The organism is Methylocystis sp. Uni0008, assembly GCF_056838045.1.
This window is the reverse complement of sequence record NZ_JBXEJH010000003.1, coordinates 1-57,671: the sequence shown is the minus strand read 5'-3', so window position 1 is coordinate 57,671 and position 57,671 is coordinate 1. Positions and strand designations below refer to the sequence as shown.

At 60.7% G+C, this 57,671-nt stretch carries 42 protein-coding genes and 3 pseudogenes; 21 read left to right on the top strand and 24 right to left on the bottom strand.

The features are described from left to right. The first annotated feature begins 360 nt into the window (after positions 1-360). Entirely contained in the window at positions 361-909 is a 549-nt protein-coding gene (locus AC0X69_RS22065; RefSeq protein WP_482614014.1) for a hypothetical protein, read from the top strand. 337 nt (positions 910-1,246) lie between these two features. Here the strand turns inward: AC0X69_RS22065 and AC0X69_RS22060 are convergent, their stop codons facing one another. Beyond that, on the bottom strand, positions 1,247-1,564 hold the full coding sequence (locus AC0X69_RS22060) for a transposase (RefSeq protein ID WP_482614012.1): 318 nt from the start codon (positions 1,562-1,564) through the stop codon (positions 1,247-1,249). 585 nt (positions 1,565-2,149) lie between these two features. Here AC0X69_RS22060 and AC0X69_RS22055 point away from each other — a divergent pair. From AC0X69_RS22055 to tnpB, 4 genes and pseudogenes are all read left to right on the top strand, one after another. Next, positions 2,150-2,956, top strand: a complete 807-nt coding sequence (locus tag AC0X69_RS22055) for a universal stress protein (RefSeq protein WP_482614011.1) — start codon at positions 2,150-2,152, stop codon at positions 2,954-2,956. Positions 2,957-3,361: 405 nt separating this feature from the next. Then, a pseudogene (locus AC0X69_RS22050) lies at positions 3,362-3,700 on the top strand (class I fructose-bisphosphate aldolase); the annotation flags it as partial. Between the two features lie 110 nt (positions 3,701-3,810). Continuing rightward, the gene (locus tag AC0X69_RS22045) at positions 3,811-4,056 is read left to right on the top strand and encodes a hypothetical protein (protein WP_482614010.1); all 246 of its coding nucleotides are present in this window, start codon (positions 3,811-3,813) and stop codon (positions 4,054-4,056) included. Next, a complete protein-coding gene (gene tnpB / locus AC0X69_RS22040; protein ID WP_482614009.1) occupies positions 4,056-4,361 on the top strand; it encodes an IS66 family insertion sequence element accessory protein TnpB in 306 nt (101 codons plus the stop codon). Before AC0X69_RS22045 ends, tnpB begins: the two co-directional genes overlap by 1 nt. Here tnpB and AC0X69_RS22035 read toward each other — a convergent pair. Next, positions 4,349-6,439 (bottom strand): recombinase family protein, encoded by a 2,091-nt coding sequence (locus AC0X69_RS22035; RefSeq protein WP_482614007.1) that lies wholly within the window; start codon positions 6,437-6,439, stop codon positions 4,349-4,351. The genes tnpB and AC0X69_RS22035 overlap by 13 nt on opposite strands. 500 nt (positions 6,440-6,939) lie before the next feature. Between AC0X69_RS22035 and tnpC the strand changes: the two are divergent. Further along, positions 6,940-7,878: pseudogene (gene tnpC / locus AC0X69_RS22030) on the top strand (IS66 family transposase); the annotation flags it as partial. 57 nt (positions 7,879-7,935) lie between these two features. On the opposite strand, the gene AC0X69_RS22025 reads toward tnpC, so the two are convergent. Beyond that, the gene (locus AC0X69_RS22025) at positions 7,936-9,339 is read right to left on the bottom strand and encodes an ISKra4-like element ISMet1 family transposase (RefSeq protein ID WP_076611431.1); all 1,404 of its coding nucleotides are present in this window, start codon (positions 9,337-9,339) and stop codon (positions 7,936-7,938) included. 246 nt (positions 9,340-9,585) lie between these two features. On the opposite strand from AC0X69_RS22025, the gene AC0X69_RS22020 reads away from it, so the two are divergent. From AC0X69_RS22020 to AC0X69_RS22005, 4 genes are all read left to right on the top strand, one after another. Next, a complete protein-coding gene (locus AC0X69_RS22020) occupies positions 9,586-9,774 on the top strand; it encodes a hypothetical protein (RefSeq protein ID WP_482614006.1) in 189 nt (62 codons plus the stop codon). A 517-nt stretch (positions 9,775-10,291) separates the two neighbouring features. Beyond that, the gene (locus tag AC0X69_RS22015) at positions 10,292-13,621 is read left to right on the top strand and encodes an efflux RND transporter permease subunit (protein WP_482614004.1); all 3,330 of its coding nucleotides are present in this window, start codon (positions 10,292-10,294) and stop codon (positions 13,619-13,621) included. 35 nt (positions 13,622-13,656) lie between these two features. Then, positions 13,657-14,829, top strand: a complete 1,173-nt coding sequence (locus AC0X69_RS22010) for an efflux RND transporter periplasmic adaptor subunit (RefSeq protein WP_482614055.1) — start codon at positions 13,657-13,659, stop codon at positions 14,827-14,829. 134 nt (positions 14,830-14,963) lie between these two features. After that, positions 14,964-16,538: an efflux transporter outer membrane subunit gene (locus tag AC0X69_RS22005; protein ID WP_482614002.1), complete on the top strand. Its 1,575-nt coding sequence runs from the start codon at positions 14,964-14,966 to the stop codon at positions 16,536-16,538. A gap of 217 nt (positions 16,539-16,755) precedes the next feature. Here AC0X69_RS22005 and AC0X69_RS22000 read toward each other — a convergent pair whose 3' ends face one another. The 7 genes from AC0X69_RS22000 to AC0X69_RS21970 form a co-directional block, all read right to left on the bottom strand. Beyond that, a complete protein-coding gene (locus AC0X69_RS22000) occupies positions 16,756-17,574 on the bottom strand; it encodes a sensor histidine kinase (protein WP_482614001.1) in 819 nt (272 codons plus the stop codon). Position 17,575: 1 nt separating this feature from the next. Next, positions 17,576-18,283, bottom strand: coding sequence for a transposase (locus tag AC0X69_RS21995; protein ID WP_482613999.1), 708 nt, complete (start codon positions 18,281-18,283; stop codon positions 17,576-17,578). After that, positions 18,280-19,287, bottom strand: coding sequence for an FAD-binding protein (locus tag AC0X69_RS21990; RefSeq protein WP_482613998.1), 1,008 nt, complete (start codon positions 19,285-19,287; stop codon positions 18,280-18,282). The genes AC0X69_RS21995 and AC0X69_RS21990 overlap by 4 nt, the downstream gene beginning before the upstream one ends. A gap of 10 nt (positions 19,288-19,297) precedes the next feature. Further along, a complete protein-coding gene (locus tag AC0X69_RS21985; protein ID WP_482613997.1) occupies positions 19,298-19,582 on the bottom strand; it encodes a hypothetical protein in 285 nt (94 codons plus the stop codon). A gap of 241 nt (positions 19,583-19,823) precedes the next feature. After that, positions 19,824-21,152, bottom strand: coding sequence for a glycerol dehydrogenase (locus tag AC0X69_RS21980; protein ID WP_482613996.1), 1,329 nt, complete (start codon positions 21,150-21,152; stop codon positions 19,824-19,826). Beyond that, positions 21,149-21,844 carry an SMC-Scp complex subunit ScpB gene (scpB, locus tag AC0X69_RS21975; RefSeq protein ID WP_482613995.1) on the bottom strand — a complete coding sequence of 232 codons (696 nt, stop codon included), beginning with the start codon at positions 21,842-21,844 and terminating at the stop codon, positions 21,149-21,151. Before scpB ends, AC0X69_RS21980 begins: the two co-directional genes overlap by 4 nt. After that, positions 21,841-22,917, bottom strand: coding sequence for a DUF1403 family protein (locus AC0X69_RS21970; protein ID WP_482613993.1), 1,077 nt, complete (start codon positions 22,915-22,917; stop codon positions 21,841-21,843). The genes scpB and AC0X69_RS21970 overlap by 4 nt, the downstream gene beginning before the upstream one ends. A 232-nt stretch (positions 22,918-23,149) precedes the next feature. Between AC0X69_RS21970 and AC0X69_RS21965 the strand changes: the two genes are divergently transcribed. The 3 genes from AC0X69_RS21965 (at position 23,150) to AC0X69_RS21955 (ending at position 25,289) form a co-directional block, all read left to right on the top strand. After that, on the top strand, positions 23,150-24,208 hold the full coding sequence (locus AC0X69_RS21965) for a tyrosine-type recombinase/integrase (RefSeq protein WP_482613992.1): 1,059 nt from the start codon (positions 23,150-23,152) through the stop codon (positions 24,206-24,208). Between the two features lie 84 nt (positions 24,209-24,292). Beyond that, positions 24,293-24,904 carry a DUF433 domain-containing protein gene (locus AC0X69_RS21960; RefSeq protein WP_482613991.1) on the top strand — a complete coding sequence of 204 codons (612 nt, stop codon included), beginning with the start codon at positions 24,293-24,295 and terminating at the stop codon, positions 24,902-24,904. Positions 24,905-24,908: 4 nt separating this feature from the next. After that, positions 24,909-25,289, top strand: a complete 381-nt coding sequence (locus tag AC0X69_RS21955) for a DUF5615 family PIN-like protein (RefSeq protein WP_482613990.1) — start codon at positions 24,909-24,911, stop codon at positions 25,287-25,289. Here the strand turns inward: AC0X69_RS21955 and AC0X69_RS21950 are convergent. From AC0X69_RS21950 to AC0X69_RS21930, 5 genes are all read right to left on the bottom strand, one after another. Beyond that, positions 25,265-25,483, bottom strand: coding sequence for a hypothetical protein (locus AC0X69_RS21950; protein ID WP_482613989.1), 219 nt, complete (start codon positions 25,481-25,483; stop codon positions 25,265-25,267). The genes AC0X69_RS21955 and AC0X69_RS21950 overlap by 25 nt on opposite strands. A 72-nt stretch (positions 25,484-25,555) precedes the next feature. After that, entirely contained in the window at positions 25,556-26,929 is a 1,374-nt protein-coding gene (repC, locus tag AC0X69_RS21945; RefSeq protein WP_482613987.1) for a plasmid replication protein RepC, read from the bottom strand. A gap of 234 nt (positions 26,930-27,163) precedes the next feature. Beyond that, on the bottom strand, positions 27,164-28,162 hold the full coding sequence (gene repB / locus AC0X69_RS21940) for a plasmid partitioning protein RepB (RefSeq protein WP_482613986.1): 999 nt from the start codon (positions 28,160-28,162) through the stop codon (positions 27,164-27,166). Positions 28,163-28,164: 2 nt separating this feature from the next. Beyond that, positions 28,165-29,373, bottom strand: a complete 1,209-nt coding sequence (repA, locus tag AC0X69_RS21935) for a plasmid partitioning protein RepA (protein ID WP_482613985.1) — start codon at positions 29,371-29,373, stop codon at positions 28,165-28,167. A gap of 193 nt (positions 29,374-29,566) precedes the next feature. Then, positions 29,567-30,490 carry a DUF2493 domain-containing protein gene (locus tag AC0X69_RS21930; protein ID WP_482614053.1) on the bottom strand — a complete coding sequence of 308 codons (924 nt, stop codon included), beginning with the start codon at positions 30,488-30,490 and terminating at the stop codon, positions 29,567-29,569. Positions 30,491-30,837: 347 nt separating this feature from the next. Here AC0X69_RS21930 and AC0X69_RS21925 point away from each other — a divergent pair, with 347 nt between their 5' ends. The 8 genes and pseudogenes from AC0X69_RS21925 (at position 30,838) to AC0X69_RS21890 (ending at position 40,504) form a co-directional block, all read left to right on the top strand. Beyond that, positions 30,838-32,136 carry a DUF6880 family protein gene (locus AC0X69_RS21925; protein ID WP_482613984.1) on the top strand — a complete coding sequence of 433 codons (1,299 nt, stop codon included), beginning with the start codon at positions 30,838-30,840 and terminating at the stop codon, positions 32,134-32,136. A 104-nt stretch (positions 32,137-32,240) separates the two neighbouring features. Beyond that, positions 32,241-33,807: pseudogene (gene istA, locus AC0X69_RS21920) on the top strand (IS21 family transposase). Continuing rightward, complete coding sequence (gene istB / locus AC0X69_RS21915; RefSeq protein WP_482613983.1) at positions 33,740-34,468, top strand: IS21-like element helper ATPase IstB; 729 nt, start codon at positions 33,740-33,742, stop codon at positions 34,466-34,468. The pseudogene istA and the gene istB overlap by 68 nt, the downstream one beginning before the upstream one ends. Positions 34,469-34,561: 93 nt before the next feature. Then, positions 34,562-34,747: a DUF6880 family protein gene (locus tag AC0X69_RS21910; RefSeq protein ID WP_482614051.1), complete on the top strand. Its 186-nt coding sequence runs from the start codon at positions 34,562-34,564 to the stop codon at positions 34,745-34,747. 415 nt (positions 34,748-35,162) lie between these two features. Next, positions 35,163-35,681, top strand: a complete 519-nt coding sequence (locus tag AC0X69_RS21905) for a helix-turn-helix domain-containing protein (protein WP_482613982.1) — start codon at positions 35,163-35,165, stop codon at positions 35,679-35,681. Positions 35,682-35,772: 91 nt separating this feature from the next. Continuing rightward, the gene (locus AC0X69_RS21900) at positions 35,773-36,492 is read left to right on the top strand and encodes a hypothetical protein (RefSeq protein WP_482613981.1); all 720 of its coding nucleotides are present in this window, start codon (positions 35,773-35,775) and stop codon (positions 36,490-36,492) included. Positions 36,493-36,501: 9 nt separating this feature from the next. Beyond that, complete coding sequence (locus tag AC0X69_RS21895; protein ID WP_482613980.1) at positions 36,502-39,471, top strand: ATP-binding protein; 2,970 nt, start codon at positions 36,502-36,504, stop codon at positions 39,469-39,471. A gap of 22 nt (positions 39,472-39,493) precedes the next feature. After that, positions 39,494-40,504, top strand: coding sequence for a PIN domain-containing protein (locus tag AC0X69_RS21890; protein ID WP_482613979.1), 1,011 nt, complete (start codon positions 39,494-39,496; stop codon positions 40,502-40,504). 282 nt (positions 40,505-40,786) lie between these two features. On the opposite strand, the gene AC0X69_RS21885 is transcribed toward AC0X69_RS21890, so the two are convergent. From AC0X69_RS21885 to AC0X69_RS21845, 9 genes are all read right to left on the bottom strand, one after another. Next, positions 40,787-41,830 (bottom strand): DUF7146 domain-containing protein, encoded by a 1,044-nt coding sequence (locus tag AC0X69_RS21885; protein WP_482613978.1) that lies wholly within the window; start codon positions 41,828-41,830, stop codon positions 40,787-40,789. Between the two features lie 17 nt (positions 41,831-41,847). Continuing rightward, a complete protein-coding gene (locus AC0X69_RS21880) occupies positions 41,848-46,302 on the bottom strand; it encodes a strawberry notch-like NTP hydrolase domain-containing protein (RefSeq protein WP_482613976.1) in 4,455 nt (1,484 codons plus the stop codon). A gap of 89 nt (positions 46,303-46,391) precedes the next feature. Beyond that, a complete protein-coding gene (locus AC0X69_RS21875; RefSeq protein WP_482613975.1) occupies positions 46,392-46,811 on the bottom strand; it encodes a hypothetical protein in 420 nt (139 codons plus the stop codon). Positions 46,812-46,892: 81 nt separating this feature from the next. Next, on the bottom strand, positions 46,893-48,962 hold the full coding sequence (locus tag AC0X69_RS21870) for a ParB/RepB/Spo0J family partition protein (RefSeq protein WP_482613974.1): 2,070 nt from the start codon (positions 48,960-48,962) through the stop codon (positions 46,893-46,895). Between the two features lie 363 nt (positions 48,963-49,325). Beyond that, positions 49,326-52,574 carry a DUF3320 domain-containing protein gene (locus AC0X69_RS21865; RefSeq protein WP_482613973.1) on the bottom strand — a complete coding sequence of 1,083 codons (3,249 nt, stop codon included), beginning with the start codon at positions 52,572-52,574 and terminating at the stop codon, positions 49,326-49,328. Positions 52,575-52,694: 120 nt separating this feature from the next. Continuing rightward, the gene (locus AC0X69_RS21860) at positions 52,695-55,265 is read right to left on the bottom strand and encodes a DUF4011 domain-containing protein (protein ID WP_482613972.1); all 2,571 of its coding nucleotides are present in this window, start codon (positions 55,263-55,265) and stop codon (positions 52,695-52,697) included. Between the two features lie 166 nt (positions 55,266-55,431). Beyond that, positions 55,432-56,001 (bottom strand): VapC50 family PIN domain-containing toxin, encoded by a 570-nt coding sequence (locus tag AC0X69_RS21855; RefSeq protein WP_482613970.1) that lies wholly within the window; start codon positions 55,999-56,001, stop codon positions 55,432-55,434. Further along, positions 55,998-56,462: a helix-turn-helix domain-containing protein gene (locus AC0X69_RS21850; RefSeq protein ID WP_482613969.1), complete on the bottom strand. Its 465-nt coding sequence runs from the start codon at positions 56,460-56,462 to the stop codon at positions 55,998-56,000. Before AC0X69_RS21850 ends, AC0X69_RS21855 begins: the two co-directional genes overlap by 4 nt. 464 nt (positions 56,463-56,926) lie before the next feature. Continuing rightward, complete coding sequence (locus AC0X69_RS21845) at positions 56,927-57,517, bottom strand: hypothetical protein (RefSeq protein WP_482613968.1); 591 nt, start codon at positions 57,515-57,517, stop codon at positions 56,927-56,929. Positions 57,518-57,671 lie beyond the last annotated feature (154 nt).

Below are 57,671 nucleotides of genomic sequence, written 5' to 3'. Positions count from 1 at the left end.
GGTCGCGGCTGAGAGCGGATTGCGTTTCCCGCGTGACTGTCGATGCTAAGGGAGCGCCACACTGCTCGCTTCCGCAATAGCGCGAGCGAGGCTTGCGGTCCTCAGAAATCGATACCAGGGAATTCATCCTCGTCGCATGGCGTTGGTCGAACGAACGCTCGCTTGGCTCAATCGCCGCTAAGGCTCCCCAAAGATCGGAGGCATCCATCGACGCGTCGCCCTGGATAATCAAGATGTGAATTTGAGTCCGACTCTGAGTAAGATTTCGTCGTCTCATCACCTCTAAGAGGCGTCGCGCATTCAGCACGATGGGCGATCTCCGAGCGTTGAATAGAAATCCAAACACTAGGAACCAATGGCATGAACCACGTTTTTTACCTACTTGCGCTCGCCACTTTCCTACTCACGCCTCCGCTGGCGGCAAACGCCATTGAACTACCTTGGCGATCCGACGACGTGTTCATCAGCCGCCCGGGGGTTCCGCCTTCCGCAAATCAAGTGAACGGAACTGGCGCGAAAAGTGTTGAAAATGGCGGAATGCAAGTCGGCGTGTTTCGGTGCGGAGAGCTTGTCGGGGATGATGCACAAAATAGCGCCGCAGAAACACAAGATGAAAGTAGCCGCACTTCTGGAGCCGATTTATATGTCTGGGCGAAGAATCCCTTTGCGCAAATGATCGTGCTATCTTTGCTTTTTGCCTTTCTAGGCCTCATCATTGACATTGCAGCGATGCCGCCCTTCCAAGGCTTGATGCCCCAAGAAGCGCTCTCAAACTACAGGACGACGTGGAGAGCGATCATGATCGTAGCCATACTTGGAGGAGCGCTACTGTTGCCTGTGACAACCAATATCATACGGTATTCGATGACTCGTCTGGACCATCGAGACGTTCCGCAAGGCGCCATGTGAGGCATTCTGCGTTAAGTCGCTAATAGTTGCTAATTGAGATTTCTTTGCATCCCCACGACCTACGCGACTTTCCGCGATGGGACCCTTAAATTATGGAATGGCCCGCCGCTCCTACCGGCATTCTAGCGCGGGTTTTTGATGGCGCGAAGATCGCCATCGGCGACGGTGCGGTTGGACAGATCGAACAGCGCCGCATGGGCCTGCGCCGAGACGATTTCGTGCTTCTTCATCGCCGGCTCCTTTGGTGCGCAATCGGGCCTTCGCGCAGCGGTCCGGCTTATCTGCGCAACTCCATCGCCAAGATACAGCGAACCTCCATCAGCGCTTTAGCGTAAAATTATGGAATGGCTCCCGTCCCTCTTTCGGCAAAATTGAGTTGCCGAAGCATAATGAACGGAGCGGAATGACGACGAATATTGCAACCCGCCGCCTCTACCCTCCGGCGCGCCTCCCCTCGCCAAGTGAACAGTTGCTGTGGCGTAGCGCCATGTCGAAACGCGTCGTGCGAGACGACCACGTTGGCAACCAGTGACTCTTCGGCTGCCAGCGCCTTCTCCCCTTCGGACCACCGCTGACGACCACCAGCCCCAGTGATCAACTCAATGCGCCGTATTCCGGAGCCGTTCGGTTCAAGCGAAGGATCAAGTCTAGACACAAGCCTTATCTCCAAATCAGGAGATCAGACTCGCCGCTTTCATCGTTCGTTTGAGCGTGAGCCGTAACAGCGCTGACCGGCATCAGCTCCTATCGCTCTGTGATTGTGCAAGTTCACGACTTGATATCCTGCTCCAAGGGTCCAGCTATAGCGCGAACCGAAGCGACATATGGACGTACGCTCCAGGCTGTGGGCGGGGCGACCTGGAACCGAGCGCGGTCATTCAGAGCTCGCTTTTGATCGCTTGGCGCAGGCTATTCAGCCGTCTCATGCGGAGCGGGGCGCAACACCTGATGGGCCTGCTGCCGTCGATGGTTGGCGGCAAGCGATCCCCCATTGCCAAAAGCCGCTTGAAACCCAGTTGGTCTATCCATGCCCAGGGGAAGCGGGTCCCACCTTGGTACGTCATGCGAGGGCCTACATCGTCCAACTGTTGGCTATGCGCCCACATCTCCAAGGCGTCGTTCCCAGGCTTTAAGCGACGTGACACTGCGGGTGCTCAACGAAGCCGCGCGATATTCTCGTCGTCATTCAGCTTGCAGTGGCCGAAGACGTGGCAAAAGTGGACCGCAAGGGGTCTTCTAGATGTCATTCAAGACAATTCTTGTTCCGCTGTCGGGTACTGAACGTGACTCCGCGGTTATTGACGTTGCGCTGCAGCTAGGTCACGAATTCAAAGCGCACATCGAGGCGCTCTACGCTAAGAAGGAGCGTGAGGAGCGCACCGTCGGTGAGCGTACATGCTTCATGGATGCAAATCACGTGCGGACATTCTTTGCAAATCGTTGCAAGTCTTACGCGAGCGGCCGGCCCGGCGATAAAGCGTTGGACGGGCTGTCGGTAAATTTTAAGGAGCTGCAGGGGGTAGAAGCCGATCTTATTGCGGAGCATGGGCGCCTTGCCGATCTGATTGTACTTTCGCATCCGAGTTCGAGCGACACTGACTGGCCGAGTATATCGATACAGACCGCACTTCGAGAAACGGCTCGTCCTGTTCTGCTCGTACCGCAGGCTGCGAGGCAGCTCGGGAAGAGCAATATAATTGCCTGGAATGGTTCGTTAGAGGCCACCCGCGCCGTGGCGTTCGCGATCCCAATCCTATTGCGCGGCGCGAGCACGCTAGTGGTCACTCTCGGCAATCACGATATTGAGCCGTCTGGGCGCAAAGTTGTTGATTATTTGAAATGGCACGGAATCAAGGCGAAGAACGCCATTATCCCCGTCGAAAACTCGTCCGAAAGCTCAACATTGCTTGCGGCGTCTTTTGATGCGGGGGCGGATTTGATCATTCTCGGCGCCTATACGCGATATCGCACCGGACGCCCCGCATTCGGTTCGATGACGAAACAGATGATCACACAGAACAAACTTCCGGTATTGATGGCTCATTGAGTCAACCTAGGCCAGAGGAGGAGTTTGGGTAGGCCTATCGGCGCGGCCCCTGCATGAGCCGGCGCATTTCGGTCACGCCATCAGTTTCTAGTGAAATCTCAGATCGGCGTCTAAGCCAAGTCTTGAATTTCAAATCAAGCTCAAAACCACAATCTTCAAAGCGCCTGCCTTACTCAAGGGTTACCACCGCGATCTGCCGATCGGATCCGAACGTCACGTCGCCCCGGACTCGTGAGCAACCGCATCAAGTTTAACGCGTTCCTTGCCGCGGCAATTATTTTTAAGCCCCTATTTTCCGCGAAGCGTTCGTAAAACGAACCTACAACACGAAAAAATAGTAGCGATAGAGCTCGCCTGGCTCTCGTAAATCCCTAGATTAGACGAAGCGCAAATCGGACGCCTTCGATGAACAAGGATCAGCTCATTAAGATCGCCCACGCTCTCGTCGTGCGAGGGAAAGGCATATTGGCGGCCGACGAAAGCGCGCCGACCATTGCAAAGCGTTTTTCTCACTGTGGGATTGACTCGTCCCCTCAAACTCGCCGCGACTACAGACAGCTTCTCTTCCGTTCAAAGGATGCAATGGAGCAAAATATTTCTGGCGTAATTCTTTTTGATGAAACGATCCGGCAGCAGGCAAACGACGGCGTCCAACTAGTAAAATCAATCGAGGCGGCGGGCGCTATCCCGGGCATCAAGGTCGACACAGGCGCCAAGCCGCTTGCCAATTACCCGGGAGAAACGCGCGTCGTAACGGTCTGAACGCCAATCTCGTTTTCAAATGGATACGCCGCGCCCGCGAGGGTTGGCTTGATCGGCGGCGCGCGCCAGCGCAAAAGGCTGACGCCTCTGCTGTGGCGGAAGCCAGCGACGCGCCGGCATTTGTCCCGGTGACGCTCGTGGAGCTGAACGCCGTGACGGCTCCAGCATTGGAGCCAGTGCTGGCGTTGGCGTCGACGAAGCCGGTTCGCGAGCCGCGAAGAATCACGCGACGTGGGGCAATGGAGATCAGCCTGCCTAATGGCGCGCGGGTGTCGCTCGACGCGGATGTCGACGCCGAAGCGTTGCGTCGCGTCCTGTCCGCGCTGGGCGATCTTTGATGCTTCAGTTCGCGCCGGGCGTGAAGGTGTATCTGGCGTGCAAGCCGGTCGATATGCGGCGCGGCTTTGATGGACTTGCCGCCGATGTCGCGCAGGTTCTGCGCGCTGACCCTTATTCGGGCGCGGCCTTCGTGTTCACGAGCAAGCGCGGCGACTATGTGAAGATTTTGGCGTGGGACGGGTCGGCCCTGTGCCTGTTTGCCAAGCGTCTGGAGAAAGGTAAGTTCGTGTGGCCGCCGATTGTCGAGGGCGCGCTGCAACTGACGGCGGCGCAACTGGCGCTCTTGAGCGATCACCCATGTTGATGCCCCTCCTGGTCAGGCCGACAGATTCTGAGATCGAGGCTGTCGATCATGTGGTTTCGAAGGTCTCGAACTCCCTCCAGGACGTTTTCTGCGTCGCCGAAGAGATACGCGCCCTTGGGCTGCCGATCCACCATCAGCCGCTGTTTCCTGATTTGCACATACAGCCAGTTTACGGGGATGCTCAGCTTCGCCGCCAGCTCCTGCGCGGAAAGAGCGCCGGCGCTATGGGTCCATCGCGTGCGGGCGCGCGGGAGTTCGACGCGCGCAGCAAGCCGGATTTTCTGCACAGTGACGGGGAGAACCTTGTCCTCGCATGTCGGGGAGCGATGCCCTTCGCTCGTGAGAACGGCGGCGATTGCGTCGTCGTACAGACCCTCGCGCGCCAAGGTGAGCGCGCGCTCGCGCATTTCTTCGGCGCGCGCGAGCTTCGAGAGGGAGGCGACTCTCATTCTGACCTCGAGGCAGGTAACGGCGCCGCCACGCCAGACGATGCGGACGGTCGCGATGTCGTGTCCGCCCCGATCGAGGATGACCTTGTCGACGAGACATCGCAGCAGCGCCTTCCGGCGGGCGTCGGAAGTGGCCGGGTCGTCCCAAATTTGCGGCAGACGTCCCGCCAAGTTGATGACTTTGCCCTCCAAGGCTTTACCGATCCCGAGCCGCGCGCCGACGTCGGGTGAAGCTTGACGGTCGAGCGCCTCTTCGGCTGCCCGGACTTCGATCAAAGCCGCTTCCCAACGGCGTTCGAGCTCGGCGGCGACAAGACGATTATCGGGGTCCACGCGATTGAACTGTCGCTCGGCCAGTGACGCCTCGTATCGCTTCCGTTCGAGCTGGCGCTCGGCGCTCGTCCGCAGGGCGGCGTTCACCTGGGATCGTGCGCGACGGGCCTTCGACAGGGCATCGAGTTCCGCCGGCGCCAACGCCGTCAGAAACGCCTCGGCGACGGCGGCGTCGACCGGCGCCGCGCGAACGTGCTGACAGGTCGGCAGACCTTCGTTGGAGCGCAGATGATTGCAGACATATTCGCCGCCGCGACTCTTGTAACGGACGTACATCTTGTGTCCGCAACGTGCGCACCAAGCGATCCCATGCAGCAAGAGATCGCCGTCGCGAGGCGCGCCTCTGGTCTTGATGCGCATGTACTCGGCTCGGTTGTCTTTCAGGGCGGCGTTGATCTTTTCATAAGTCGGCCAATCGATGTAGGCGGGATATCGGTCCTTCACGACAATGCGCCATTCACCCACGGGGCGCGGCGCCTTCATCTTCGACGCGCCTTCGCGCCCGCCGGCATGCATCCGCGTCCGTCCATAGACGAAAGCGCCCGCGTAGGCGGGGTTTTTCAGAATCGAGGTCACGGACGAGACAGTCGCCCGCGCCCAGCAAGAATCGCCTCGCCGGTCGCGTCGCGGCAGATCGAGACCGCGCTCGTTGAGTTTGCGCATGACTTGGGCGGCGGCGCCGAACTTCAGAAACAGCTCGAACACCAGCCCGAGCCGGTCCTGAACCGCCATATCGGGATCTTTGACGACCACGCCGCTGGGATCGCGCGTCAGGCCGATGGGCAGATTGAGCGCGAGTTCGCCACGTTCGGCTTTTGCGAGCAGGCCGGCCGTGAGCCGGCTGCGAATGGTGTGGAGCTCGAGCTCCGAGATGGTCCCTTTCAAGCCGAGGAGCAGTCGGCCGTTGGCGCTGCCGGGATCATAGACGCCGTCGCGGTCGGCGATGAGACAGCCGCGCAGGCCGCAAATATCGAGAAGCGGATACCAGTCCGAACAATTGCGCGCGAGACGCGTCACGTCGATCGACAGGATCAGCCCTACCTCGCTGAGGCCGACGCGGCCGACGAGTTCCTTGAAGCCGCTGCGTTTGGCGGCGAAGGCTCCGCTGAGGCCGAGATCGGCGTCGATCACGTCGATGTCGGCCTCACGCCATCCGAGCTCGCGAGCGCGTTGACGCAGCGCGTATTGCAGCCTCAGGCTTTCTTGATTGCTCACCACCTGATGCGGCGTCGACTGACGGATATAAACGACCGCCTTGCGCGCCAGGTGAGCCGGCTTGACCAGTTCGGACATCATGGGAGAGCTCCGCCAGAATGGCCGCGACGTCGTCGACGACTTGGCGGCGCAGAGCGTTCGGCAACGTCGCCCAAAGATCCTTCGGATCCATGCTCATCGCCTTCGAGACATTCTGCGGCTGAAACGAGCTCGCGAAGCGCCTCTATACTCAGCTTAGTTTGATTCGTGTCCTGTTGATAGGGCTCCGTTACAGCTATTGGGATCAATAGACTGGCGCCCTTCAGGTATTCGACCTCGTATGAGGGGGACACGACGCCGCCAGGAGATCTCGCGCGCCCGATGACCCGAAACGATCGCCCGTAAAGCGGGTGTCGCGGGTCGCGGACCTGAACGACCGATGATTCATCAGCCTGCTCAGAGGGGATATTCCTGAATGCCTTCGATCGAAGGAATCGACTGGCGCCGGACGGTTGCGCCGGACGCGCCCAAACGCCCTGCATTCCTATAGATTCCAGGCATTCTTGAGCTGCGCCGACGCGTGTTTTGTAGTAGACCAGATCATGTCGTGCGCCCCTGCTGATTTGCCGGAAGATCCCGCAGAGCTGCGGCGCTTTGCGGCGGCGCTAGCGGCGGAAGTTCACGCCAAAACGCTGCTGATCGAAAAGCTGAAGATGCAGCTCGCCATTTTGCGACGCGCGCGCTTCGGGCGATCGTCGGAAAAGCTCGACCGCGACATCGAACAGCTCGAACTGCTGATCGGCGATATCGAGGAAAGCGACGCCGAGCGGCAGGCGCAAAGCGAAGCGCCCGACAGCGGCGCCTCATCATCGATGCCGAAAAAGCCGTCGGTTCGTGCGCCGTTGCCCGATCATCTTCCGCTTGAGACGATCACGCATGACGCGCCCTGCGTCTGCCCGACCTGCGGCGGAACGAAGTTCGGCCGGATCGGCGCTGACGAGCGGGAAGTGCTGGAATATGTCGCTTCGCACTTCAAGCGCGTGCGGCATGTGCGGGAGAAGATGAGCTGCCGCGCCTGCGAGACGATCGTTCAGGCCCCCATGCCAACGCTGCCGATCGAGAAGGGCCGCCCCGGGCCTGCGCTGCTCTCCCATGTGCTGGTCGCCAAATATTGCGACCATCTGCCTTTGCATCGTCAGTCCGACATTTATGCGCGCGAAGGCGTAGCGATCGACCGCTCGGTTATGGCGGGCTGGGTCGGCCATATGGCGGCGCTACTGGAGCCGCTGGCCGAGCGCATCGCGCGCCATGTGCGCGCCGGCTCCGCGATCCACGCGGACGATACGACGGTTCCCGTGCTCGATCCGGGGCGCGGCAGGACGAAGACCGGCCGGTTATGGACGGCGGTGCGCGATGAAAGGCCCTATGGATCGACGGCGCCGCCGGCGGCTTTCTATCTCTACTCGGCGGACCGCAAGTCCGAGCGCGCTCATGCCTTGCTGAAGGATTGCCGCGGCCATCTGCACGCGGACGGGGGGACCGTTAAATTAACTGGGGTGCTACTCTGCTCTGAGGAGTGGCGGCGTCGGCTGAAACAGTCAGTTCAAACGCGATTTGAAGACTGGCGGTTCGTAGGACAACTGCTCACGCAAGTTTCCGTTCATGACCGCGGCGCGCACCTGCAGCATCAGATGAGCGCCGCGCTTTGACCATCGCATCTGTTGTTTTTTGACCATGCGGCGTGCGGTCAGCGAATTCACTGCGGATTCGGCCAGCGCAGTGGCGATCCGTCGTCCCGACCGATATCGAGCTCCGTAATCGACGATCGCAGACTTGTTTTGACGGATGTAAGTCAGAAGCGGTTGCGCCAATTGCCATATGCGGCCGGCGCCCAGGTCGCCTTGCTCGCGTAACATCGACATGTCTGCGATGATTTCCCCGAGGTGTTCTATCGCTCGATCGACCTGTCCATGCCACAGCTTCCACTTCAAGGCGCGGATCTCCTCATCGAAAACGACGGTTTCATTTGTCCATTCGTCGCGCCAGCGAACGATATGATCGGCGACTTGCTGTAGGGGCTGGATTTTCATAGCGATGTGGAACCAATCAACGATATGCCTGGTCGGACGCGGCAAATTGCGAGGTAGCCGCTTCATAATCTCCGCGCCATCAGACAACACGGTAATTTCGCCGCGACCCACGTAGCCCTCGCTCTGAAGCGCTTGAAGCGTGCGCAGCCGTAGTTCTTGTTTCGAAGTGTCTGCCGTCACGAAATAGTGACCGGGACGGGAGCCGCGTCGTCCGCGGCCGCATCGCGCAACTGCGATCTCAAAGGTTCGCCCGTCCGCCTCGGAGGCACCTTTGATATGGGCTGTGTCAATGCTGACAACGAACTCTCGCTCGGGATCATTTGGCAGATCAAGCTCGATCTGCTCGCGCTCGTCAGCGTGTGGGGGATCGAACCAGGCGCGATCTCGCGCCTTTTCATCGAGCCGCTTGCCGAGAGCGAGCGTGCGATGGCGAACCGTGACGAAGGACTCAGACGATTTGACGGGCAAAAACTCCGCGATGACATCTGCCGCTTTGCGGTAGGGCATCAAACTGCCGAGGCGAGCCGATAGCTCCATCAATTCCGGCGTCGCCTGGTCGGGGAAAAAATCCCGCAGGACTGCTGAAGCGTCGCGGAAATACGGCACGCAGCGTTGGCAATTCAGGATGCGTGGATTACGAACCTCGACGCAGCCAAACACCGTTCTGATCTTTCGCTTGCTGTAGTCCTTGATGCGTCGAAAGCGCTCGCAATCCATGCAAAATCGGCGAACCAAGACGTAGGTCTCGCATTGCTGCTTCACGATGACCTGCTGCAGGTGGGCCATGATCGTCTTGCCGTCCTCGATAGAAAAGCCCACAGCTCCCGCCGTCAAACTGTTCAAATCTTTTTCCAGAGCTATCTCGGACCGATGCGCCGCGCCAAATTCATCCGTGCCTTCAATTGTAATCATCCACCGCATTGCCGTCTCCTACGAAGCCGGCAACTCTTTTCATTAACAGAAGTTAAAGCTCCGTGGCGCCCCAGTTAATTTAACGGTCCCTCTGGCCGTTGCTCCACGGCTCGGTGATCGCGACGCGCGTTCTTAGTTTCTGGGATCAACAAATCAGAAAAGAACCAGTCATACTGCGCTGCAGCGTAGCCACTATTTAAGGATGAAATGCGTAATCGGCATTTGGGTTGGCAAGGAGTCGGAGCAATGAAGACAGTGTTGGTCATTTCGTATCTGTTGGGTGGTCAGGTCATCGACATGGAAACGCTGGATGCGTCGAATATGGATGCGTGCAAGACGACCAAGCAAATGGCGCTCGCCGAAAAAACGCCCGTGACGACGCGATACGGCGCGAATGTCAAAATTTCGGCGGAATGCAAGCAATTGCCGGTTTAGCCGAGCTGAGCGCCGGTAACTCGACGCTATAATCTTCATCGAAGGATTTCGGCTGCCCTGTCCGTCCATGCCAAGCATATATGCGTGGAGCCGCGGCCGCTGAGCCCCTTGAGCGGCCGCGGACGCAAGTCCTCGCGCGTGCGACGAGACGCGGCTCGCGAGCCGAGCTATTCGCCGATTCTTGCGCAGCGCACATCCCGACGCTCTCATGCGATGCGGCCGGATTGTATTTGCGCGTCGGGCGCGACGACCCAAACTCTCCTGCGTAACACATATTTCGTCAAGCAACTCGACCGGTTCAGCCTGATCGAGAGCCATCTTGATGCGATATCTCTTGAGGCGCTGGAGTATCACACGAGAGATTCTCTCGTTGGGCAGCCTTTTCCTGGATCGAACAGGTTAGGGATGACATGAAAAAACTGCCAAGCATACAAATTCTGGAAACATCGTTTCGTGCGCTTTGGGATATAGCGCTGCTCAATATCTATGCCGGATCGACGTTAGACGGAGTTGCACAGTGAATGGTGTCGTCGTTATCGCCCTAAGACGTCCCTATACGTTCGTAGTTCTCTCGATCTGCATTCTTCTATTCGGCATAATGACGATCGTTAAGACTCCGACCGATGTTTTTCCGAACATTAAGATCCCCGTGGTCGCCGTGGTTTGGGCATACGCGGGACTTCTGCCAACGGAAGTGTCGGGGCGCATCACCTATCTCTACGAGCGCCAACTGACGTCGAATGTGGAAGGCATCGAGCATCTCGAGAGTCACTCCTATTACGGCAGTAGCATTATCAAAATCTTCCTGCAGCCCGGCGTTGACCTAGCTGCGGCCGAGGCCGATATCGACTCGATCTCGCAAACCGTCACCAAACAGCTTCCGCCTGACATTTCTCCTCCCATGGTGATGAGACTGGAAGCGTCGTCGGTTCCGGTCGCTATGGTAAAAGTCACCGCCGAAAACCTCACCCCGGCGGATCTATACAATTTGGCAAAAAACAAGATCAGGCCTTTCCTGGTCACCATCCCGGGCTCGATCCTGCCGCATCCATACGGCGGTCAGGACAAGCAGCTTCTAGTGTCTCTCGATCAACAAAAACTCCTGGCGCGGCATTTGACCGCCACGGATGTCCATAATGCGCTCGTCAATCAGAGCATCGTGCTGCCGGCGGGCGACATGAAGCTGCATGCGACGGATTGGCTGGTGCAGACTAACGCGACGCCGATGCAGGTGGATGATTTCAACAACATCCCGATCAAGCGCGTCGGCAACGCCACTGTTTACATGCGCGATGTCGCCGATGTGCGCCTCGGCGGGCCACCGCAGATCAATGCGGTCTTGGTCGACGGCAAACAGTCCGTGTTGATTGTCGTTATGAAGAGCGGCGAAGCGTCGACGCTTGATGTCGTCGACGGGGTTAGGAAGGCGATACCGCGCATCGAGGAAATCGCGCCCCCTGGCGTCAAGGTCGAACTGCTGAACGACGCCTCGGTTTTCGTCAAGGATTCGATCAAGGACGTCTTGCGCGAAATGGCGCTCGCCGCCGCGCTGACCGGTCTCATCGTCCTGCTGTTTCTCGGGTCCTGGCGCGCCACTGTGATCATCGCGACGTCGATCCCGCTCTCGATTTTGACCGCCATCATCAGCCTTCATTGGATGGGTCAGACGATCAACGTCATGACCCTCGGTGGATTGGCCCTCGCCGTCGGCATTTTGGTCGACGACGCCACGGTGATGATCGAGAACATCGACACCCATATCGAGATGGGAAAGCCGCTGGAAACAGCGATTATCGATGCAGCCAATCAGATCGTCATCCCGACCTTCGTGTCGACAGCCTGCATCATCATCGTCTGGTTGCCTTTGTTCGAACTGACCGGCGTTTCCGGCTGGCTCTTCACGCCCATGGCCGAGGCGGTGATGTTCGCGATGGCGGCGTCCTTCATTTTGTCGCGCACATTGGTGCCGACAATGGCGAAATACCTTCTTGTCGACCATGGCGCTCCGCACGCCGCCGAAAGTGGTCGTGAAGAAAAGGATGAGACCGCTTCGGCGCTTGCCGGTCGACGAAAATTTCCGACTGCGGCTGAGATCGAAGCTCTGGCGAACAGGGACGCGGAGCGCAGCGCCTTGGCGGGGGACGGGGGATTGTCCCACTTTGCGGTTCCTCTCCCCGAAGTGGATCAGCGGTTGCACGAGCGCAACGGATTCTTGGGGCGAATTCAGGAAGGCTTCGAGCGCGGATTCCAAAGGATGCGCGAGCGCTATTCCGAGCTTCTCCGTAAAACGCTTCGAAATCGCCGACGGTTCGTTGCAATATTCCTCGCCGCCGCGGTGGCGTCGGTTGCATTGTTCTTCACCAATGGCCAGGAGTTTTTCCCAGAGATCAAATCGGGCACGCTTCAGATGCATATGCGCCTGCCTCTCGGAACGCGCATCGAAGTGACAGGACGCATCGCGTCGTTAGTCTCGGAGGACATCGAACGGCTCCTACCGGGTCAGGTCGAGGATATCGTCAGCAATTGCGGCCTTCCGGTGGGCCCGCATAATTTGGCGTTTATCCCGACGCCGACGATCGGCCCGCAGGACTGCGATATGACCATCGCTTTGAAGGACGAGGTGTCGCCCGTATGGGATTTCCGAGGCATTCTTCGGAAGGGTCTGAAAGAACGCTATCCAGGAACGGAATTCACCTTCCAGCCTGCTGATCTGACGGCAAAGATTCTCAATTTCGGATCGCCTTCGCCCATCGACGTGCAAATCAACGGGGGCGATTCCATGGATAGCTACGAGTTCGCTCGCAAACTGGCGAGCAAGATCCGCAAGATCAATGGTGCCGTTGACGTCGTGATCCAGCAAACCATGCGAACGCCTACCCTTCTCGTAGAGGGCAACAGGAGTCTCGGGCTAGGCATTCAGCTGACCGAGAAGGACATTGCCGACAATCTGCTGATGACTCTCTCCGGCAGCCAGCAAGTCGACCAAGTGTTCTGGCTGGATCAGAAAAGCGGCAACTCCTATCAGATCAACGTGTATACGCCGCAATATCAGCTGACGAAGGTTCAGAACTTACTGACGATTCCGGTCGACAAAGGGGATCTCGATCCCTCCGGATCAAAAATGCAACTCCTTGGCAGCGCCGCGACCCTATCCGTCAAAGGGACGCCGGGCGTCGTCTCGCACGCCAATATCATGCCGCTGTTCAATATTTACGTGTCTGCTGAAACCCGGGACCTTGGCGGCGTGCTTTCCGACGTGAAGAAGGTTTCGGAGGAAATGGAGAAGGAGTTGCCGAGAGGGGCCGCTCTTGAGATTCACGGACAGGCGGAAACGATGCATGCCGCCTACATAGAGCTCATCGGCGGCCTCCTCGCGTCGATCGTGCTGATCTATCTACTGATAGTCGTCAATTTCCAGTCGTGGCTCGACCCGTTCATCATCATCACCGCTTTGCCGGGCGCACTCGCCGGAATAGCGTGGTCGCTTTTCATGACCCACACGAATATCTCGGTGCCGGCACTGACGGGCGCGATCATGTGCATGGGCACGGCGACGGCGAATTCGATTCTCGTCGTGTCCTACGCCCGAGAGCGACTGGAACTGCATGGCGACGCCCTACTTGCGGCATTGGAAGCCGGCTATGCCCGCCTTCGTCCGGTCATCATGACGGCTTCAGCGATGATCATCGGCATGTTGCCGATGTCGATGGCCAACTCGCAAAACGCGCCGCTGGGCCGCGCGGTGATCGGCGGGCTCACTGTCGCGACCTTCGCGACTCTCTTCTTCGTCCCCTGTGTTTACGCAATTGTGTATCACCGCAACTCGAACAAGCCCGAGAGCTTCTGATGAAATCGGATCTTTTGCGCACCGCGAATGTGAAGATGAATGTGCGGGGCCGACCCGCCGCCTGGGCTGCGCTGTCGGCTTTCACGCTTTTCGTCATCTACGAATTCTATGCGCGTCATCACGCGTCGACTCTCCTGCAGCAGGAAACGCTGGAAAATGCGATCCCGACGGTCGCCGTGTCGAACCCGCAGCCTGGTCCGCCAACCGAGACGATCGTCCTTCCGGGGAACATAGAGGCCTGGTTCCAGGCGCCGATCTACGCGCAGGTCTCAGGCTATGTGAAAATGTGGTACAAGGATTACGGGGCGAAGGTAAAGAAGGGCGACACCCTCGCCGAAATCAATACGCCGACGCTCGACGCGCAATATTCTCAAGCCAAGGCTTCATTGGAAGCGGAGCGCGCCCAGTATAATCTCGCCGTTGTTTCGGCGCAGCGCTGGGTGGCGTTGCGGAAATCGCATGCGGTTTCTGAACAGTCCATCTCCATCCAGGAGGCGAATGAGAAAAAGGCGAAGGCCGATCTCGAGGCCGCCGAACATAACGTCAATAATTTTGTCGCCCAGCTCCAATTCAAGACCATCGTCGCTCCCTACGACGGGGTTGTCACGTCGCGCAACATCAATGTTGGCGACTACATCAACAAGGAAGGAAACATCAGCGACCGCAGCTCTGTAACCAATCTGTTTTCGATCGCCGACATCCACAAGATGCGTCTCTTCATCTCCGTTCCGGAGGCTTTCGGCCAATTGCTGAAGCCCGGCCTGACCGCGGACGTCACCGTTCCCCAATTCGCCAACCGACATTTCAAGGCTGAATTTCTCACGGTCGCCGGCGGCTTCGATCCGAATACGCGCACGGCGGTCACGGAATTTACGATCGATAACGAAGACAAGTCGCTCTGGCCGGGGTCCTACGCATCCGTCACGCTGACAGTTCCCTTGGCCGACAAGTATCTGACCATTCCCTCGAGCGCTCTGGTGTTTCAAGAGCATGGGGCGCAGGCGGCGATCGTTGGCGATGACGACCGTGTTCATTTCAAGCCGATCAAGATCATAAGAATTCTCGACGGCAGGATCGAGATTTCGGCAGGGCTCTCAAAATCGGACCGGTTGATCAACAATCCTAGCGCCGCCCTGCTCGAAGACGACAAAGTGCGCGTCGTTCAACCCGCGAACGGCTACGAGATCAATCCGGAGGATATCAACTGACGGCGCCGTCGCCGAGCGCGCACATGGCTGAAAAGCGCATGCACGCGCATGAGAGAGATTGACCAGGATTTTAGGGGCCTCGGCTCCCGGTCTTTGGTTTGTTGAAAGACTTACGGCCTCAGACGAGGGATTAAATGCGTCGTAGATCGAGAAAAGAATTCTGGCGCTGTCTTCCGCTTATTTCCGCATCGATCCTTTCCAGCTGTAACGCGCTGCCCGGCGTCGACCTCGCGCCCGCGTACGAACCGCCGGAGCTCATCGTGCCTGCGTCCTGGCATGGCTCCAGCCCATTTGTCGAGGCGCGCCCGTCGGACGCGGAAATACGCCCAGACTGGTGGAAGCTGTTTCATGAGCCAGTCCTGGATGGGTTGGAAATACGAGCCATGGCCGCCAATCCGGACTTGCAGGCGACGGCGGAGCGCTTCATGCAGGCGCGCGACATCATGATGAAGACGCAGTCGCGGCTGTTTCCGCGGCTCGGGCTCGGAATTGGCGCCTCAGACAACAAGCAGTCAGTAAATGCGCTGTTTCGCGCGCCCGACTCGCCGATCTACGACACCTCCGTTTCGGATGTGGGCATCGCTTCCTGGGAGCCGGATTTTTGGTACGCCATTCGAAATGAGACTATGGCCCAGACATATCGGGCTGAGAGGCGCGCGGCGGAATTTGCTCTTGCGCGCTTAAGCCTCCAGGCGGAAATCGCGTCTGACTATTTCACGCTGCGCGGCTACGACGCGCAAGTCGCGACCTACAAGCAGTCCATCGACTACTACAAACAATCGCTCGCGATCGTGAACGAACAGTTCGAGGGCAAGATCGCATCGGAGCTGGATGTGGCGCGCGCCAAGGCGCTTTTGACCGGAACCGAAGCGAAGCTCCTCGAGATACAGGGCGAGCGTGAAGTCGTCGAACATGCGCTCGCCATCCTCGTCAACACGGCGCCGGCGAGTTTCAGGGTTCCAGTCGCCAACGCCTTTAAAATTGCACTCTTGAAAATCCCCAAGAAGCTTCCGTCGACGCTGCTTGAGCGACGTCCCGACATCGCCGCTGCGGAGCGCGAAATGGCTCAGGCGAACCGGGAAATTGGCGTCGCCCGCGCGGCGTTTTTTCCAAAGATCGAATTCCGACTTGACGGAGGCTTCGAGGATCACGGCATGAATCTCCTCAAACTGGCCAACAGCTTTTGGTCCTATGGATCGATGATCTCTCTGCCTGTTTTCGAAGGGGGCCTGCGCCGCGCGCAATTGCAGCAGTCGTGGTCCGTCTATCGCGAAAAAGAAGATCGATACCGTTCGACGACGCTTAACGCCTTCAGAGAAGTCGAGAACGGTTTGAGTTTGACTAGGCGTCTGAGTGCGGCGGCAAAGAAGCTCGACGAAACAGTTGCCGCGAATCTCCAGACGCAAAATCTCACGATGGATCTCTACCGCGGCGGCCTCGGCTCCAGCCTCGATCTCATCTTCGCGCAGGTGGCGACGCTGACGGCGCGCATCGACGCCATCAAGGTGAAGACGCGCCTGATTACGTCGACTGTCGAACTTGTCCGCGCCCTGGGCGGCGGTTGGAATCGCGGGGAACTGCCGGCGGACGGCGAAATCGAACCTTTCAACCCGTTGCAATATCAATATCTTTCCACGCCCCTGCCGGCGGGCGGGATCGCCGTGCCCGCCGAAAACCACCCCGGTGATAACAATCTTGGTACGTTATAAAAGACCTGAAAAACGCTGAAAGTGGTGAACGACACTCTGATCGCAACCCAGGAAACCGGGCCCGGCTCCGCTTCGCTGAAGCGGCAGCGCGAGTGGCGACGAAGTGCTGGATCATATTGTAGAAAATCACTGGCATAAGGATCCCGGCGCTCCCCGACCTGCCCCTGCCCCTCCTTAAAGAGACGTTTATCCGCGGCGCGTCGGCGCGTTCCCCCTGTCAGACGACACTCTTGTCGTCTTCGTCGCACGACGACAAACTGCTGCTGTCCCTTCGAGAACTTGCATCAAAGTTCAGCGCAAACACGATCTTCGCGCATGTTCCGCGCGTTGGGGCCTCGTACATCAGTCTGCCGTTCAATTTGTGGGCCATGGCCTCCAATAGAGTTCGACCGAGTCGCGTCGATTGCGCCGTCGTTTTGGCGTTCATGCCCACACCGTCATCCTCGACGGAAAGAACCGCGCAGTCTGCCTCATTGAGGCTTAGCGCAATTCGGACTTGGCCATCGCCGTCCGGATAGGCATGCTTGTGCGCATTTATGACGAGTTCCGTGACGATCATGCCGAGCGCAGCCGCATAATCGGGAGGCGCAAACAGCGGCGCGGCCGAAAGTCGAAAATCCGGAGACAAGTTTTCTGCCCGCAGGGACGACTGAAGATCAACAATCAGATCATTCAGATAGTCGCGCAGATTGACCGACTGCACGCTTTCCGATGTGTAAAGACGCCGATGGATGTCAGCGACGGCCATGACGCGCGTTTCGGCGGTCGCCAGCGCAGCCTTAACCTCCGGGCTGGAAGAGATTTGCGCTTGCATGCGGAGCAGCGCCGCGATGAGCTGAAGGCCGTTTCCAACACGGTGATTAACTTCGCGCAAGAGAACGCCGCGCTCTTCCGCGAGCGCCTCAAAACGGTCTCTTGTCGCTCTGATTTCGGCCTCTGCATTTTCCTTAGCTTCGCGGACGCGCTCGGCCTCGATCGCAGCATCGATCGCGACCATGAGAAATGTCGATTTCCATTTCGAGGGGGTCTGCGTCACTTTACGTGCAGAGGGCCGTTTCGAACGGAAGCATTCGCGCTCGCAGCAGCTCAATGCCTGCGCGACCATACATGGCGCGCTTCAACGTTTTGAGACGATTGATTTGCCCCTCGGCCTGGCCGCTGCTCCAATGTTCTATAATGGCGTCGATATCTCGGCTCAACGTTCGCGCAAATTGCTGCATCAGGCGCACCCCGGAATGCTTCGCGTCATGAAGCCAGTCATTGAGCTTATCAGGATTTTTGCCGCGCAGAATGCTTCGGAAGCGCATCGCGAGTTGGCGGAGGATGACGAAGCTGGGCGAGGCGCGCTTCAAAACGATGACCTTGGCGTTCTCGGCGAGCGTTAATCGCCGTGTCGGCTTCACGCAGAGAGAAGCGGCAACGACCGGAGAGATTTGCCAGCCGGTCGTCGGATCGACTGCTGGAATCTCAATGAATTTTCTATGTTGCTGCTCTGGCTGCTTCCTTTGGACGCCGCCGGCGCGCCATGTCGTTAAAAGGCGCTCGAGATTTGAGAAGCTGCCCGTGTAGCCCCGATGTCGAAGATCATGAAATAAACGTCGCCTACGCGATCGCCCTCGGCCCATCGGCGAGCAAGGAACTCTTGGAAATAAAGCGGAGAACTCGGCCTCAACGCCAGCCGCCGACGGTTGCTGATTCCGGTCGATGGCGCCCCCTAAAACGAGATGAAGGCGCCCCCCGATCACGGAATGATGGCGCCCCCCGATTCCGAGATGATCCCGCCCCCTGTAACGGAATGATCCCGCCCGGGTGATTTCATGCAGTGGCGGGCTCCGCCGTTGGCCTGATCAGGTCGCTTCCTTGGCAACCGAGGGAGCGATCCATGCCAGCGGAGCGGATTACGATGCGCCAGGCGCGCGAGATTATTCGGCTGAAGTCCACATCGATTTCGGCGCATGAGAACGTCGGGGCGCCTGAAGCGCACTGCTGCGACTCGCCCGTCTTCATGGCATTCAATGAAATTGGCGCAGGTCTGGGTGAGAAGTCGCGCGCCCAGCATCTCGGCGCGCGCAATATGCACCGTCGCGTCGTATTTCGCCTGGATGGGGCAGACAGGGATGCAACTCGCGCTGCCATGGCAGGAGGGGCGGCTCGACGACCCTTTGGAGCGCCTCGCCTGAGGCGTGGAGCGGAGGTCGAACTTCGAACCGCTAAGCGCTTGCTTCCAGCGCCGGTCCAGGAAGCTTTGTGGAACAGGGGGCAGCGGATAGGGGGCCGAGCGAGGCGAACCCAAGTCTTCCGCTGCGTCGCCCGATACTTCCAGCTCCCTTTTCGCTCGGCAATACCAGGGCTCGAGATCGTCGTAGGAGATCGGCCAGTCCGTCGCGAGACCAAAGAGCGAATTGAGGCGGAAGTCGTCGGGGACCAGGCGTATCGCCGTTCCCAGCCAATGCCAGATCGTCCCGCCGACCTGTCGCAGATAGGTCGAATTGAAGACGTCGGCCCCCTTCTGTGCGTAGAATCCGCGAGGGTCCTCCGTCATCGGATGAGGTGTAAAAGGTGATTGGCGATAGGCCGACTCGGGGGTTTTCGGATATGCGGCGTGAAACCGCCTAACCGCCTCCGCTCGATCCACCCGGGGCCCGGCCTCCATGATCGCGACGCTCCCGCCTTTCCCCGCGAGCTCGCAGGCGAGAAGCGCCCCCGCGACGCCAGAACCGATAATCAGCACGTCGGCGCTACTGTCCATGTCAAATCCGTCAGAATGGCGTGACCGCCCAGCGCCCCGCTTCAGTGTCGGGGACGCCCCGGGGTTTGGCAAAGCCGATTGCATCCCACAAGAGCGCCCCTGTGTAATCGACGCAGACCATGCCTCTGGCGCCGATCGTCTGACCGGAATACCAATCTGCGACGATCCGGGAGTCGAGCGTTTGTCCGCCTCCTGTCGCCGCCTTTTCCCGTCGCTGATGGGGCCCCGTGGGGCCGACGATGCTCTGGAAGTAATGCTTCGCGATTTCCGGCGGGAGGTTCGGATGCGCGGTCAATTTCTCGCTAGCTGGATAAACTTTGCCAAATCGAGGCCACGCGCCTCACCAGACCGCCACGGAGCGACAAAGACCAAGGCATTGTCGGCGACGCCGGAAAAAAACGCACGTCGCGTGATCCTCCTGACCCGCAAATCGTACATGTTTGAAGTCTCAAACATCCCAACGCTCCAATGCCTGAAACTGAGATCAACGGGCTGGCCCAGGCCCGATCAAAGCTAGGAGGCGCCCTGGCGCCCTTTTACTTTCGCGTTGAATTCGGCGATAGCCGCGCTGGAATACGAAGAGTGTAGCAACTGCCGTCCCGACAAGAAGACGAGTGAAACAGCATGGATGAGGCCGATCTCGAATTCGTATGCGTTAGTCGAAGGAGGAACACTCTGACAATTGAACGCACCCGTCCTATTGCGGACGGCGCGCTTTGAAAGTCTCGCCCAGAGAATTCGCCGCGTAAAGCGCATCCATGACCGCCTCGGCGGTTACCTCGAATTGGCTCGTTATGCGCGCTTTCCCCGGGAGCAATGGCACGCTGCGCGATAGCCCGGGCTTTTTCGCGGGTCAGTTTCTGGAGCCCGAGCTCGGCGAGCGTAAGGGGCAGGCCGACAGAAAGGCAGAAGCTCATCACCTCGTCCATGACCGCGTTGTCCGCTCCCTCCAAAACGAGCTGAACAAGCGTTCCGAATGCGACCTTCTCACCATGTAGCCGATCACGCGTTTCGGAGGCGGCGGTCAGGCCGTTATGAACGGAATGCGCGACCGCGAGGCCGCCCGACTCAAATCCGAGGCCGGAAAGAAGGGTGTTTGCTTCGATGATGCGCTCGAAGGCCGGCGTAATCGCTCCTGGGCGCGCCGCTGCGAGGGCCGATGTCCCGTCTTTCAGCAGTGTTTGGTAACAGAGTCGGGCGATCGCCGCCGCGGTCAAAGTACTCGAACCGCCAACCACATTCCTGCGGTGCGCGCGCATTGACGCCTCTGCTTCGGAACAAGTGGCAAGGGCGTCGCCCATCCCGGCGATCAACTGCCGCGCCGGCGCGCGCGCGATGATGCCGCTATCGACGAGCACCAGATCGGGGTTGCGTCTGAAATAAAGACAGCGCTCAAAAACCCCTTCTTCCGTATAGAGGACGGCGAGCGCGCTGCAGGGCGCGTCGCTCGACGCCGTCGTTGGGCAACAGGCGACCGGCAAGTCCAGCTCCGCGGCGACGGCCCGCGCGATGTCCAACGTCTTGCCGCCGCCGGCGCCGATGATCACCGAAGCCGACACCCTGCGCGCGGCTTCCGTCCCACGCGAGATTTCGGCAAAGGAACATTCGCCGCCAAAATCGAATACGGCAAAATCCAGCCCCATCCCCTGGAACGTCTGCGTCCATGCCGCCTGCGCCAGCGCGCGGGCGCTTCCGCTCGCGATGATCAGCGCCAACCCGGACAGGCCAACCGTTGAAGCTCTGCGGCCAGCGATCTCGTCGCATCGCGGCCCTGGACATATCTTGCGGGGGAGCAGAAAACGTTGAGCATAGTGGTCTCTCCAGGCGTCACCTGCAAAGCAGGGTGGGGCCGCGCGTCCATTCACTCCACTCCCTCGGCCTCCGCCGCGTCAAAGACGGCGCCCTCCGCTCCCTCCTCCTCACCAAACCCCAGCGCATCGTCGAGCGCCGCCTCGGCAGGATCGTCACGCTCATTCGCGCCCGCATCATCGAGGCCGTCGAGGTCGGGAAGATCGCGCAAGCTCCCGAGCGCAAACATTTCGAGGAAGCGTTCCGTCGTCACCCAGGCGATCGGCGCGCCGGGCTCCGGGGCGCGCGGGCCGCGCGCGATGACGCCGCACTTATTCAACCGGCCGAGGATGTCGCGGCTGATATCGTGGCCGGCCAGTCGCGAGAGAGCGGCGCGGGTGACCGGCTGCTGATAGGCGATGGCCGAGAGCGCCAGCATTTCGAGTTTGGTGAAAGCCGGCGGGCCCGCATCCTTCGCCTCGTTAAGCGACCGCAGCGCCTCGGCATGGCGCGGCCGCGTGCGAAACTGAAAGCCCCCAGCGACGAAAACGATCTCGTAAGGGCGGCCCTTGAGCTCTTCGTTAATGTCGGCGAGGAGGTCGTCGAGCCGGCAGCCGTCGCCGACGAGCCCGGCGAGCGTCTCGCGGGGGACCGGCTTCGGCGAGGCGAAGATCGCCGCCTCGACGCGGCCCATCCACTCGCGCCAGCGCATCCCCTCCGGCAGATCGGCGAGGTCGCGGTCGAAACGGACAGGTTTCGGGCGGCTCATAGGCCATAGATCCTGAAGGTCTCGCGCCCAGTGAGTTCGCGCACGGCGCCGAGCGCGACGAGGCGATCGAAGAGACGCCGCGCGGCGCGATCCGATAGGCCGGCGCGGGCCGCAGCGGCCGGTGTGACGGCGTCGTCTGCAAGCAGCATGTCGACGACGTGGCGCGCGCCTCTTGCGCGTAATTTCGGCGCAATGGCCGTGAGTCGCTGCGCCCGCCGCGCCAGATCGGCGGCGAGGGCATGCGCATCACCGATGGCGAGGCCATACGCTGAAGCGACCGCGTCGCGCCAGTCGACCTCCAACGGGCGCGGCCGTTTGCCCTTCGGTCCACGGCGCAGCGACGGATGCAGAATCGCGCTGGCGAGCAAGGGAACCGGCCGCGCCCAGTCGAGCCGCGTCGCGAGCGCCAGGTCGGCGACCCAGAGGGCGAAGACCTCGGCGTCGATCGCCGACCCTGCGGCGCAAAGTTTCATGGCGACGGCGCTGGCGCGGGCCGCGGCGCTGAGCGGGTCCGGCGCGTCCGCCAGGCAACCGGACAAGGCTTGCGCCAGGGCGTCGGCATCGGTCTCGGGCAGGCCGAGCAGCGAGAGGGCAGCCGCGAGCGCCGCCGCGTGGAGGCGCGCGGGACGCGCCGCATCGATCCGAAACAGCCGATGCAACCGCCCGGCGGGGCTGGGCTCACCGCCGGCCAGATGTTCGGCGTCGCGTAAGGCGGTCGCGTCCTCGCGCAGCCGGGACAGCGTCACGCAAGATTCAGCGGCCTTCAGCGCGAGGCGCTGGCGCAGGCAGCCGGCGTATGCGGGCTCGGCGGGATCCTGTGCGGCGCTCGAGAGATCGACGCCGTGGGCGCCGCCGCGCAGCATCTGATCGAACAGGGCGAGGCCGGCGCCGGCGACGAAGGCCGCCGCGTCCCGATCCGCCTTCTGAGCCCGCGCCCAGCGCGGGAGCGCTTGAATTTGCGGATCCTTCACGGCCGCTGGGGCTGCGGCGCGGCGGGCCCGGGTGGCCCGTTTGGGCGCGGGCTCCGCGGCTGAGACCGCGTCGCGCGCCCGGTCCGAATCAACAAGCGTCATGGCCAGAATCCTAACCAACGGCGGCGCTTTGTCACGAAATTTCGGCCACGACCCGCCGCGCTTGTCTGTTCATGCCCATGTCCGATAATGTGCGCTTATCGGACATGATTCGAACCCCAATACCGCCGGGCGACAGCGACCGAAAACACCCTCGTCCAGCCTGCCGAGGCGTCAGATTTTTGACCCCGAAATGACGGGCGGGCCCCCGACAAGCGCCGAAATGAGGACGCGGATGACCAAGATCGACGACGACTTCGACAGCGGCGGCGCGGCGCTCGCCGCGCGCGCCCCCTCCCCGCATCTCGCGACGCTCGGCGAACGGGCGCGCGATTACGCCCGCAACGCCCGCTCGGAAAACACAAGGCGCGCCTATGACGCCGATTGGCGGCAGTTTTGCGCCTGGCTGCGCCGGCAGGGACTCGATCCCCTGCCCCCGGACCCGCAAACCGTCGGTCTCTATCTCGCCGCCTGTGTCGAGAGTTCCCCCGGCCGCGATCCCTTGAGCGTCGCCACGCTGGAGCGGCGGCTCGCTGGCATTTGCTGGCATTACCGCCAGCGCGGCGCGCCGCTCGATACGAGCGATCGGCATATAGCCACCGTGCTCGCCGGCATCCGCCGCGCCCATCGCCGCCCGCCCGTCCAAAAGGAAGCCATCTTCGCCGACGAGCTCCTCGCCATGCTCAGCGTCCTCGACATGGACCTGCGCGGCATCCGCGACCGCGCCATTCTGGCGATCGGCTTCGCCGGCGGCCTGCGCCGCTCGGAAATCGTCGGCCTCGATTGCGGTCCGGACCAGACCGAAGACGGCGCCGGCTGGATCGAGATTTTTCCGCCCGCCGAGCCTGGCAGTGAAGGCGGCGCCCTCCTGCAGATTTCCGGCAAGACCGGCTGGCGCGAGGTCGAAATCGGCCGCGGCTCCCGTCCCGAAACCTGCCCCGTCGCCCTGCTCGAGATCTGGATGCGGCTCGGCCGGATCAACCATGGCCCCCTCTTCCGCTCGATTGCGCGCAAGAATGGCGGCGTCTCCGCACAGCGGCTGACCGACAAACATGTCGCCCGTTTGGTCCAGAAAACCGCGCTCGCCGCCGGCCTTCGCGGCGATCTCACCGAGGGCGAAAGGCGCCTTGCCTTTGGCGGCCATTCGCTGCGCGCCGGCCTCGCCTCCTCGGCGCAGATCGAGGAGACGCATGTGCAAAAGCACCTCGGCCACGCCTCCGCGGAAATGACCCGGCGCTATCAGCGCAAGCGCGATCGTTTCAGGGTCAATCTGACCAAGGCCGCGGGACTGTAACGACGCCATTTATCTGATCAACATTGCAATTTCGGGACTTTTGCACTAACTTATCCCCTACAAGGAACATGTTTTGAGGTCGTTATGCCGTCCGTCGTCCATCTGACGCCCCGCGAAGTCGCAGAGCTCGCCGGCGTGCCCAAACGCAATGTCGAAAAGGCCATCGAAGAAAAGGTCTTGTCGGTCCATGTCGGCAAGATCGCTGGCGCAAATTTTGGCAAAAGCGCTGACGCGCGGCGACTCCTCGGCGTCGAGAGCGTCGCCTATGCCGCGCTGATGCGTCGGCTGAACGGACTTGTCTCGCTTACCGTCCCGGGAAAGCGAAAACTCGTCAAAGCCCTCGCGTCGCTCGATCTGCCGCGACTAAAATCGGCGAAAATAGAGATCGCCCCCTCGGTCACCGCCGATATTGGCGCGCTCGCCGGCGATGCGCTCGAGCGCACGGATCGCTATCTCAGCACGCGCGACGCCTGGATCGAAAGCGTCGCCGGAATCAAGGGCGGTCTGCCGGTCATCAAGGGCACACGCATCACCGTGCATTCGGTCGAGTCGCGGCTAGCGCATGGCGACAGTCTCGACGACATCGCCGCCGAGAATCCGGACCTGCCGCGAGAAGCATTCGAGGCGGCCGTCCTCTTCGCCAGGGCATATCCCCTGCCCGGCCGGCCGACGACGATCGCGCGGTCCGCGGCGTAAGCGGATGCGGCTCTTTATCGACGAATGCCTCTCGCCAAAATTTGCCCTCGACCTCGCTGAACTCGGCCATAACGCGATCCATCCGCTGCATGTCGGCCGGCGCGGCCAGCTCGACCATACGGTCAAAGAGATCTGTCTCGCCGAGGATCGCGTCATCGTCACCGAGAACGTCGGCGACTTCAAAGCCCTGCTCGGCCGTGAACCCATTCATCCCGGCCTGATCGCGCTCCCGCAGACGAGCCGCGCGCACGGATGGGCCCTGATGACAGCGGCGCTCTCTTTCCTTGAGACCCGTGGCGATCCGATGGACGCCATGGTCAACCATTATCTCGATTTTGACGCGCAAGGTCGGCCGGCGCTTCATTCCCTGTCGGCGGCCGATTGAGCTTCCAACGATTCCGCGAATGGCGGCAACTGACCATAGGTGGCGGCGGCCGTCAGCGCCTGCGCGGCGATGTCGCCCGACCGGGTCAATAGATCGACGGGCGACGCCTTCCCTTCCACGGCCATTGGGCCAAGCTCGATGATTTTGACCAGCGCATCGGAAAGGATGGCGAGTTGGGTCGTCGTATCGGTCATGGCGTCCGCGCTCCTTCGATCCGCGACGATAATCGCCAAATTCACGGCAAGGAAACCCTCCCGCAAGATTGATCATCCCGCTTGCCGCCGTTCACGCGCCGCCTTCGCGGCCTTGCCGCGCAGCAGCGCCATCAGCACCGGTCCCAGCGAAAACTCCCCTGCCCGCGCCTTAGTGGTCAGAACCCGCAAATAGCCGCCGGCGGATTTGATTTCGTCGCCCCTCTGCAAGATCGCGGCGACGACAATCGAGGCGTCATGCTCGCCCAGAACGTCGAGCGCCTGCTTCCAGGCATCGGGCGAAACGCCGAGCGCCGAGCGCACAATCGCCGCGGCGTCAATCAGGTCGCGCCAGCAGGAAATCTCAGCCCCTTTGCCGTAATCGACGATGTCAGGACAGGCTTGCAGCACCATGCCGAGCGGATAGGTTCGCGTCGACGACGCTTGCCGCTCCGCGATTCCCGGACCGGGCGGCTGGGTTGTTGAAGCCCCTGCCCTCTCGGCTTCCGGCTCTTTCGACATTAACCCGGGCGGATCGGCCCTACCTTCTTGAAGGTCAGGTTCAAGATCAGGAATGTTTGTGATTTGATTCTGTATGTGGCGCTCATTCTGGGACTCATTGGCGCTTCTTTTTTGCTGTTTGACGTGTCTTTCCAATAGATTCTGGATTTCGAACGCAAGGGCATTGAGATCGCCCGCCAAGGCCTCCAGTCCGGTCCGCCCGAGGCCGCGCGAATAGCGCCCAGAGAGGGCCTGGTAGCGCCCGTAAAGACCTTCCCAGTCGCCGATTTCCTCCCCGTTGATTGACAGCGGTGCAAAGTTTACCCACTCTTCCATACCGGTCTCGATCATCTTGACGATGTCGCGACGAACGAGCGTGATCTTCTCGCGCAGGAGCGCGATCGCACGGTTCTCAATGCGCACTTCCTCGGCGAGATTTTCGATTTCGGCCGCGCGCGCGATCAAGGGCGTCAGATCGAACCCGAAGGCTTCCGCTATTTCGCCGCCCTGCCCTCTTCGAGCGAAGCGTTTGCCGTTCGGCGAGTCGCGCCGGATGATGAGCCCCGCTTCGACGAGCGACGCGAGATGTCGGCGCAACGTCGCCGGCGCCATGCCATGGGCGCGGATCGAGAGCTCGCGGTTCGACGGAAACACGACGATCCCGGGCGAGGGCGAATCCCCCTCCTCCCCCTGCTTCGCTTCGACCTCTGGCAGCGTCAGCGCCGTTTCCTGGTGGAAGCTGAGCAAGGCGTGCAAGACCGACAGCGCCCGGTCGGTGACGCCAAGCGGCCCCTTGGCTTCGGTGAGCGCGCGAAACAGCCGCCACTTATGGACGACGGTCTCGGACGCGTCGGGTTTTGCCGCGAAATCTCGCGTCGCCGCCTGCGCCGCCAGCATGGCAAGCGACAGCGGCCGCCGCCCAAAGGGCGTCGTTGAATATGTGCGCATGATCCTTTGCCTCGTTCAGGCAAAAGAAATCTGCTCGCCGAAACGGCGCCGACTCTTGACAGCGATTCGCGGAAGTGTGATTCTCTAGGTGCGAACTATGAGAAGGGCTTCCGGGCGATGTTTCGGGGGCCTTTTTCTTTTGTCGTAACCTCTATCGTTGTTGGCGAAACGCTTACTCGTCACTCGGCGAGCATCTCAGGAGCAGCGCATGCGCCCTCTTTGCTCGCAACAAAACTAATCCTCGTGCTGGCTGACCTGAAACGCCTTTAGCAAGGCCGGCAGTTGCGCCACGATGTAAGCGCCGAACTCGGCGTCGACCGACTTATCGACATTGATTCGCAACCATCCCGCATCTTCGTCGACCCGCGCGATCTTTCGTCCATCATGGTCGATCCATGATGTCGTTTTCGCTGGTGGGTTCTTGGTGGCGAGCGCCGCGAAGACAGCCGCGAAGCGCGAATCAGAGTCGAGCGGCGCAAACTCCGCCTCGTTACAAACTCGCGCCCACACCTTGCTCGCCCGCGGCGCCTTAAGATGCTCGGCAAGGTCCATCCAACGGCGCCGACCGGCTTTGGGTGCTGCCCCGATCGCTTTCACGAGCTCGTCCGGCAAAGCCTTGCGACATGAAATCAGTCGCGACAATTCCGTCTTGTCTATGGCGAGGGAGGCCATGATTGTGTCGCGACCAAATCCTCGCTCTTCGAGTGACGCCGCGAAGGAAGCGCGCTCGATAAAGGATAGATCGCGACGGGCGCTGTTCTCCTGGCCTTGAGCGATCACCAGTTCGTCATCGGTCAGGCTGCGAACGACCGCCCTTACACGCTGCCCCAATTCTAGCAGCGCGCGCAAACGCCGGTGGCCATAGGCGATCTGGTAGCGCCCGGAAGCCTCTGGGTGAGGTCGAACTAGTATCGGAACCTGCTGCCCATGAGTGCGGATGGACGAGAGCAACGACGCGCGGTCTGCTTCGCTTTCATCGAGGCGATCCGTCACGAATGAGGCGTCGACAAGCGATGCGTCAATTTCGATGACATCCGCTCCCGAAAGGAGTCTTTTTTCGAGCTCCTTCGCCGCGTCGATATCCGCGGAAATTCGTTCCAAAGATCGGCCCATGGCGCCGACCGCGCCCCGATTTCCGAGTGTCGGGGGCGGGCGACGGGTGGTCACACTCTCCGGGTTGACCGCGGTCAACTCCTCATCGTCCAAGCCCAGCAAGAGGTTTTTGCGCGCCATGCCTACCTTCCCCAAGCCGTTCTGATAAGTCCCTCGATTTCTCCGTTTACCGCGGCGAGAGCTTCAACCGCACGGTCGTATGTCGCCCGTGTAAACTGCTCGCGCGAAACTTCGTAGAGCGTTTGTTTGGTGATGCCTGCATCGGAAATTGCCGTGCTCTTCACCATCGACGATGTCAGCACCCGCTCGCCAAAAATTGAGCGCATAAACGCGACCATTTGGGTCTGCGGCCCGTCGGTTGGCTCAAACCGAGTCACGAGGTAACGCATCCAGTCATACTCCATGTTGCCACCCGCTTTAGCGACAACAGCAAGAAGGTCTGAGGTCATAATCAAAAATTGACACATCGACATGAGGTCGAGCATCTGCGGATGCACCGTGATCAGTACCGCTGTCGCCGCGCAAAGAGCGGAAAGCGTTAGAAATCCGAGCTGCGGCGGGCAATCCAGTACGACCACATCATAGTCGTCTGCAACGGATCCTAGTGCTTGTGCGACGCGCGCGAAGAATAGGGCATCGCCCTGCTTCTTTTCCGCGAGGGCCTTCGGGCTCTCATGCTCGAATTCCATGAGTTCGATGTTGCCGGGGATAATGTCGAGCCCCGGAAAATAGGTCCGCCGGATAATCTCCTTGAGTTCACGGCGCGCGCTGTCGTAGCGGATCGCGCCGTACAAAGTTTCATTCTCGCCAATATCAAACTCGGGCTGATAGCCGTGCAGTGCAGACAGGCTCGCTTGCGGATCGAGGTCGATCGCCAGAACGCGATAGCCGTACAGGGCGAGGTATTGCGCCAGATGCGCTGCCGTCGTGGTCTTGCCAGAACCGCCTTTGAAATTGGCGACCGATATGACCTGAAGGTGCTCGCCGTTGCCCCGGCGCGGCAAATACCTTCGTCCTGCCTTTCCGCCCTCATCGAGAAAGACGCGTAACGCCTGAATATCTTCGAACGAATAGGAGCGCCGGCCGGTCGGGCTCGTCTCGGGCTGCGGCCCCTTGCCATCTAATGAGAGTTGTCGAAGGTAGCCATCATTGATGCCGATGAGTTTTGCCGCTTCCCCGGAGGAAAACCGACGCAGGGTCTTGCGCGCTTCCGGCGGAAACAGCTTCTTGCGATGCGCCAACAATTTTGCCGATAATTGGCGCGCATCGCCAGCGATTACCTCGTGGATATCGGAAAGCGAGGACGGCTGGATGGCGGGTTGGGGTGCCACGGATCAGGCTCGTAGTTACGGTTTAACATGAAACCCACAGGTGATTTCGTGGCAAGTAGGCCCGATTCTCCAACTCTCCGCAAGAAAAAATGAGTTAACGAATGATTAACGCAGACTGCGGGTCGTCGGAGAACGTGTTGACCGCGGTCAACAAACGGCGACCGCGTTAGGTGTTAAAACGAGAGCGCCGCCCTCATTTGAACCGCCACACCGGAATTCCCATTTTGCGCGCCTTATCCGCGAGATTCTCGACGATGCCGGAACCGGGGAAGACGATCACGCCGATCGGCAATGTCTCGAGCATCACGTCATTGCGCTTGAAGGGCGCAGCGTTCTTGTGACGGGTCCAGTCTGGTTTGAAGGCGACCTGAGGAACCTTGCGATTGTCCGCCCAGCAACACGCGATTCGTTCGGCACCCTTTGCGCCGCCGCCATGGAGAAGCACCATGTCGGAATGCTTCGCGTGGACCTTGTCGAGCGCGTCCCAGATTCGCTGATGATCGTTGCAATCGACTCCGCCAGCGAACGCGATGCGATGCCCACGCGGCAAGAGAACTTGCGTCTCTGCCAGCTTCCTGGCGTTCAGGAAATCCCGGCTGTCGATCATGGCCGCCGTCAGCGCGCGGTGATTGACCCTTGAGCCCGAGCGCGGTCGCCATGCGGAACCGGACTCGGTCGCATAGAGCTCCGCAAGATGGTCGCGGAAGAATTCGAAGGCGTTGCGCCGTTCGGTGAGCGTCAGTCCTTGCGCGATCAACCGCTCCAATTCAACCGAGCGGATTTCCGAGCCGTCCTGTTCGGCCTGCGCGCGCCGCTGCGCGGTTTCGTTATCGTCGAGCGCGCGGTCGATACGATCCGCCTTGCGATGAAAGAGATTGACGAAGGACCAGAGTAAGTCGGGCAGGTCGGCTTCGAGCCGAGTGTTGAGAAAAAGACTTGAAAGAGATTCGACGGCGGATTCGAGGGCCATTGACGCAGAGTCGGAAGAGGGGAGGGGACGCGGATCCGGCTCGTCGTCGAAGGGGCGATAGCCGTGCAGGGCGAGTTCATCGAGGAGATATGACGAGGGCGATTCGTTCGGACCGTCGTGGGGGAAGGGCTTGATGTCGATATCCATGGCCTTGCACTTTCGCTTCAAGGCCGCGCCGATCGCGGCCTGACAGCGATCCCGAGCCACGGGCGGATCGCGTCGCACCCGAAGGGCTGCAGCAAGGCGAAGGACGCTTCCCGATGACTTGTTTGCTCCGCGCGGAATGCCCGGCTCTTGCGCCGGGCAGGGGAAAAAAGTCGGCGGGAAGCGTTGCGGCCAGCGAGCCGCTTGTGGCGTCATCGCTGCTCTTTCAGGCCGGCGCGCGGCCCTCTACGCGAAATGCATCTGCCGCAGACGATTGGCTCGGCAATGCCCATGACGGTCGGCCTTCGCGCCAATATCCGAAATCCGGAAGGCGCTGTAAGAACGTCGCGATGCCGCCGAAAAAGACCCTTACTGCGAAGAACCTCGAAGCGCTCGGCGTCGAGCGGCTTGCTGAGCTCCTGATCGAGATCGGCGACACGAATGCCGCCGTCAAACGCCGATTGCGGCTCGAACTCGCTGGCGCGCAAAGTCCGGCCGAGGTCGCGCGCGAAATCCGCAAGCGGTTAAAAGTGATTGCCCGCTCCCGCAGCTTCGTCGACTGGCAGAATCGGCGGGGGCTCGTCGAGGATCTGCAGACGCAGCGACGCGCTATCGTGGATCACGTCGGCAAGACCGATCCCAAAGAAGCGCTCGATCTGATGTGGGGCTTTACGGCGCTGGCGTCATCCGTCTTTGCGCGCTGCGACGACAGCAGCGGAGCAGTGATCGACATATTCCACGAAGCCGTGAACGATCTCGGGCGGCTGGCCGAAGCCGCCAAAGGCGATGCGACAGAATTGGCCGATCGCACGTTTCAGGCCTTGCTCGATAATGACTATGGCCAGTTCGATCATCTCATCTCCATACTCGGCGCGGCTTTCGGCGATGCAGGCCTCGAACATTTGAAGCGGCGCTTCCTCGCCCTGTCCAAGGAGCCGGTGAAAAAACTGGCCGAGCATGAGCGGCGGAAGATCGGCTGGTCGACGGGCGGTCCAATCTATGAAGACGAAGTCGCCAATCGTCACCGCGTCCACGTCATCGACATTGCGTTGAGGGACATTGCCGACGCACAGGGTGACGTAGACGCCTTCATTACGCAATATGATCCAGAGACACGAAAGGTTTCGCGCATCGCCGCCGAAATTGCCGAACGGCTCCTTGTAGCCGGCCGTGCGGCGGAAGCTCTAAAGGCGCTCGAAGCGGCGGAGCACAGGCGTTCGGGCTGGCCGGAATTTGAATGGGAGGATGCGCGCATCGCCGCGCTGGACGCTCTTGAGCGCAGCAACGACGCACAGGCGGCGCGCTGGTCTTGCTTTGAGCGATTTCTGTCGGCACGACATTTACGCGATTATCTGAAACGGCTTCCCAACTTCGAAGATATCGAGGCGGAAAGCCGCGCGCTTGATTTCGCAGAGAATTATGCAAATTTGCCGGCCGCTTTGATGTTCCTCGCTTCATGGCCTGCGCTGGATCGCGCGGCAAAACTCGTGCTCAATCGAACAGAAGAATTGGACGGAGATCGGTACGAGGTTTTGTCTCCTGTCGCCGACGCGTTGGCCGGCAAGCATCCGCTGGCGGCGACACTGGCGCTGCGCACCATGATCGAATTCTCTCTCGATAACGTTAAGTCCAGTCGATACTGTGTTTAGGCGTGCAATTTTGACCCCCTAAGCTGGGGGATCGGCGTCCAAAATTGACCCCCATCTGACTGTTTGCAGGTCTGCCCGCTTTGGCATCGAGCGGGCGGTGGGGGATGCTTGTTGTGGAGACGATTGGCCGGATTCGGCGGGAGCATTTCCAGAAGGGCAAGTCGATCAAGGAGATTGCCCGTGATCTGAAGATATCGCGCAATACGGTTCGCAAGGTTCTGCGATCAGGCGAGACGTCGTTTTCCTACGAGCGGGAGATTCAGCCGCGTCCCAAGCTCGGCGCCTGGAAGGCGGAGATCGACCGAGTGCTCGCGGAGAATGCAACAAAGCCGGCGCGCGAGCGGCTGACGTTGATCCGTGTGTTCGAAGAGTTGCGGGCGCTTGGCTATGACGGCGGGTATGACGCGGTGCGGCGTTATGCGCGGAATTGGGCGCGAGACCATGCCAGCGAGACGGCGAGCGCCTTTGTGCCGCTGAGCTTTGCGCCGGGCGAGGCTTACCAGTTCGATTGGAGCCACGAAATCGTTCTGATGAATGGCGTGACCATGACCGTGAAGGTCGCGCATCTGCGGCTCTGTCACAGCCGGATGTTTATCGCCCGAGCCTATCCGCGCGAGACACAGGAGATGGTTTTCGACGCCCATGAGCGTGCCTTTGCCTTCTTCAAGGGCGCCTGCGGCCGGGGCGTCTACGACAATATGAAGACGGCGGTCGAAACGATCTTCGTTGGCAAGGACCGGCAATATAATCGCCGCTTCCTGCAAATGTGCTCGCACCATCTCGTCGAGCCTGTAGCCTGCACGCCGGCGTCGGGCTGGGAGAAGGGACAGGTCGAAAATCAGGTCGGCCTCGTGCGCGAGCGCTTCTTCACGCCGCGTCTGCGGTTCAAGACCTTCGACGAACTGAATGCGTGGCTGATGGATAAATGCATCGCCTACGCCAAGGCGCACGCCCATCCGGAGCGCGCCGACAGAACCGTCTGGGAGGTCTTCGAGGAGGAGCGCCCCCGGCTCATTCCCTATCGCGGCCGCTTCGACGGATTCCACGCGCTGCCGGCTTCCGTGTCGAAGACGTGCCTGGTCCGCTTCGACAACAACAAATACTCGGTGAACGCCGGCGCTGTCGGCCGCCCGGTCGAGATCCACGCCTACGCCGATCGTATCGTCATTCGGCAGGATGGCAGGATTGTCGCGGAACACGCCCGTTGCTTCGGGCGCGGCGAGACGATCTATGACCCGTGGCATTACGTCCCCGTTCTAGCGCGAAAGCCCGGCGCGCTGAGGAATGGCGCGCCGTTCAAGGATTGGCTGTTGCCTGGCGCGCTCGAGCGCGTCCGCCGCAAGCTCGCCGGGTCTGACGACGGCGATCGTCAGATGGTCGCCATTCTCGCCGCCGTGCTTACGGACGGCTTGGCGGCGGTTGAGGTCGCCTGCGCCGAGGCGCTGGAGAATGGCGTCCACTCCGCTGACGTCATCCTCAACATTCTCGCGCGCCGGCGCGATCCCGAACCCGCCGCGGTCATTGCGACCCCGGCGGCCTTGCGGTTGACGCATGCCCCGATCGCCGACTGCGCCAGATACGATCAGCTCAGGAGCGCGTGACCATGGAACGAACCGAAGTGCTCGACATGATGGGGGAACTCAAGCTCTATGGCATGCGGAGCGCCTATGACGAGACATTGGCGACGGCGCTCAAGCGCAAACATGAACCGCAGCGCCTGGTCGGCGATCTGCTCAAGGCCGAGATATCGGAAAAGCAGGCGCGCTCGATCAAATATCAGCTCACCATCGCCAAATTGCCGCTCGCCAAGGATGTTGACGACTTCGCCTTCAAGGACACGCCGATCAATGAGGGGCTGGTGCGCGATCTCGCCGGCGGCGCCTTTATCGCTCAACAGCGGAACGTCGTTTTGGTCGGCGGAACGGGCACAGGCAAAACCCATCTTGCGATCGCCATCGCCCGAAGCTGCATTCGCGCCGGATCGCGCGGGCGCTTCTACACCACCGTCGATCTGGTCAATCGCCTTGAGGCGGAAGCGCGCGCCGGACGGCAGGGGCGGCTCGCCGATTATCTGACCCGTCTCGACGTCGTCATCCTCGACGAACTCGGCTATCTGACCTTCGCCCAGGCCGGCGGCCAACTCCTGTTCCATCTGGTCAGCCGACTCTACGAGCGCACCTCGATCATCGTCACGACCAACCTGGCCTTCGGCGAATGGCCGAGCGTCTTCGGCGATCCGAAAATGACGACCGCGCTGCTCGATCGGCTTACCCACCACTGCGACATCGTAGAGACCGGCAACGAAAGCTGGCGCTTCAAGAACCGCGTCTGATAAATAACGCCGCCGCGCGCATCGTAACTCCGGTCGGGCTATGCCCTCCCTCCGTCACGACGCGCGCAACACGGGGGTCAATGTTGGACGCCGATAAGGGGTCAAACTCCAACGCCGATTGACAGTCGATACAAACACGCCGCACGTCATTTTCAGGAATGTGCCAGTCTTGCTTCCTCGATTGCGGATTTCGCGCAACATGAAACGCACGAGGCCTTCGTGGCACGGTCGCGCGGCAAGCACGGCAAGAAAACTTCGTTCTGGAGTCTTGTGACCTAAGGATTCTTGCGCAGCTTCGAACCTGAATTGTCTCGGGGGGGGGGGCCGCAAGCGGACCGGCAGCTTGGATGGCTCTAACATGAAAGGCGGACGTGTTACTCGATCAACTCGACTTCATAAATTGACCCGCGCGACCTTCAACGAGGGCGGGTTGAGACGCGAGACTATCCACAGCTATGTGCTCAGGAAGGCTTGCCCACTGGCATTCCTGACCGGAAGTGAGGCGATACTCGTTTATCCCGCATCGCGTTTCGTCCGAATTGATCGATATGTCTTTCTTAAGGAGACGCCCTTGTCGTCATCCCTGCGGACACTTACGTCTGGTGGGAGCAGTTATATATGTCCGCTTGCTGGATATTGCGGAACGCCGGAACCGACTGCATTTGTTGTCTTCGACAGTCAACGGGAATCTATCATGACTACGGAAGCTGAACAACCTGCTGAAGACAAATCGGCGCCCGCCTCGAAGGCAACGAAGAAGGCCTCGGCCGAGAAATGGGGCCAGGCCGTCATGGATCTGGGCTTTTGCGTCGTGCCGTCGCTGCTGCTGCGCGCGCAGCGTCGGCTGAACCTCAATCCGACGCAGCTCGCAGTGCTGCTGCAGCTCTGCGACTTCTGGTGGGACAAGGAACGCAAGCCGTTTCCGAGCAAGGAAACTCTGTCGCAGCGTCTCAGCCTGAGCGAGCGTCAGATCCAGCGCTACATCGCGGAGCTGGAAAAGGAGGGCCTGGTTCAGCGGATCGAACGGCGCGCCAGCAATGGCGGCAAGCTCAGCAATACCTATGATCTCACCGGTCTCGTGAAGAAGCTGCAGGCGCTTGAGCCGGATTTCCGGGAGGCGGAGGAAACCGCCCGGGCGGCGCGCAAGGCGGTCGCCAAGCGCGGCTACAGGTCTCCGAAAGGCCCTCCGGATTCCAAGGAGGCCGCGGCGTGAGCGGAGATCAAGGAGAAAAAGGGGGCTGAAAAAGCTGAGCCCCGGGCGCATGCCAATGGCAGAGGCGGACCCAAGGCTTACGGGAGTCAATATGGGTGACCCGGTGGCAGTAGTCAAGAACGCCTTCTCCTATACCGACGCCGTCATCGACGCCCTGGAGACATCCCTGTCGCCGGAGCGCATGGCGACGTATGTCGGGCACGCTGACGAGAACCGGGAGAAGGCGTTTCGTCTCTATAGCTGGAACACCGCAGTGAGTGCAGCCTTTTACGGCCCTCTTCAGGGCCTGGAGGTTGCCTTGCGCAACGCCATGCATCGCGAGCTCGCCGCGCGCTACGGCGCGGATTGGTATGACAACCCTGGCTCGGGGCTCGATGCTGGCACGGCATCGAGGATTTCCGCAGCCCGCGCGGATTTGCGGCGTGAAGGCTACCCTGACGACCCGCCTCACATGGTCGCGGCGCTGTCATTCGGATTTTGGGTCGCCTTGCTCGGACCGGGCGGACGGCTTCCGGGCTCCGGCAAGGCCAACTACGACATGACGATCTGGCGCGCCGGTGTCTTCAAGGCCTTTCCGCATGCGCGATTGAGCCGCAAGGCTGCACATGCGCCGCTCGACTATCTGCGAACCTTCCGGAACCGGATCGCACATCACGAACCAATCTTCGACCGCCACCTCGCCGCAGACTATGCGTCGCTCCTGCAGGTCGCCGGCTGGATCAGCGCCGAGACGCGGGCCTGGATCGAGCACCACAGCCGTGTGCCGGCGGTGCTGGCGCAGTCGCTCGACGATGCAGGCCTCTTGTTCTGACGGTCACCGATGTCGCTGCTCGCCGCCACTCAAATTCCCAAGCCCGCCGACGATCAGGCGTTCGAGCGCGCGGCCGTCGTGTTGTGGCGCGGCTTGCTCAAAGATCTCTCGGTCCAGCGGAATGGCCGACGCGGCCAGCGCCAGAATGGCGTCGACCTTTTCGGCATGCGCGACGGCGACGCGGACTGGCATGTCGGCATCCAGTGCAAATTGAAGAGCGAGGGGCACGCCCTTTCGGAAGACGAGGTTCGAGGTGAGGTCACGAAGGCGCTGACCTTCAAGCCCCTTCTCAAGGAATATTACATCATCACCACCGCGCCGGACCACGTGGCGATGCAGGAGCTCGCGCGCGAGATCACAAAGGAGCTTGCGACGGCCGGCAAGGCAATGCGCGTCTTCGTGTGGGGTTGGAACACGCTGGAGGAGCGGATCAGCGAGGATACGGCGGCGCGCAAGGCCTTCGATCCGACTTACACGCTGTTCAGCGAGGAGATCCTTGCTGAGACCAGATCGATTTCCTCCAGCCAGAGCGAGATGCGCGAGGATCTCGCTGCAGGGCTCTCTCGCATGGAGTCGATGCTCGCCGAGGTAAGTGGCAGGCTTGCCAACCCGCCCGGCGACAGCACCGTCGAAGTGAACGCCGTCGAGATGCATCTGGACGCCGAGATCGATGAGTATCGCGAGCTCAACAACAGCGGCAAGACGCTGACGGCGATGCCGCTGCTGGAGCGCTTGCTGGCGCGTGTCGGCTCCTCGGCTTCCGGTCGCATTCTGTTTCGCATCAAGGCGAATATCGGCCATTGCCTTCTGGCGCTCGGCAGGGACGATGAAGCCGCCGCCAAGCTGCTCGCATCGTTCGACCATGCGCCGGGCGAACCGAAGGCGATCGCCAACAAGGCCTTCGGCCTCTTGCTCCATGGCAAGTGGGAAGAGCTGCTCGCGTTCGGAAAGGCGCAGCTCGAAGCCGATCCTTCAAACGAATGGCTTGCCGGCTATCTAGTCCAGGCCGCCCGGTTCGACATGTCGGTGACCGATTCGCTCGAACTGGTTCCAGAACAACTGCATCGAACCGCTGCCGTGCAGATCGGCTGGGTCGACTTCGTCAGACGCCGCGGAAAGCCCGGAGAATGGTGGGAGCCCGCACGCGCTGCTCTTGCCATGCATCCCTCCGAGATCCACGCCGTTCAGTTCGCGGCCGAGGCAGATCTCGACGAAATCCTGACCAGTCAACGCTTCCAACGCATGCGCGTTCTGTCTTTGCCGGAACGGCGAAGGCTGGAGGCCGCGACTGCAACGTTGAGGTCCCAGTGGGATCGCGAGCGCGGGACGGACGGCCCCTTGCGACCGGAAGACGCGGCGCTATGCGGCAACGTCGTGATAGGTTTGGCGGCTCTCGACGAATTCTCCAAAGCTCTCGATGTCGCGCGGCAGGGCCTAGCACTCGCGCCCGACGACATAGAGCTTCTCGTCCGCGCGGTCGTCGTCGCCGTCGAGGCCGGCGACGATACACTTGCAGGCGAACTCCTTCCGAAGCTTCCGGCGACCGCCGACAGCGTTGTGCTGAAATTCCGGTATCACGTGGCGCGGGCCGACTGGCCGGAGGTCGTCGCGCTGTTCGAGAACAATGCGTCGCTGATCCCCCCGACCGAGGAGCCGATCATCACGACCACCGCGAGGCTCGCGGCGATCAGGATCGGCATCGATGACCCGGAAGAGCGTCGGCGGCAGATCGCGATCGTTGCCGAAGACGCGGCGCGCGATCCTCGCGCTAGCGTCGTCGTCGCAGACTTCGCGCGCCGGGAAGATTTGGAGGACATCGCCGACGCCGCATTCAAGGTCGCCCTGAAGCACATCGATGAAGATAGCCATGCCGCCGACCGGCTGATGGTGGCATTTCACGCCAACCGGCGTGGCGATGCTGCGGTCGTCGTCGATCTGCTGGATGGCAGAGTCGCGGAAGACCACGACAGCAATGAGCTGCGTATTCTCGCCCGGGCCTTCGTCAACGACAGCCCGATTCGCCAGCGTGCTCTCGCCTTCTTTGCTCGTCTGCCGCAAGCGGTTCGGGAGCTTCCCTATTATCTACATGCCGAAGGCCTGCTGCACTTCAATCGCGGAGCGTTGAGCGAAGCTGAAGCCGCCTTGCGGAAGGCCACCGCGGCTGAGCCTCATCTCGACAACTACATCGCCCTGTTTTCTGTCCTGCATCGCCTCGATCGCGGCGACGAGGTGAAGGCGCTTGTGGACGACATCGACCTAGCGACGGTCAAGGGGTCGCCGGCACAGAAGATGTTTCTGGCCCAGGTGCTGCGAAAGATCGGTGAGGGGCCGAAGGCGCTGGCGTACGCCTATACCGTGCTCCAATCGGCCCGAAACGATCAGAAGGCGGTTCTCCGGTACTTCGGCCTGATCATGGTGGATCCCGATGACGGTCTGATCCCCGCTGCGGAAACGGTCGCTGTCGATATATGGGTCCGGCTTGAGACCAACCGGCACGAGCGTCATGCCTTTCTCATCGAGGAAGGACCGGATCGTCCGGCGGATAATGTCGTAAGTCCAACCCATCCGATGGCGGCGGCGGCCATCGGTTTGCGGGTCGGCGGTGAATTCGAGATGCCTGTCAAGTTCGGCGAAACGCGGCGGTGGCGCGTCGCCGAGATCAAGCACAAATATCTTCACGCCCTTCACGAAGTCATGGAGAGCTTCGAGAACCGGTTCCCGGACGCCGAGGGCTTCTATACAATCCCCATGCGGGATGGCGATATCCAGCCGGCACTGGACCAGGTCCGGCGAGTCGCTGAAAGCAATCGCAATCGCGCCGATCTCTATTTGAAGAACAATTGTCCCATCAGCTTTGTCGTGGCCAAGGGCGGGTCGGGATACGATCCGCTTCGTCGAGTACATCCGCTTCCTCGATTTCGACATTCGCACCTGCCTAGGCACGGAATCCGAGCGTCTGGCCGCGCGTGGGCTGCTTGAGGCTCATCGGCAGGCCAGGGCGGTGCTCGACGCCTACACCGCTTGGACGGTATCCACCATGGATGCCTTCGATGTGCTTCAATCCGTCTTCGGCACTCTGATCGTTCCGCAAACCGTCATTGACGAAATCAAGAACCTAAGGGACGAGCAGGAAACGACCGCCGAGCGGTCGATGACGATGACTTGGCACGACGGTCATTACATCCGCCAGGAGCACACGGCGCAGGACATTGCCACGCGGCGCGACTACATCGTCGAGCAACTCACGCGGATCGAGGCCGCTTGTGAGGTTCGGCCCCTTATCGCCCCAGACGATCCAACCGACGTTGCCGTTCTGATCAACCAGTCGTTTGGCAGTCATGTTCTCGATGCCGCCAACCTGGCAGGCGCGGAACATCTCCTTGTCTCCGAGGACATGTACTATCGCCGGTTCGCCGAAGCCGCCTGCGCTACAAAGAGTATATGGTTGCAGGCGATTTTCTCATTTGCGCATGAGAAGGGACTGATCGATCAGCGCCGCTATGTCGATCTCGTGATCAAGCTCGCCTGGCGCCGCCACGGGCACCTGACTCTCACCGCTGACACCATGCTTGCGGTTATCCGTGAGGACGGCGAACACACCTGGGGAAACTTCAAGGCTGTCGTAAACTTCATCGGAACTCGAAACGCCGATCTCCGATCGCATATCGAGGTGTCGAACGAGTTTCTCAACCGGCTCTGGCAGGAGCTCGGACAATTTGATCTGCGTTGCATGCAGGCGACAAGCGCACTTTTGGATCGAATTATTCGCTTCAGATCGGAAGATTGGGCGCTCGTTCTGGGATTCCTCAAGCGCGGCTGTGCTGCCGCCGGGCGTCAATACATCGACGGATGGATCGCTGGTCATTTTCTTCCCGCTGCAGAAGTCGCGGCGGCCACGCGCGAGATTGAAGATGTCGGCCGGCAGCTGCGGGCCAAAAGGACCGGAAGGGGAGGTGGACAATTGATTCCGACGCCGGGCAAACGATGGAAGGATCGGAAAAAGCGAAGGTAAGTCACGGCTTCACCCTTTGCGCCGGGATGTTGGCAGAGCTGAAGGCCTCCAAAGGATCTTCACCCTTGCGGGCCTCCAGCGCTGATGCAGCCGGGGAGATTGGTCGGCGGCTCGTGGCCGGGCTGCTACATGTCCGCAATTGGCGCAGCTAAGTGCTCCAGCAGATCTGTACGGAATGTCTGTTCTCAGTGAATCCTGAAACTGCCTCGAACGGCCGACATGAGCCCAGAAGCGGTCATTCTCGGCGTGGCCCAGGAAGTCCGCAACGGGTCAGACCAAGCTTTAGCGACACGCATCAAGAGCGTCTGCTTTCTTCGAACTCGGACATTGTCCGGCGATTCTTACTAACTGGAGCCGAAGATGCTCCGGCGCAATGTGCCGCAGATCATCGTTGAAATCCTTGCCTCGCGAAACAATCATTCCAACTCGGACGCCCTCCGCCTCAGCGCGTTCGGCAAGCTTCCGCGCGCCGTTCCGTCCGGCTCGATCATTGTCCACGGCAATGATCAAGTGACGCACGCCGGCCGGAATTTCCCATTCAGCAAGATGGGCCGCCGAGAGCGCCGCGACCATTGGGAGGCAGGGGAAAGCGCTTTTCAGCGACAACACGGTTTCGATCCCTTCGCCGATGATGGCGAATTCATCGACCAAACCGAAACGAACGCCATTGCCGAGAATAGCTCCGAGCGAGCGGCGCGGCGAAGCGATACCCGCCTTGTCATTCCTATCCGGATCGAGAAACGTTCGATGAATTCCCCTGATCTCGCCCTTATTGTCGGTGACGGCGGCGACAAGCGCCGGCAATCTGCGTGAGAGCCCGTTCCGATCCTCACGATAGGTCAGCGCCGGGTGGTAGCGCAGCGGCGCATCGCTCAGATCAGCAGTGACTTTTCGAGCGCGCAGATAGGCTTCGGCCTTTGTGCCGACGATCGACTGCGACGCCGCCCAGATTTTGCGTGCGAGCGAGATCGTGCTGCATTCGCTTGAGTTGCCATCACGTTTCTCTGTCGTCCTCGGGCGCGGTACCCGCAAAAAACGTCGAGCTTCGTCAAACGTCTCGCGAAAGGATGCGAGCCCTTCTCGCGCGCGGATGAGGTCAAGTAGATCGCCATGTTCAGACGTGGCTGAATCGGTCCAGCGGCCTCGCGCGCCCTTGCCCGAGAGCGGACCTTTCAAACGCACGTAGAGACTGCGGCCCGCATTGTTGTTCACGTCGCCGACGGTCCAGTAATTGCCGCAGCGACGACCGTTGGAAAGATAATGCTTGCAGACGGCCTCGACATTTTCGGCGAGGCTGCAGGACAGAGTCCGGGCGGGGCTTTCCATCATCGCCTCCCGCGCTTTTAAGAGTTCACGCGGATGGCAGGCGCGACGCGGAGCAGGGGATAGAGCGCAAGGAGCTTTTCGACGATTTTTCCCGCGTCATCGCCGAGCGGCACGAAGAGCCGCAGCTTCCAGGCGACGATTTCGGAGACGAGGCCCTGCGCCTTCAAGCGATCGACCGTCGTGTCGCCGAAGCCCGTGAGTTCAAGGCGATGCCTGTTCATCACGAGCGCGCGCTTGAGAGTCAACCCGTCTGCGAGAACGAGTCCCGCACCGTCCTGCATGACGGCGGCGATGGCGACGGTCGGCGCTAGGGCAGGGGCGCTGGCGCCAGTTGCTTCGACGAGAACTGCGGCACTCGCGGACGAAACGAGCCGGCCGATGACGCGTTCGCCCTCGTCGATCTGCAAGCGATAGACTCGCGCCGCCTCATCCGGGAGCCGATTCCAGACCGGGAGCAACAGGCCCGTGACGATATGGAATGTGCTCTCGGTCAGTTCGGGCAGGGAAGCCACCTCGCTCTCCCACGCCCGCCGGAATTCTTCGGAACTGACGTCACGCCAATGCGAGCGCTCCAGCGCTTCGACTGTGATCACATCGGCATGGGCGGGCCGCAGCAGGCGAACCCGCGGCTGAACCGAGCCGTCGTCCTGCATCAACGTCGTGGCGGGCAGTTTGACGGCCGCGCGACCCGACTGTTCGTTGATCATCAATCGTGATTTTTGGGACGCGGTCGCATAGTCGAACGCTTCACCCAGCGTCGTGATCCGCGTCTTGTCCTTGCGCAAGATTGTGAGCAGCTGCGTCTCCGCGCCGCTCTTGCCGTGCACGGCGATTGTTTGACGATTGGTGACGATGAGACTTTCCGCCATCAGAGTCTCGACGCCGACATCGAAAACGCCTGCCTGAATCGCTGCCTCCACCTGCGCCGCCATCAGCCCCTCGAACACGTCGAAGAGGAGGTTCTGCAACGTGATCGGCAAAGCAAGGATACGGTTGAGGAAGGTCGAGATTGGCGGCAGCTCCTCCTTGAGGCTGCCGTCCTGGTCGGTGAGATCGAGTCCGGTCGCTTCCATAAAGCGCATCAGTGAGCAGCCTTCGACCTTGCCGGCGAAGACGAGCTGATACAGGCGGCGCAGCGCCGCGCGCCCATAGGGGGATTCGAGATTGTCCTCGGGTCGGAACAGGCCCTGACCGCCGGTCTGGCGCTGGCCCCGGGTAATGGCGCCGAGGGTGTCGAGCCGGCGGGCGATTGTCGAGAGAAAACGCTTTTCCCCTTTCACATCGGTCGCAACCGGGCGGAACAAGGGCGGCTGCGCCTGATTGGTGCGATTGGTGCGCCCCAGGCCTTGAATGGCGTTATCCGCCTTCCAGCCGGGTTCGAGCAGATAGTGGACGCGCAACCGCTGATTCTTCGCGCTACGCTCGGCGTGATAGGAGCGGCCCGTGCCGCCGGCGTCGGAAAAGACGAGAATGCGTTTCTCGTCATCCATGAAAGCCTGCGTCTCGCCAAGATTGGCCGAGGCCGGCCGGTGCTCGACGCATAACCGATCCGAACCGTCCGCATTGGTCTTGCGCACGATCCGCCGCGAACGGCCGGTGACCTCGGCGACCATCTCCGTCCCGAAACGCTGAACGATCTGGTCGAGCGCCCCCTGCACGGCGGGAAGGGCGGCGAGATGCTCGATCAGCCGGTCCCGGCGGTCCATAGCCTCGCGCGACTGGACGGGATTGCCGTGCTCGTCGACGGCTGGGCGCGAGTGAAGATCGCCATTCTCGTCGGAATAGACTTCGAAGAGCTGGGTCGGAAAGGAATGGGCGAGATAGTCGAGAACATATTCGCGTGGGGTGATGTCGCAGGAAAGATCGCCCCATTCGGACGACGGGATTTCAGCGAGGCGGCGCTCCATCAAGGCTTCGCTCGTCGAGACGATCTGAATGACAGCGGCATGACCCGATTCCAGATCACGCTCGATCGACGCGATCAGGCTCGGCACCTTCATTGCCGTGATCAGATGATTAAAGAAACGCTGCTTGTTGGATTCGAAAGCCGAGCGCGCGGCGCTCTTGGCATTACGATTATAGGCCTTGCCGCCCTCGCCGGTGATGTTTGCCGCCTCCAGCGCCGCGGTGAGATTATTGTGAATGATCTCGAAGGCGCCGGCATAGGAATCATAGATACGGATTTGCTCATTTGAGAGCTGGTGCTCCAGCATCTCGACCTCGACCCCGGCATAGGAGAGGGCGCGCGACGCATAGAGGCCGAGGGCCTTGAGATCACGCGCCAGCACTTCCATGGCGGCAATGCCGCCGGCCTCCATGGCCGCGACAAAATCCTGGCGCGTCGTAAAGGGCATGTCGGTAGAGCCCCAGAGCCCGAGACGCGTGGCGTAGGCAAGATTGGCGACGGTCGTCGCGCCGGTGGCCGAGACATAAAGGACGCGGGCGTCGGGGAGGGCGTTTTGTAGCCTAAGGCCTGCGCGCCCCTGCTGCGATGCGGCTTTCTCGCCGCGCTCGCCCTTGTCGCCAGCCGCATTGGCGAGGGCATGCGCCTCATCGAAAACGATGACGCCGTCGAAATCTGGTCCAAGCCAGTCGACGATTTGCGTCAGTCGCGATCGCTTAAGCGCGCCGTCGCGGCCCTGGCGTTCATGCGACCGCAGGGTCGAATAGGTCGTGAAAAGAATGCCCTCGGCAAGACGGATCGGCGCGCCCTGCTTGAAGCGGGACTGTGGGACGATCTGCAGCTTCTCCTGCCCCAGCGCCGCCCAGTCGCGCTGCGCGTCTTCCAGCAGCTTGTCGGATTTCGAGATCCAGAGGGCCTTGCGGCGGCCTTTCAGCCAATTGTCGAGAACGACGCCCGCGACCTGACGACCCTTACCGGCGCCCGTGCCATCGCCAAGATAATAGCCGCGGCGAAAGCGGACCGCCTTCTCGGCGTCGTCCGGCGCGGCGGAAACCGCATCAAAACTTTCATTGACGAGGAAGGAGCCGGCAAGAAGACCGCTATGGGCCTCGCCGGCGTAGATGACGCTGTCGAGCTGCGCGTCGGAGAGGAGCCCGGACTCGACGATGCTCTTTGGTAGATGCGGCCGGTAGGTTGGTTTTGGCGGCGCGACCGACGCCATGGCGGCGGATTGAACGAGTGTCGTCGGATGCGGTTTCGCTCCTTCGATCGCAATTGACTGCACGGCATAGGGCTCATAGAGCCCGGCGCTGAGCGCGCCGCTCTCGGGCGCTTTCCAGTCGCAAATCTCATAAGCGAGCTCGACGATCTCTGAAGACACGCGCGGGGCGTGGGTCAGACCGCAAGCGTTTGGACACGCAGAATCTGCAATGGCGAGACGCGGCGTGGCGCGGCGTGTTGCAATGATCGGCGTGAAGGGCTTCGCGGTCGAACCGACGCGGCCCTGGATAGGCGTTTCGCCTTTGCTAGGCACAGTCTCAAGAGACGCGCGCGGCGGAATCTCACGTTGCACCAGCGCGAGCAGTTCAGAAAGATCGGCGACCGGACCGAAGCCTGTGACAAATTCTTTCGGGTTCTCGGCCGGCGTTTTGTCGAAGACTGTCAGCCGGCTTTCAACGCTCGTCCCATGCCGCGCGAAAAATCCGCGTGCGAGGGTGGCCGTGAACACTAGCCGACCCTGTTCCTGCAAACGCTCGAAACTTCTGCGCCAGCTGTTCACGGTCGGGGAAAAACTCTCGCCGGTGATCGCGACGAGCCGGCCGCCAGCGCGAAGTCGCGAGAGAGACGCGCGAATATGTTCGAAAGTCGCCGCAGCATGCCGCCCCTCGATCAGCGGTGACGACGAGAAGGGCGGATTCATCAGCACGACGCTTGGAACAAGACCGGCGTCGAGCCGATCATGCAGCTGCGCGCCATCGACGCGGCTGAGCGGCGCTGCAGGAAACAGCAGATTCAGGAGATCGGCCCGCGTCTGCGCCCATTCATTGAGGACGAGCGCGGCTCCGGCGAGCTCCGCATGAATCGCCAGCATCCCCGTGCCGGCGGAGGGCTCGAGCGCCGCGTCGCCGGCGCCGATCCCCGCCGCGAGGCTCGCGACATAGGCGAATTCCAGCGGCGTCGAGAATTGCTGTAGCGCATGACTTTCTTCCGAGCGCCGCGTTTCGCTCGGCAGCATCGCGCCGATTTTCTGGAGCATCGCGAGAATGCGCGCCGGATCGTTCGCCGCGCGCGCAACCATGGCTGGCCCATAGCGGCGCAGGAATAAAACCTGCGCCGCCTCTACCGCCTCATAAGCGTCTTTCCAGCACCATGCCGCTTGCGCGTCGCTCGCGCCGAAGGCGCCTTCCATCGCGGCGCGCAGGGCAGGGGCGTCGATGACGCTCCCCTTGGCGAGACGGACGACGAGCGTCTGCGCCGCCATCACGAGCGCATGGGGCTTGTCTGCAAAGATGAAGGAAAGTTCGGATTGTTCGCGAGGCGTTTCGGCAACGGCGAGGATCGGGCTCATCAATTGTCTCCGGGGGTAACGGCCCGGGACGCTCTCTCTTCCTGCTCCGGGCTCGCCCTCCCGGCAAAGCCCTCTGCCTCTTCTCTCCCTCAGCCTCGCCCGCACGCCCGCCATCTAAAGGCAAGCGGTCCAAACATCGCGCTGGTCCGCGATAGATCGCCGCTCATCACCGCTCGCACATAGCCATCCAGCGCCGCCGGCTCATCAAGCAACGCCAGCGGCGCGAAATGATTTCTGCCGGCCTCATAGTCGCGCCTGCCTCTGCAGCTGCGGATCAACACGCCGCTGTCGGCGCCGGACGCTGGCTGGGAGATCTCGATATAGACGCTCTCGCTATGCAAAATGACTTCGCCGGAGACGGCGACGCCGCCAAGGCAACTGCGGATATCGAAAGAATTTGGCGGCAGCCGCAGTTCTTTTGCGAGCGCGCGCAAGGCGGCGCGTCCTTTCTGATGAAACAGTTTCTTCTGCGCGCCGTCATAGACGCAGCGCTGATACCAATCGAACATTTTCATCTCCTCAAAACAAAAAGAGCCCGCCGGTTAGGGCGGGCTCGCGAAGCTGTGGGACGCATAATAAGGCGCGCCGGACTATTCGGCGGCCACCGAAATCATCGGTTCCGTCTCGCTCTCGGCGAGAAAAGCGGGAAGGCCATCGTCACTGTCCGCCGGCGATTCCTCGCCGATTCCCGCGTGCTTTGCCTCGATCGCCGGGGCGTCGAAATTTTTTGTTCGCAAAATTTCGGGTAGCCAGCCGCTGCCGTCGAGCTGGCGCTCGGCTTCCGCCGCCATATCGGCTTTCTTCAGGTGATCGATCATTTGCGCCGTCGCCTCGTCCTTCGCTTCGCGGACAGCGGCGAGAATCTGCGTCTTCGTCACCTTGCCGAAATAATTCTCGACCGTCGGCCTCCAAAAATCCCGCATGTCGAGCACGAGATGTTCGGCGAGGTGGTCGGAGTGATTAAATGCGGCGACGCGTCGCTCATGCGGGAGATAGAGCGCATTGACGCCTAAGCCGATACAGAAAGCGAAAAGCGCTGCGCGATCTTCCGCGCTTTGCACAATAAGCCAGCTCCAAAGCTCGGCGGGATGTTGCGGCAGACGTAATTGCCATTGCTCCAGCGCCTGCTGCAGGGAACTGGCCGCCGGGGCGTCGCCGACGCCAGGCGCATGAGACCCGATCTGGGCGCTGCGCAGCGTGATGTCGAGACAAGAATGCTGCGCCGATCCATAGAAGACATTGAGCGCCAGAGCATGGGTCGCCGCAAGAAATGCGGCTTCCGGATCCGCCGACAGCTTTGCCCGCAGTGCGATCGTCCGATGCGCGGAGAGTTCCGTGCGCAGGCGATCGGAAAGTTTCGAAGAGGCTTCGGCCTCAATGTCCGCGTCACCCGTTGAACCGACCTCCGTCGACGCCCTCGTAGATACAGAACGAACGCCATTCTCGTCGGACCCGGAGTGCTGAGAATTCGTTTCCTCTCGCTGTTCAACTGGCGCCTCATCCTCGGGGCGCACATAGCCCCGTTCAATTTTCAGCGCGCCGTTGACATCGATGCTGACGAAAACGCCGCCATGCGTCATATCGGCCGGATCGAAAATCGCCGGACGCTGTTCGATCGCGTCGATGATCTCTTCGAGTTCGCCCATTCTTCGGTCGATGTCTTCCGGAAGCTCCTCGGAGCCCGCGTGTTCGTCGGAGAGCGCGTCATATTCTTCAAGCGCCGCGTCGTAACGTTCCTTCTCTTCGTTCGAAATTTGCGGCGGCGTCGACGGCAAGCGACGCATGCCATTCGTATGGCCATAGGGGAATTCGCACGTGAACTCCGACCATTTCCAGCCCTCCGCGCGAAAGTCATCCGCCGCTTTGGAAAGCTTTTCCCGAGCGAGCCGATCGAGCAACGTGATATCCTGCAACCAGCCACCCTGATCGTGCTGGAAAAGATCACGCAACACGACACCGCCCGCGGCCTCATAGGCTTCGACGCCGACAAACACCGCGCGCTTATCGCCGGCCTTCACCGCGCCTTCCGTCAGCATGCGCCGGATCGTATAGGGCTCCTTGTTATGGCAGCGCGACAGAGCGTTCCAAACATCTTCTTGTCGCGCATGATCGTCGGCGACGCAGAACGCCATGAGTTGCTCCAGCGTCAACTCTTCCGCGACATAAAGATCGAGGAGCTTTGGGCTGGCCGCTGCAAGTTTGAGGCGCTGGCGCACAACCTGCGCTCCGACGAAAAACCGCGCCGCTATTTCATCGATGCTGAGCCCTTGTTCCTGCAGATTTTTGAACGCCCGGAATTGATCGAGCGGATGTAGGGCTTCGCGCATCGCATTCTCGGCGAGGGAATCTTCCTCCTCGATCCCCTCCGTCTTCACGATGCAGGGGACGGGCGCGTTCTTTGCGAGACGCTTCTGCTTAACGAGCAGCTTTAGCGCCGCGAGACGCCGACCGCCGGCGCTCACCGCGAATTTCCCGGTTTCTTCGCCGTCGCCATTGAGCACTGGCCGCACGCTCAGCGACTGCAGCAATCCCCGACGGGCAATGTCCTCAGCCAGCTCTTCGACGCTGATCCCCGCTTTGATCCGGCGCACATTGGCGTCCGACGCCACCAGGCGATCAAGCGCGATATCCGTCGCTCCCATCAGCGCAATCTTCGACATGTTTCAATCTCCGCGACGGGCCAGCGAAAGCCTCTCTCTCGCCCTGACTCCTCGTCGCGAAGCCCGAAGGGCCCTCTCACTCTCAGGTTATCGCTGCCCTCAGAGCCGCAAGTTGCGCGCATCAGCCTCCGTGCGACCGCAAGCTTTTGCGACTGCGATCAGCGGCGCATAGCCTGAACACATCATACGACACGAAATTTGATGCGCTCATTGGTTCCGGACAAAGCGATTACATTACCCTCGGAAAGGGGTGTGGATGTGCTATATCAATGGCGCTGCTATCGATTGATGATATGGAATCCACCGTGCTTTGCATCCCTGTACCGATTCACAACCGATTTGGATTAACTTTTCATTAGGAATTTAACCGCCTTCAATGCGGCGCGGTTTAGACAAATGGCTTCTTGCCCGATCAAGTGCTTCATCAAGGCGCGCTCGCGCCGTCGCCGCCAACCGTTCCACGCCAAGCAGCCGCGCGAGCGCCGGATCCGGTTCCTCCAAAATATCTTCATTGGAGACCACGGCAGAGGCAAGCTCGGCGAGCGAAATTTCTGAGATGGCTCGACGGGAGTCGGCGTCGTAGGGTGGACGATAATCAATCAGCTGCGCGACGGTTCCCTTTTTCCAAATAAAGTCGCCGCTCGACTCCGACGTTCTATCCACATTTTTCAAATGCAGCATGACACGATCCCGGATCTTACTCCCGGTTCGCAGCCACCCATGCACCCGCGCGATGCGTTGCGCCAATATGTCCTCGCGCAATGGCGCTTCACAATCGACGATCGCCTCCACCATCGCACGTAACGTGCTCTTATAGTCGAATTCATGGAAGCGTTCCGGCTCGGCGCGGACAATCGACAAATCAGCGATTTTATAGCGCGCTCTGTTTGGCGATTCCTCTGACACCGCGGAGGCTCCAGTGGAAGACGCACCTGACTGCGCTTCGCTCAGAACGCCAATTCGCGCATCAATCGCCAGCGCCTCCGATACCGTTTCGTCAGGACCGCCGACGCGCTCCTCCGCCTCCTCTCGTGGCAGGCGCGGCGAATCTTCCGCTTCGTCGGTTGGCTCCACTTCGTTTATTGATTGATCGGGCTCGATTTCATGCCCCAAGTCCCAATGCGTGGTTTCTTCAGACGTTGGCCGGTCTGTAGATGCCTGACGCCAGTCTTCGAGTAACGCCGAGAGCGCATTGTGCAAGCGTTCGGCGGCTCCTTTGGGGTCGAACCACCAATCTGTCGACCAGACGCGGATGATGTTCCATCCAAGGCCGCGTAACACCTGCTCCCTAACCTTGTCGCGGTCGCGCGCTGTTGCGGAACGGTGATAGGTAGCGCCATCGCACTCGACGCCCGCAAGATAGGCGCCCGCGAGTTCAGGATGCTTGATCCCGATATCCACTCTGAAACCGGAAATTCCGACCTGCGGCGTTATATGCCAGCCAAGTCGGTCGAGCTCGGCCGCGACCGCTTCTTCAAAAGGAGATTCTGGCGGACCCTTCGACCCCAAATCCTGCGCCGGGAGCGCGATGGGACCGCGGGCCGCGAAGTCCAGGAATGTCTTCAAATGATTCACTCCAATCGCTTTCGACCTGCTGGCGTCGATCTGATCGGCTGTGAACCCGGAAAAGACAAGAAGCTCCTGACGCGCACGAGTGAGAGCGACATTAAGCCTACGCTCTCCGCCATCGCGATTTAGCGCGCCGAAATCCATGCTGCGCTTGCCGGCGGCGTCCTGCGTGAAGGTTATCGAGAACAGGATCACATCGCGTTCGTCGCCCTGCACATTCTCGAGATTCTTGACGATCGTGGGCTCCACGCGTTCGTCTGCGAAAAACCATTCGAGATCGGGATTGTCGCGCCGGGCCTCGTCCAGCAAATCTTGGATCAGCGATTGTTGCTGCGCGTTGAAGGTGATGACGCCGAGCGTCGGCCGATTCTCTTTCGGCAAATCAAGCCAATGCAGCATGCGTCTCTTCGCCTCATTCGCAACAGCGAAAGCCTCAATCGGATTGGTGCGGCTCTTGCCCCGGTCATAAACGCCTTCAGGCACACGCCGGAGTCGAACGGCGCGATCATCGACATTGGAAGATGGGAAGGTGATCAGCCGATTCTGATAATAGTGGTGATTGGAAAATGCGATGAGCGACTCATTGCGGCTGCGATAATGCCAGCGCAAAGCTCGCACTGGAATGCCGGCCGCTTTCGCTTCATCCAGAATGCTCTCCAGATCCCTTTCGTGCTCCGCAACCTCCTCGTCATCTTCATTGCGACCGAAAAAATTCGTGGGAGGAAGCTGTTTGGGATCGCCGACGATGATCGTTTGCCTGGCCCTGGCGATCGCGCCGACGGCGTCCCAAGTGGTGATCTGCGACGCTTCATCGAAGATCACGACATCGAAGAGCGCTTGATCGGGCGGCAGATATTGAGCGATCGAGAGCGGCGACATCAGCATGCAGGGCGCGAGCTTGGAGAAACTCGACGGCATTGCCGCGATCATCTCCCGTATCGTGCGACTGGGTCGCTGTAATTCCATTTGATGCCGCAGCAAGCCAAGCTCCGAACTGCGCGGCACGCTTTGTACCGACGGCAAGTCATGGGCGAGCCCCTCGACAACCCGATTCGCGGCCTCCGCCCGCACCATGTCGTCTATCCGCCTGAACTCTTCGATCGCGTGTTCATGCTGGAAACGTCGAAATTCCCGCAATATTGGATCTGCGTCCAAAGTCGACGGCAGCCACCAGCGGGCATAGGCGAGCCTGAAGGCGGCTCCCGATTCTTCCGGTTCAATGGCGCCGGACTGGAGATCGTCGACCAATTCGCAAAGCCCCTGCACTTTGGCGCGCTCCCGGACGCCACACCAGGTCGACCAGTCCCTCAGGAGATGCCGCGCTTCGACGAGTTCATCCATTTGCGCGGAGAGTGTAGACAGCAAGGTTGACGTTTCCGGATTCAGCGGTTCTCGCCCCGATAAGGTTGCGAATTGTCTCGCGGACTCCACAAATGCGACGACGGCGTCGGAATAATCGTGCGCGGCTTGACGGACAGGATCTCCTCCCGTCGGCGCACGGAGCGTCGGCGCTATGGCCTGCGCCACCACCTCCAGTTCTCCCGCCGTCTTGCCCAGGCCAAGCAATCCCTGCAAGAGGCGATCCGCGCTTTTCAACAATCGGTCGACAGCCGCGAGGTCGGTGTCGAGACCTGCGAAGCCGACCGGTTTGGCCGCGAGCCTGTTGCGTTGAACGGAGGCCGCATATTTCTGCATATGCCGCAGGGCCCGCAACTCCGTTGCGGGATCGGGCGCGCCGGCTTTTGTGTAGCTCCGCAGGAGTTTTCTGACGCGGCGACGTCCAAACCAGCTCATCGGCCAGAAGGAGGCCGAAGCCTGCCGCCACGCGTTATCGAGATCATGGACGGGGATGGCGAGCACGGCGTCTCGATCAAAGGCCGCGGTCAAACCGGCCTCGGCGGCGCGATAGCCGCGTATTGCTTGTTCAAGTTCGGTCAGCGCCGCGCTCAACTGCCGAAACTCGCGATCGAACAGGACGCGGTGATCGACGCCCGCGCTGTCGCGAAGCGCGGCCGCGAAGGAAGCAAGCCGCTGCAGGTCCACAAAGGAAGCATCATCCGTGGCAGGCAAGTTGATCCGGGCGGTGAATATGGCTAGCCTTCCGCGTAGGACGCTCGTCTTGGCCTTCAGATCTCCAGCCGCACCGATGAGACGTTCTTGCCACTACGAAGCCCATTCGCCTGCATGGACGAGATCAAGCACGGGCCGATTGACCACCGATTTAAAGACGCGGCCGAGCTCTTCGGCCATCTCCTCCAACTTCTGCCGCGTAGCGAGGTCATGCGTCTCCGTCGACGGCCAGGAAAGTGACGGCGCATGGCGGTCCCGGCCTCGCAAGGCGATGCCGACCGCGGCGTAAGGCGTCAGCCCATTGACGTGCTGTCGATGCAACGTCTCCACGTAGGCGTTCAATTGATCGCGGCGGAGTCGCAGTTTTTCGTTGATCGCGATCCAGCCCGACTGATCGAATTGACTGCTGCTCTCCCAGGATTTCTTGAGCTGCCCGAGAAAACCCCTGCGATCGGTCTTCGACGAATGCAGTTCGAGACAGTGGTGCCCTAATCCATGCTCCCGCAACCTCCGATAAACGACGTCGAGCGCCGCAGTCTTTTCGGCGACGAACAAAACCGTCTTGCCTGCCGCGAGACAACTCGCGATCATATTCGTGATAGTCTGGCTCTTGCCGGTTCCGGGCGGGCCGACGATGACGAAGTCGCGACCCTCCGCGGCCGCTAGACTGGCGGCGATCTGGGATGAGTCGGCGGGCAGCAGCGAAACGATGTCTGCCGGCGCGTAATGGCGATCGAGTTCGCGCTCATCCTTGAAGACTTCGCCATCCGCTGGGAAAGCCTGGTCGGGCGTGTCGATGAGATGCCTGACGACACGATTTTGGCGAAGCGCCTCCGTACGTTCGACCAGGTCCTTCCACATCAGGAACTTGGCGAAGGAAAAGGTCGAGAGCGCGGTCTCGTCCACCACTTCCATACCAGGCGCGTCGCGAACCGCCTGGCGCATTAGACTCAGCAGGCGCGGAACATCGACGCCAAATTCATCCCGTGGCAGCTCGCCGGCGAATTGCGGCAAGCGCAGGTCGAAGTCGCGCTCAAGAAATTGAAGAAGGGTCGCATTGAACCGAGGCTCGTCCTCGTGAAAGCGCAGATTGAAACGGGAAGAGGCGCTTTTTCTGTCGAGTTTGACCGGGACGAGCAACAACGGCGCGCGGTAGCTTCTTTCATCCTCGGGCTTCTTCTTCCAACGCAGGAAGCCGACCGCGAGAAAAAGCGTATTGGCGCCGCCCTCGGCGAAATCATTGCGGACCTGTCGATCGAGATCGATCAGCCGCGCTTCAAGATGTTTGGCATCGAGGGGGCAGGCTAATTCATCGCGTTGCAGGGCCTCCGTAGCGAAGCGGCGCTGGAGGTCCTGTCCGTGGATATCGCGATAGAGGTCCGCGTCACGCTCTCCCAAGGGGTTTTGTTCGGGCAGCGAGATAAGGCGTATGGACGCGCCCGCAGCGAGACGGTCCTCGAGATAGGAGATATCCGTGCAGAGGAAGGGAATGGTCTTCTTCGTGTCCGGAAAGTTTAGAAGCCGATTGCGCAGCGTCAGATCGAGCAGCTTCTTCTGCCAACGTTCTATCCGTCCCGCGGCGGTCGTCGGCTTTTCTACGGCAATGTCAACTGGCAGCTCATCCATCGTCGGCGCAGGCGGCAGCGGCAATTTGCCCGGCTCCGCTGGGGTGTCGTCGACGACCGCGCGCGACGGCTCATGGGAGGCAAGCGGCGTGACGCCGCCGCTGCGCGACCGGCGCACGTCGATCGCGGCGACGAACTCCGCGCGCCGTTCTTCGTCAAGCCGGCTTTCGACCGAGGACTGGGCTTGTTCCAGCGTCATAGGGGGACGATTGGTGACGCCCGTCGTCTCGAACACAATCATCTCGCGGGAGGCCAACGCCTTGCGAATTTCCATGACATCCGATTCGATGGCGTTCGACAGGTTTCGCTTCGCCAGCCAGACGCCGACGGCCGCGTGACCGCGAAACATCAGGAGGATTGGGTAGAGTCCGGCGGCCTCCAGAGCCGCGCCGAAGAGCAGCGTCGTATCTAGACATGTCGCGAGGCCTTCAAACAAGATTGTGGAAGGCCGTCGTATTTTCTGCCCTCGTTCCTCGAAGCTTGCCGGCGGTTCGGCATAATGCAGCGAAAGCCCGGCGACGGCCGAATAGATCGCCGCCGTGAGCAGAAATGCGCGCTGTGGATTTTCGCTTTGATAACCATCAAGCGCCGACGAATGGCCATGCTCCGCGAGCCGTTCAGCGGCGGCGCGCAATATTTTCGCGACCGCCGGATCGTTTGGCATGACGAAGGCGGGAAGAAGCTGGGCCATGTCGCCAATGCCGCCCCACTCGTCTCGCGCGAGCAGACGAACCGAACTTCTGATCTCGGCCAAAGTCCGATCGCCCATCGATAACGTGAAGACAATCTCGCCGCGCTCGGATTCGTTTAAGCCTGCAAGATAGGCCGGATCGAGTTCTACCTTTCGATCGGTGAGTGAGAGGCGATCGCCGGCTGCGACTCGATCGACGACCCATCTCTTGCTTCGCAGAAATGGCGGGTTAGAGACAAGATGGAGTTCGCAGCCCCCGAAATTCTCCGCCGTCGGATTATTGACGGCGATCGAGCGGATGACCGGAATCGCGTTTTGGAAGGAAGCGTATGTGAAACTGCCGGCCACATCCGCCAGAACTTCAATTACGCGTGTAGTGTCTGAATTTCCTATCGTTTTCGAAGCAATAATTTCCATGGCAGCCCCCGGTTCGCGCCATCTTCGGAGCGATCCGGACCGAATGGTAATTCATGGGCTGCCTGCGGACCAGTTGGTAACAGGCCTTGGCTGCGGGCTAAATAAGCTCAGAGAATTGTTCGAGGTCCGACGCGGTTCCGACAAGGCCCTGCTGGGTGAGATTGGCGAGGTAATCTTCAACGGAATAAGTCGGATTCTTTAGGCGCGCGCGGACTTTGCGCACGGCAGCGCAGAAGATGCCCGGCGCGAGGTCGAGTTGGTTGCATAGGAATTCGTCGGGATGCTGCGCGTCGATGTTGAGCGGTGCAAGCACGGCCTCGGGGAAGTGCTTCAAGTTCTGCGTCACGATCACGTCACAGCCGCCGACGATCGCCGCCGCGAGAACGTGACGGTCATTTTCATCGGGCAAAGAAAGCGAGGGGATGAGCGCCTCATAGCCGCTGACAAGGCAATCGCGCGTATGCTGATCCATTAGGTCTCGGGTGCGCTCCAGCACGGCGCGATCGCGGTGCGGTTCGTTGCGAAGGAGCGCTTCGATCCATTCACGGTGGATATCAGCGCTCCATTTCGCACGGTACAAATCGGTGACTGCGAGCTGCAAAAGAATATCCCGCACAGCGGCGGGATAGAGGACGTTGGCGTCGAGAAGCGCGGTGTAAACTGTCATGAGCGGCTGTAACCCATGCCGTGTTCCTGCGCTTCAGCAACAAGCTGGTCGAGGACTGTTTCGCGCTCGCGGTCGATGCGCTCCTTGTAGGCCATCACATCCTCCATGCGGACGCGGCGGTGCTTGCCGACCTTGTGGTGGGGGATGGCCTTAGCCTCGAGAAGCCCGATGAGAAACGGACGGGAGACGTTCAAAATCTCGGCCGCCTGCACCGTGGTCAGCTCGGCGTTTTCAGGAATGAGCGTAATGCCGCGCCCGGCGGCCATAGCCTCCAGGATATCCATAAGCAAGGACACGGCTCCGGCGGGCAACTCGATCGGCTGATCCTGCTCGGCGTCGGTGACGCGAAGCGTGAGCGGTCGATTGCGGCGGGCAAAGCGCGAGAGTCGCTGGCCAGAGGCGCGGGCAATGGCGGCATCCTGGGCCGTTGGAGGCAACTGGCGGTGAGCGAGCGCGGTCATGGTGTTCCCCTGTTTGTTATCGATATTAATTAAACGCAACATATGCATCCGACATAATAAATGCAAAAGACGAAATAATTGCAAAAGCAGGGCCAGCCCGCGAAGCTAAAGGTAGACGACCTCGAGGCCGCGAAAGCGCTGCTCGTCATAGGCCATTTTATTCCTGGCTTGACAGCGCCAGCGTGTGGGTGAGGCGCTGGCGCCCGGCGCGTCAGCTATAAACACACGAAATTCGTATAATATGGATTATTGAACCAAAACAATGCGTTACGAAGATTATGCGCGAGCTAACTTGCATTAGCTAGGTTTTTTGGCGACTGTCTCGGCGCAGTCAGAAGGCGCTCACCTTTGCCGAGCCGGGCGGCGGAATTGCAGGACGCGCTCTGAAGGCTTCCGGCTTAATCTGAAACTCGCTTCGCTGGCGCTCGCAATGATCATCCGGCTAAAGGAGCTAACGGTTGCCATCACGCGTGGCGTAGCTTGGTCTTTTTCGACGTTCGCTTGCCGAAGGCGTGCGCGTACCAGCCCGCGCCGAGGGCGAGCGCCACGACGGTCGCGATGGCGACCGCGCTCCAGGCGCGCAGAAACTCTTCGCCGACCGAGAAAGCGAAACGGGCGTTGTATTCCTTGCGCCCGTCTTCGCTGCGCGCCCGCACGAGCGCCACGTAGTCGCCCTTCTTCCTGAAGTCATGTTCGAGCTGGATGACGCCGGTCTGGAACTGCGCGGGTGGCAGGTAGGCTTCGTTCGGCGCAGCCCCGTCGTCCCCCTTCGGGTCCGCCTCAACGATGCGGATCTCCACCATCATGTCCCGCAATTCGTCCTGCATCGTGTCGACCACGATGGTCGTCGGACCCGTCTCGGGAATGTCCTCGCAGAACTGGCTGCGCGATTGCGTCGGTTGATAGAAGGTGAAGGTTATGACGTTCGGGCCCATCTGGGCCGAGCATTCCCGAACCTTCTGGAACGCCTTGGCGGAATCCCGGCGCACCGCCTGCGCGTCCGCTTGGGCGACCAGGCCGATCGCCGCGAGAAGAATCAACAGGAGCCTCATCATGAGCATGTCTCCACTGGCTTTCCGACACCGCGTCTCAATATTCGAGAATGCCGCAACTTTGGGCCTGGCGTCCATCGCCTCCCGTCGCCGAAGGCGACGAGAGGCGATGGAATGATCTCGATTCTGGAAGTTTTTCGCATTCCCTCCCGCGCCG

Excerpts from the sequence above, each read along its gene's own strand:
- AC0X69_RS22065 (WP_482614014.1), top strand. The coding sequence starts at position 361 with ATGAACCACGTTTTTTACCTACTTGCGCTCGCCACTTTCCTACTCACG.
- AC0X69_RS22055 (WP_482614011.1), top strand. The coding sequence starts at position 2,150 with ATGTCATTCAAGACAATTCTTGTTCCGCTGTCGGGTACTGAACGTGAC.
- tnpB (WP_482614009.1), top strand. The coding sequence starts at position 4,056 with ATGCTTCAGTTCGCGCCGGGCGTGAAGGTGTATCTGGCGTGCAAGCCG.
- AC0X69_RS22035 (WP_482614007.1), bottom strand. The coding sequence starts at position 6,439 with ATGATGTCCGAACTGGTCAAGCCGGCTCACCTGGCGCGCAAGGCGGTC.
- AC0X69_RS22025 (WP_076611431.1), bottom strand. The coding sequence starts at position 9,339 with ATGATTACAATTGAAGGCACGGATGAATTTGGCGCGGCGCATCGGTCC.
- AC0X69_RS22020 (WP_482614006.1), top strand. The coding sequence starts at position 9,586 with ATGAAGACAGTGTTGGTCATTTCGTATCTGTTGGGTGGTCAGGTCATC.
- AC0X69_RS22010 (WP_482614055.1), top strand. The coding sequence starts at position 13,657 with ATGAATGTGCGGGGCCGACCCGCCGCCTGGGCTGCGCTGTCGGCTTTC.
- AC0X69_RS22005 (WP_482614002.1), top strand. The coding sequence starts at position 14,964 with ATGCGTCGTAGATCGAGAAAAGAATTCTGGCGCTGTCTTCCGCTTATT.
- AC0X69_RS21990 (WP_482613998.1), bottom strand. The coding sequence starts at position 19,287 with ATGGACAGTAGCGCCGACGTGCTGATTATCGGTTCTGGCGTCGCGGGG.
- scpB (WP_482613995.1), bottom strand. The coding sequence starts at position 21,844 with ATGAGCCGCCCGAAACCTGTCCGTTTCGACCGCGACCTCGCCGATCTG.
- AC0X69_RS21970 (WP_482613993.1), bottom strand. The coding sequence starts at position 22,917 with ATGACGCTTGTTGATTCGGACCGGGCGCGCGACGCGGTCTCAGCCGCG.
- AC0X69_RS21965 (WP_482613992.1), top strand. The coding sequence starts at position 23,150 with ATGACCAAGATCGACGACGACTTCGACAGCGGCGGCGCGGCGCTCGCC.
- AC0X69_RS21960 (WP_482613991.1), top strand. The coding sequence starts at position 24,293 with ATGCCGTCCGTCGTCCATCTGACGCCCCGCGAAGTCGCAGAGCTCGCC.
- AC0X69_RS21955 (WP_482613990.1), top strand. The coding sequence starts at position 24,909 with ATGCGGCTCTTTATCGACGAATGCCTCTCGCCAAAATTTGCCCTCGAC.
- AC0X69_RS21950 (WP_482613989.1), bottom strand. The coding sequence starts at position 25,483 with ATGACCGATACGACGACCCAACTCGCCATCCTTTCCGATGCGCTGGTC.
- repC (WP_482613987.1), bottom strand. The coding sequence starts at position 26,929 with ATGCGCACATATTCAACGACGCCCTTTGGGCGGCGGCCGCTGTCGCTT.
- repB (WP_482613986.1), bottom strand. The coding sequence starts at position 28,162 with ATGGCGCGCAAAAACCTCTTGCTGGGCTTGGACGATGAGGAGTTGACC.
- AC0X69_RS21930 (WP_482614053.1), bottom strand. The coding sequence starts at position 30,490 with ATGGATATCGACATCAAGCCCTTCCCCCACGACGGTCCGAACGAATCG.
- AC0X69_RS21925 (WP_482613984.1), top strand. The coding sequence starts at position 30,838 with ATGCCGCCGAAAAAGACCCTTACTGCGAAGAACCTCGAAGCGCTCGGC.
- istB (WP_482613983.1), top strand. The coding sequence starts at position 33,740 with ATGGAACGAACCGAAGTGCTCGACATGATGGGGGAACTCAAGCTCTAT.
- AC0X69_RS21905 (WP_482613982.1), top strand. The coding sequence starts at position 35,163 with ATGACTACGGAAGCTGAACAACCTGCTGAAGACAAATCGGCGCCCGCC.
- AC0X69_RS21900 (WP_482613981.1), top strand. The coding sequence starts at position 35,773 with ATGGGTGACCCGGTGGCAGTAGTCAAGAACGCCTTCTCCTATACCGAC.
- AC0X69_RS21895 (WP_482613980.1), top strand. The coding sequence starts at position 36,502 with ATGTCGCTGCTCGCCGCCACTCAAATTCCCAAGCCCGCCGACGATCAG.
- AC0X69_RS21885 (WP_482613978.1), bottom strand. The coding sequence starts at position 41,830 with ATGGAAAGCCCCGCCCGGACTCTGTCCTGCAGCCTCGCCGAAAATGTC.
- AC0X69_RS21880 (WP_482613976.1), bottom strand. The coding sequence starts at position 46,302 with ATGAGCCCGATCCTCGCCGTTGCCGAAACGCCTCGCGAACAATCCGAA.
- AC0X69_RS21875 (WP_482613975.1), bottom strand. The coding sequence starts at position 46,811 with ATGTTCGATTGGTATCAGCGCTGCGTCTATGACGGCGCGCAGAAGAAA.
- AC0X69_RS21870 (WP_482613974.1), bottom strand. The coding sequence starts at position 48,962 with ATGTCGAAGATTGCGCTGATGGGAGCGACGGATATCGCGCTTGATCGC.
- AC0X69_RS21855 (WP_482613970.1), bottom strand. The coding sequence starts at position 56,001 with ATGACAGTTTACACCGCGCTTCTCGACGCCAACGTCCTCTATCCCGCC.
- AC0X69_RS21850 (WP_482613969.1), bottom strand. The coding sequence starts at position 56,462 with ATGACCGCGCTCGCTCACCGCCAGTTGCCTCCAACGGCCCAGGATGCC.
- AC0X69_RS21845 (WP_482613968.1), bottom strand. The coding sequence starts at position 57,517 with ATGATGAGGCTCCTGTTGATTCTTCTCGCGGCGATCGGCCTGGTCGCC.